General features: G+C 70.8%; 32 protein-coding genes and 1 pseudogene (2 of these 33 running past the window's edge). 14 read left to right on the top strand and 19 right to left on the bottom strand.

The genetic code is table 11. The annotated features are described in order from the left end of the window. Positions 1 to 807 carry the 3' portion of a peptidylprolyl isomerase gene (locus IPJ59_RS23960; RefSeq protein WP_293250904.1) on the top strand. The gene continues 60 nt to the left of window position 1, outside the view, so only the last 807 of its 867 coding nucleotides appear in the window; the start codon falls outside the window, past its left edge; it ends in the stop codon at positions 805 to 807. A gap of 105 nt (positions 808 to 912) precedes the next feature. Here the strand turns inward: IPJ59_RS23960 and IPJ59_RS23955 are convergent, their stop codons facing one another. From IPJ59_RS23955 to IPJ59_RS23935, 5 genes are all read right to left on the bottom strand, one after another. After that, positions 913 to 2,301 (bottom strand): hypothetical protein, encoded by a 1,389-nt coding sequence (locus IPJ59_RS23955; RefSeq protein WP_293250901.1) that lies wholly within the window; start codon positions 2,299 to 2,301, stop codon positions 913 to 915. Between the two features lie 287 nt (positions 2,302 to 2,588). Beyond that, positions 2,589 to 5,078 (bottom strand): endopeptidase La, encoded by a 2,490-nt coding sequence (gene lon / locus IPJ59_RS23950; protein ID WP_293273445.1) that lies wholly within the window; start codon positions 5,076 to 5,078, stop codon positions 2,589 to 2,591. Positions 5,079 to 5,315: 237 nt separating this feature from the next. Next, entirely contained in the window at positions 5,316 to 6,098 is a 783-nt protein-coding gene (locus IPJ59_RS23945; protein WP_293273444.1) for a hypothetical protein, read from the bottom strand. A 421-nt stretch (positions 6,099 to 6,519) separates the two neighbouring features. Continuing rightward, positions 6,520 to 7,203: an HAD family hydrolase gene (locus tag IPJ59_RS23940; protein ID WP_293273443.1), complete on the bottom strand. Its 684-nt coding sequence runs from the start codon at positions 7,201 to 7,203 to the stop codon at positions 6,520 to 6,522. Between the two features lie 125 nt (positions 7,204 to 7,328). After that, positions 7,329 to 8,555 carry an ArsB/NhaD family transporter gene (locus tag IPJ59_RS23935; protein WP_293273442.1) on the bottom strand — a complete coding sequence of 409 codons (1,227 nt, stop codon included), beginning with the start codon at positions 8,553 to 8,555 and terminating at the stop codon, positions 7,329 to 7,331. A gap of 226 nt (positions 8,556 to 8,781) precedes the next feature. Here IPJ59_RS23935 and IPJ59_RS23930 point away from each other — a divergent pair, with 226 nt between their 5' ends. Then, a complete protein-coding gene (locus tag IPJ59_RS23930; protein ID WP_293250886.1) occupies positions 8,782 to 9,171 on the top strand; it encodes a response regulator in 390 nt (129 codons plus the stop codon). 95 nt (positions 9,172 to 9,266) lie between these two features. Next, positions 9,267 to 10,871 carry a DUF4215 domain-containing protein gene (locus IPJ59_RS23925; protein WP_293273441.1) on the top strand — a complete coding sequence of 535 codons (1,605 nt, stop codon included), beginning with the start codon at positions 9,267 to 9,269 and terminating at the stop codon, positions 10,869 to 10,871. A gap of 16 nt (positions 10,872 to 10,887) precedes the next feature. On the opposite strand, the gene IPJ59_RS23920 is transcribed toward IPJ59_RS23925, so the two are convergent. Next, complete coding sequence (locus IPJ59_RS23920; RefSeq protein WP_293273440.1) at positions 10,888 to 12,237, bottom strand: NTP/NDP exchange transporter; 1,350 nt, start codon at positions 12,235 to 12,237, stop codon at positions 10,888 to 10,890. A gap of 121 nt (positions 12,238 to 12,358) precedes the next feature. Here IPJ59_RS23920 and IPJ59_RS23915 point away from each other — a divergent pair, with 121 nt between their 5' ends. After that, the gene (locus IPJ59_RS23915; protein ID WP_293273439.1) at positions 12,359 to 13,654 is read left to right on the top strand and encodes an NAD-dependent epimerase/dehydratase family protein; all 1,296 of its coding nucleotides are present in this window, start codon (positions 12,359 to 12,361) and stop codon (positions 13,652 to 13,654) included. Positions 13,655 to 13,763: 109 nt separating this feature from the next. Here the strand turns inward: IPJ59_RS23915 and IPJ59_RS23910 are convergent, their stop codons facing one another. From IPJ59_RS23910 to IPJ59_RS23890, 5 genes are all read right to left on the bottom strand, one after another. Then, positions 13,764 to 15,473 carry an IgGFc-binding protein gene (locus tag IPJ59_RS23910; RefSeq protein WP_293273438.1) on the bottom strand — a complete coding sequence of 570 codons (1,710 nt, stop codon included), beginning with the start codon at positions 15,471 to 15,473 and terminating at the stop codon, positions 13,764 to 13,766. Positions 15,474 to 15,505: 32 nt separating this feature from the next. Continuing rightward, a complete protein-coding gene (locus IPJ59_RS23905; RefSeq protein WP_293250871.1) occupies positions 15,506 to 16,456 on the bottom strand; it encodes an adenylate/guanylate cyclase domain-containing protein in 951 nt (316 codons plus the stop codon). 121 nt (positions 16,457 to 16,577) lie between these two features. Next, positions 16,578 to 17,645, bottom strand: a complete 1,068-nt coding sequence (locus IPJ59_RS23900) for an ADYC domain-containing protein (RefSeq protein WP_293273437.1) — start codon at positions 17,643 to 17,645, stop codon at positions 16,578 to 16,580. A gap of 61 nt (positions 17,646 to 17,706) precedes the next feature. After that, the gene (locus IPJ59_RS23895) at positions 17,707 to 21,843 is read right to left on the bottom strand and encodes an nSTAND1 domain-containing NTPase (RefSeq protein WP_293273436.1); all 4,137 of its coding nucleotides are present in this window, start codon (positions 21,841 to 21,843) and stop codon (positions 17,707 to 17,709) included. A gap of 160 nt (positions 21,844 to 22,003) precedes the next feature. Continuing rightward, entirely contained in the window at positions 22,004 to 24,400 is a 2,397-nt protein-coding gene (locus IPJ59_RS23890) for a DUF4139 domain-containing protein (RefSeq protein WP_293273435.1), read from the bottom strand. A 247-nt stretch (positions 24,401 to 24,647) separates the two neighbouring features. Between IPJ59_RS23890 and pip (IPJ59_RS23885) the strand changes: the two genes are divergently transcribed. Both pip (IPJ59_RS23885) and pip (IPJ59_RS23880) read left to right on the top strand, forming a co-directional pair. Next, on the top strand, positions 24,648 to 25,607 hold the full coding sequence (gene pip, locus IPJ59_RS23885; protein ID WP_293273434.1) for a prolyl aminopeptidase: 960 nt from the start codon (positions 24,648 to 24,650) through the stop codon (positions 25,605 to 25,607). A gap of 8 nt (positions 25,608 to 25,615) precedes the next feature. Beyond that, positions 25,616 to 26,615: pseudogene (pip, locus tag IPJ59_RS23880) on the top strand (prolyl aminopeptidase). 34 nt (positions 26,616 to 26,649) lie between these two features. Here the strand turns inward: pip (IPJ59_RS23880) and IPJ59_RS23875 are convergent. The 4 genes from IPJ59_RS23875 to IPJ59_RS23860 are packed head-to-tail and all read right to left on the bottom strand — an operon-like array spanning position 26,650 to position 29,986. Further along, positions 26,650 to 27,888, bottom strand: a complete 1,239-nt coding sequence (locus IPJ59_RS23875) for a 2-hydroxychromene-2-carboxylate isomerase (RefSeq protein WP_293273432.1) — start codon at positions 27,886 to 27,888, stop codon at positions 26,650 to 26,652. A gap of 4 nt (positions 27,889 to 27,892) precedes the next feature. Further along, positions 27,893 to 28,873, bottom strand: coding sequence for a porphobilinogen synthase (gene hemB, locus IPJ59_RS23870; protein ID WP_293273431.1), 981 nt, complete (start codon positions 28,871 to 28,873; stop codon positions 27,893 to 27,895). 29 nt (positions 28,874 to 28,902) lie between these two features. Continuing rightward, positions 28,903 to 29,340: an HIT family protein gene (locus IPJ59_RS23865; RefSeq protein ID WP_293273430.1), complete on the bottom strand. Its 438-nt coding sequence runs from the start codon at positions 29,338 to 29,340 to the stop codon at positions 28,903 to 28,905. Between the two features lie 10 nt (positions 29,341 to 29,350). Then, positions 29,351 to 29,986, bottom strand: a complete 636-nt coding sequence (locus tag IPJ59_RS23860; RefSeq protein WP_293273429.1) for a DNA-3-methyladenine glycosylase — start codon at positions 29,984 to 29,986, stop codon at positions 29,351 to 29,353. Positions 29,987 to 30,082: 96 nt separating this feature from the next. Here IPJ59_RS23860 and IPJ59_RS23855 point away from each other — a divergent pair, with 96 nt between their 5' ends. From IPJ59_RS23855 to IPJ59_RS23820, 8 genes are all read left to right on the top strand, one after another. Next, positions 30,083 to 30,697: a hypothetical protein gene (locus tag IPJ59_RS23855; RefSeq protein ID WP_293250837.1), complete on the top strand. Its 615-nt coding sequence runs from the start codon at positions 30,083 to 30,085 to the stop codon at positions 30,695 to 30,697. 99 nt (positions 30,698 to 30,796) lie between these two features. Continuing rightward, the gene (locus tag IPJ59_RS23850; RefSeq protein WP_293273428.1) at positions 30,797 to 32,188 is read left to right on the top strand and encodes a flotillin family protein; all 1,392 of its coding nucleotides are present in this window, start codon (positions 30,797 to 30,799) and stop codon (positions 32,186 to 32,188) included. Continuing rightward, positions 32,185 to 33,471, top strand: coding sequence for a flotillin family protein (locus IPJ59_RS23845; RefSeq protein ID WP_293273427.1), 1,287 nt, complete (start codon positions 32,185 to 32,187; stop codon positions 33,469 to 33,471). The genes IPJ59_RS23850 and IPJ59_RS23845 overlap by 4 nt, the downstream gene beginning before the upstream one ends. Before the next feature lie 251 nt (positions 33,472 to 33,722). Further along, positions 33,723 to 34,406 (top strand): TetR/AcrR family transcriptional regulator, encoded by a 684-nt coding sequence (locus tag IPJ59_RS23840; protein WP_293250829.1) that lies wholly within the window; start codon positions 33,723 to 33,725, stop codon positions 34,404 to 34,406. Then, entirely contained in the window at positions 34,403 to 35,455 is a 1,053-nt protein-coding gene (locus IPJ59_RS23835; protein WP_293273426.1) for an efflux RND transporter periplasmic adaptor subunit, read from the top strand. The genes IPJ59_RS23840 and IPJ59_RS23835 overlap by 4 nt, the downstream gene beginning before the upstream one ends. Continuing rightward, positions 35,452 to 38,709, top strand: a complete 3,258-nt coding sequence (locus IPJ59_RS23830; RefSeq protein WP_293273425.1) for an efflux RND transporter permease subunit — start codon at positions 35,452 to 35,454, stop codon at positions 38,707 to 38,709. The genes IPJ59_RS23835 and IPJ59_RS23830 overlap by 4 nt, the downstream gene beginning before the upstream one ends. Further along, on the top strand, positions 38,706 to 40,319 hold the full coding sequence (locus IPJ59_RS23825; RefSeq protein ID WP_293273424.1) for a TolC family protein: 1,614 nt from the start codon (positions 38,706 to 38,708) through the stop codon (positions 40,317 to 40,319). The genes IPJ59_RS23830 and IPJ59_RS23825 overlap by 4 nt, the downstream gene beginning before the upstream one ends. A gap of 60 nt (positions 40,320 to 40,379) precedes the next feature. Continuing rightward, complete coding sequence (locus IPJ59_RS23820; RefSeq protein WP_293250821.1) at positions 40,380 to 41,339, top strand: hypothetical protein; 960 nt, start codon at positions 40,380 to 40,382, stop codon at positions 41,337 to 41,339. A 7-nt stretch (positions 41,340 to 41,346) separates the two neighbouring features. On the opposite strand, the gene nadA is transcribed toward IPJ59_RS23820, so the two are convergent. The 4 genes in view from nadA to IPJ59_RS23800 are tightly spaced (at most 55 nt apart) and all read right to left on the bottom strand, a layout consistent with a single transcriptional unit that may run on beyond the window. Then, positions 41,347 to 42,768 carry a quinolinate synthase NadA gene (gene nadA, locus IPJ59_RS23815; RefSeq protein WP_293273423.1) on the bottom strand — a complete coding sequence of 474 codons (1,422 nt, stop codon included), beginning with the start codon at positions 42,766 to 42,768 and terminating at the stop codon, positions 41,347 to 41,349. A gap of 55 nt (positions 42,769 to 42,823) precedes the next feature. After that, the gene (locus IPJ59_RS23810) at positions 42,824 to 43,240 is read right to left on the bottom strand and encodes a hypothetical protein (RefSeq protein WP_293250817.1); all 417 of its coding nucleotides are present in this window, start codon (positions 43,238 to 43,240) and stop codon (positions 42,824 to 42,826) included. Between the two features lie 48 nt (positions 43,241 to 43,288). Further along, positions 43,289 to 44,035: a hypothetical protein gene (locus tag IPJ59_RS23805; protein WP_293273422.1), complete on the bottom strand. Its 747-nt coding sequence runs from the start codon at positions 44,033 to 44,035 to the stop codon at positions 43,289 to 43,291. Between the two features lie 13 nt (positions 44,036 to 44,048). Beyond that, positions 44,049 to 44,893, bottom strand: the 3' portion of a protein-coding gene (locus IPJ59_RS23800; protein ID WP_293273421.1) for a hypothetical protein. It continues 790 nt past the right edge of the window; 845 of the gene's 1,635 nt are visible here — the last part of the coding sequence; the start codon falls outside the window, past its right edge — the gene reads right to left on this strand; its stop codon occupies positions 44,049 to 44,051.

Below are 44,893 nucleotides of genomic sequence, written 5' to 3'. Positions count from 1 at the left end.
GCGGCCGACGCCCCCAAGACCGACGCCAAGGCTGACGTCAAGCAGGCCCCGGGCAAGGCCGACGCCAAGGCCGACGCCAAGAAGGTGGAGACGGCGCCCGTGCCCCCCAAGCCCGAGGCGAAGCCCCCGGCCCCACCCGTGGCGCCGGGGCCCAAGTACAAGAAGGGCCAGATCGTCCGCGCGGGCCTCAGCGCCGAGGACGTGCTCGAGTACAACAAGGCGCAGGGCGATCCGATGGGGAAGATCGACCTGAAGACCGCGCTGGCCGGCGATCCGGTGCTCGAGGACGCGAGCAAGGGCAAGCTCTTCGCCACCTTCGACACCACGATGGGCAAGTTTCGCTGCGAGCTCTACGAGGACAAGTCGCCGAACACCGTCGCCAACTTCGTCGGCCTCGCCCGCGGCGTGCGGCCCTTCTACGACAAGAAGACCGACCAGTGGAAGACCGCCAACTTCTACGACGGCATCATCTTCCACCGCGTGATCCCCGGCTTCATGATCCAGACCGGCGACCCGCTCGGCGCCGGCACTGGCGGCCCCGGCTACCTCATCGCCGACGAGTTCGACACGAGCCTGCGCCACGTCGGGGCGGGCATCCTGTCGATGGCGAACCGCGGCGTGAACACCGGCAGCTCGCAGTTCTTCGTCACCGTCGCCGCGACCCCGCACCTCGACGACAAGCACGCGATCTTCGGCAAGTGCGACCCCAAGGTCGCGATCAAGATCAGCGAGGTCAAGACCCGCTCGGAGCGGCCCCTCGACGAGATCAAGATCAATTCGCTGACCTTCACGCGCGCCAAGAAGTGAGCCTGTCGCAGCTGTCCCTCGGGACAGCCGGGCTCAGGCCGCGGGTATGGATGCCGAGTTCAGTGAGGCTTCGCTATCGCAGCTGTCCCTCGGGACAGCCAAGCCTCAGGCCGCGCCGGCGGGGCTGTAGCGGCGCAACCAGGTCGTTGCGGGGCCGTTGTCCGGTGGCAACTGGACGCCGAGTACCATGAGCCCGCCCTCGGCGTCGCGGGCGATCCCGCGGGCCTCGTTGACCTCGACGCTGGGCTCATCGATGCGCCACAGCGGTGCGAGCTCGGTGGTGAACTGGCCGAGCCAGAGGCTCCGTCCGGGGTAGCGTCCGGTCGCGCCAGCGATGATCGGCGCGCCGTCGCCGGTCAAGGTGATCGCGGACAGCTCACCGGCGAGCGCACCACCGCGGAGCTCGACGATCGGCGTGTCGGCGTCGTCCGGCCGGTACAGGCGGATGAAGCCGCCGTCCGTGCCCGCCACGATCTCGCTACCGACCACCCACAGGCCGCCGTCCGGGGCGAGCGCGCCTGCGAGGACGACGAAGCCGATCTCAGCCTGCGGTGGATCGGGCAAGGCGCTCCAGGTGCCTGCGCCCTCCGCGTCGAGGCGGCGGATCAGGCTGCGCCAGGGCACCTGTGAGCCGTCGTAGCCGTCAGTGCCAAACGGCAGCAGCGACTCGCGGTCGAGCACGAGGCCGCGGAACGAGCCGGACGCGCAGGCCAGCATCGGCTCGGCCCAAACCGGCGCGCCGGCAGCCGTGAAGCGGCCGATCCACGCGTCGGGCACGTCGCAAGGGACGGCGCAGCGAGTGCCCGCGACCACGAGGCCGCTGTCGTCATCGATCGCCAGCGTCTCGGCCCACTCGTCGAGCTTGACCCCGGCGCCGTTCCAGTCCGTGGTCATGAGGTTGCTGCTGGCCAGCAGCTCGCCTGTGTCGCCTGCGAGCCAGCCGACCCACACGTCCGTGCGCCGGCCCTCGACCTCCTCGCTGCCGCCGGCGACCACGACCGTGCCATCCGCCGTGAGCGCCACATCGCGCGCGAAATCGCGGCCCTTCTGGTGGCCGTTGTGGCGGGTCTCCCAGGCCAACTGGCCCGCCTTCCCGGAGAACTTCGCGACCCAGACGTCGGTGGAGGCGGGCGCGTTGGTCTGTATGCGCTCACCGGCGATCACGGCGTCACCGGCCTCGTCGAGCACGAGCGCGTGGGCATCGCCGGGGGTTGTCACGGTCCACACGGGGGTCGGCGGGCAATCCTCGGTGCAGGCCATCTCGCCGCTGCTGCTGCTGCTGCTGCTCTCGCCGCCCTCGCTGGTGCCCGGCTCCGACAGGCCGGTGCTCGACCCCGGGCCCGTGGAGCCTGGCTCCGGTGCCACGCCGGTGCTGCTGCTGCTGCTTGCGGTGAGCTCGACATCGGTGGTCGCAGCCAGGCCGTACGCGTCGAAGTTGCAGGCCGTCACGGGGAGGCAAGCGATCAGGACAGCGGCGGGACGGCGACGGGGCATGGGCGCGGAAAGGAGCCCGACCGTACCACGGCCAACTGCGGGCGCGCACGAATACGCGCCCTGCATCTGCCCCTGTAGGCGGGCCATCCTGCCTGCAACGCGGCCCCGCCATCGGCTGACAGCGCCGGGCCAGTCCTGGCGGCCATCACATGCACGACGCCCGCCCCCCGGGAGATCTCCCGGAGGACGGGCGCACGAGGGACGTTGGCTGAGACCCGGGCTCATGACCGCGGGTTTCGGGTCGCAGAACCCGGGCTCATGGCCGCGGGTCTCGCGGGGCGCGGGCCTTAGTGTACGCCGCTCTCATGCGCCTCGCGGTCCTTGCGGCGGCGCTCCTCGAGGTAGCGGTTGACCTCGCGCCAGTCGACCGGCGAGGTCACGTCGACGCCGGCGAGGAACTTGCGCAGGGCGACGTTCGGGTGGTCCTCCGGGAGGGGCACGAGGGCCCAGCGGAGCACGTCGTCGATGGTGTCGGCGAGCTTGATGTCGAGGGCCTTGAGCACGTGCTTCGGCACGTCGGCGAGGTCCTTCTCGTTGTCACGCGGGCAGATGACGGTCTTCATCTCGCCGCGGAAGGCGGCGAGCACCTTGTCCTTGAGCCCGCCGATCGGCAGCACCCTGCCGCGCAGGTTGATCTCGCCGGTCATGGCGACATCCTTGCGGACCGGCACACGCAGCAGCGCCGACACGAGCGAGGTGACGATCGTGACGCCCGCGCTGGGGCCATCCTTGGGCACGGCGCCCTCTGGGAAGTGCACGTGGAAGTCGACGTGCTCGTGGAAGTCGGGCTCGAGGCCCAAGGACGGGCTGCGTGAGCGGACGTAGGTGACGGCCGCCTGGGCCGACTCCTGCATGACCTCGCCGAGCTTGCCGGTGAGGGTGACCTTGCCCTTGCCCGCGGTGAGGGTGACCTCGGCGGGCAGCAGGTCGCCGCCGAAGATCGTGACCGCGAGGCCGTTGGTCATGCCGATCTGGTCGCTCGCGTCGGCGCTGTTGTAGCGGTACTTCTGGGCCCCGAGCAGGCGCTGGACCAGCCGCAGATCGACCTTGAACGACTTCTTCTTCTTGCCGTCCTTGACGTACTCGCGGGCCAGCTTGCGGACCACCGAGGACACAGCGCGCTCGAGGCTGCGGACCCCGGCCTCCTTGGTGTAGTGGTGGATGAGCTCGCGGACGGCCTGGTCCGTGAACACGATCTCGGCGTTCTGCATCCCGTTGGCCTCGAGCTGCTTGGGGATGAGGTACTGCCGGGCGATCTTCTGCTTCTCTTCGTCGGTGTAGCCGCTGAGCTCGATGATCTCCATGCGGTCCTGCAGCGGCAGCGGGATCGAGTGCAGCGAGTTCGCGGTGCACAGGAACAGCACGTCGCTGAGGTCGTAGTCGAGGTCGAGGAAGTGATCGACGAAGGCGCTGTTCTGTTCCGGGTCGAGGACCTCGAGCATGGCGGCCGACGGGTCGCCGCGGAAGTCCATCGAGATCTTGTCGATCTCGTCGAGCAGGAACACGGGGTTGTTGCTGCCGGCCTTGCGCAGGCCCTGGATGATCTTGCCGGGCATCGCGCCGATGTAGGTGCGACGGTGGCCGCGGATCTCGGCCTCGTCGCGCACGCCGCCGAGTGACACACGGACGAACTTGCGGTTGGTGGCCCGCGCGACGCTCTTGGCCAGCGAGGTCTTACCGACCCCGGGCGGGCCGACCAGGCAGAGGATCGGGCCCTTGAGCTTCGGCACCAGCGAACGCACGGCGAGGTACTCGACGATGCGCTCCTTGGGCTTGTCGAGGCCGTAGTGATCGGCGTCGAGGATGCCCTCGGCCTCGGCGATGTCGAGCTTCTCGACGGTGCGCTCGTCCCACGGCAGCGCGAGCACCGTGTCGATGTAGTTGCGCACGACGGTCGCCTCGGCGCTCATCGGGCTCATCATCTTGAGCTTGCGCAGCTCCTTCTTGAGCCGGTCCGTGGCCTCGGCGCTCATCTTGCGCCGACGCACCCGCTCCTCGAGCTCGGCGATCTCATTCTTGAACTCGTCCTGGCTGCCGAGCTCCTTCTGGATCGCCTGCATCTGCTCGTTGAGGTAGTACTCCTTCTGGTTCTTCTCCATCTGCTTCTTGACGCGCGTACGGATCTTCTTCTCCACCTGGAGAATCTCGATCTCGTTCTGCATCAGCTCGTAGAGCTTCTCCAGGCGGGCGCGGATGGACTCCGTCTCGAGCAACTCCTGCTTGGCGGTGAGCTTGAAGTTGACGTGCGCGGCGATGGTGTCGGCCATGCGCGACGGGTTGTCGATGCTCTGCACGCTGACCGCCAGCTCGGGCGGCACGCGCTTGTTGAGCTTCACGTAGTTCTCGAAGGTCTGCTGCACCGAGCGCATGAGCGCCGAGATCTCGGCCTCGTCCTCGGCGCTCACCGGCGCCGGCTCGAGCAGCTCGGCCTCGACGAGGAAGTACTTGTCGTGGTCGATGTAGCGGCCGATGCGAGCCCGGCTCTTGCCCTCGACCAGCACCTTCACGGTGCCGTCGGGCAGGCGCAGCAATTGGATGATGCTGCCGATGGTGCCGACGGTGTGGATGCCCTCGGGCTTGGGGTCGTTGACCTTGGCCTTCTTCTGGGCGCACAGCAGGATGGCGCGGTCGGTCGCCATCGCCTCCTCGAGTGCATTGATGGACTTCTCGCGGCCGACGAATAGCGGCACAACCTCGTGCGGGAAGACGATCAGCTCACGAAGCGGCAGTAAGGGGATCTTGCGGGCCAGCGGAGGCGTCTGAGGCTTGTCAGGCATGAGCAGGGCTTTCACGCGGGAATAGCGCGCGACCGGGCAAAGCTAGCACCGGCTCAAAACTCGGTCAAACGCAGTGCACGCGCGATGAGTCGCCGATCGTCGGGCCTCGCACTGCACTCGCGGGAGACCTCGCGCAGACGCACGCCGAAGATCGCCCGACACCGACGCGCATCACTGAGATCGGTCGCGACGCCACGAGTCTCTCGGGCCAGCCTGTCGGTAGAGCCAGGTCAGACGTCAGCTGACCCGAGCGTCAGGGTGGCCGATGAACCACCGCCACAGCCGCGCCAGACCGACGACCACGAGCACGCCCCAGGGCAGCCCGGGCGCGCCGATCCACGCGAGCACGAACACGAGGAGCTCGGCTCGCACAGGTGTCCGCAACCACGCCGGGAACGGCAGCTCGATCTCCGCGGCGAAGCGCTCGAGGCTCGGCAGTTCGAACGGCGTGGACTGCTGACCGCGCAGCACGGCGCGGGCCTGCGCCAGCGAGAGCAACGCCGCGGACCCGCCGAGCACCAGGAGGACGACATCGGCGGCGCCGGTGCGCACTGGCGAAGCGACCAGGCCGTAGGTCAACGCGGCCGCGAGCGAGGCGTGGCCGAAGGGGCGGATCGCCGGCGTGAGCCAGCCCGCCGCAGCTGCCGCCCCGGGCCGCAGCAGGGCGCGCAGCTCGGGGACCAGGAACGCGAGCTGGACCCCGACCAGCAACAGTCCGGCGGACAGCAGCAGACCGAGCCGCGTCTCGAGCAACGCCGGCACACCCGACAGCGCAGCCAACAGCAGCGCGACCAGCTCGACCCGCCCAGGCGGCCGGGCCCGCGCGCACAACCAGCGCAGCAGCGGCAGCTCGAGCCAGCGCCGCCACGGACCCGCGGCGTGGTTCAGGGCCACGTGCTCGGGCGCGTCGGCGATGGCGCGCACGATCAGCGCCTCCATGCGCGGGAGATCGTCCGCGTCGACCAGGCGCGCGAGCTCGGCTGGCGCCGGGGCCTCCGGCGCGACCAGTGCCTCGCCCACCGGCAGCGCCCCCAGGACCCGCCCGAGGCGCGCACTCCACCACCCGACTGGCCGCCCGCGCTCGTCGTAAAGGCTGCCCTCACCCGCGGCACCGCACAGCCGTCGCAGCGCCCCGGGCTCGATCGCGGCGCTCTCGAGGATGACCAGCGCCGGCGCGTCGACGCGATCTCCGAGTGTGCCGGGCAGCGCCCTGGCGGGCTCGCGTGGGTGCCCGGGGCGACCAGCACCGTGGCGAAGCCAGCCCTGCGGGCGCTGTCGGCGAGGCGCAGCCCGGACGCGACACCCAGCACCGGCCGCCCGGGATCGACCCGCGCCTCCGGGTCCGGAAGCATGAGCAGCACCGGCCCGTTCACGCGTGGCCTCCTGTACTTTGCGACAGGGCCCTCGGGGCATGTGCGATCGGACAGCCGGCGCGCACGGACTACCCCATCATCGCCGCGAGATCGGCGAGGCGCAGGCCAGCGAGCGAGGCGAGATGGTGCTGCGCGCGGCCCTGGTCCTGGTGGCCCGGGCTGCCCACCGGGCGGTTACCGGCGGCGCTGGCCACCACCCGCATCCCGGCCGCGAGCGCAGCCTCGATGCCGGCCTCGCTGTCCTCGATCACCAGGCACGAGCCCGGCGCCACCGCGAGCAGCTCGGCGGCCCGCAAGTAGCCGTCCGGGTTCGGCTTGCCGCGCGGGACGTCCTCCGAGCAGACCGAGGCCGCCAGCTCGCCAGGCTTGAGTCCGAGGGCCGGGAGCGCCTGCTCGAACTCGCAGCGGGCCGAGCCGGTGACGATCGCCACCGGGATCGCGTGCTCGCGGGCCAGGGCCAACAGCTCGCGCGCACCAGGCAGGGCCGGCAGCTCGAGGCCCTCGCCGAACAAAATCTCCTTGGCGGCGACGGTGCCCTGGATCACCGCCTCGACGCTGATGCCGAGGCGCTCGCCGAGGCGCAGGTGATCATAGATCTCGCGCCAACCGTGGCCGATGACGTAGAGCGCCTCCTCGGGGGCCAGCGGCGCGCCGCGGTCGCGACACAGGCGGGCGAGACCGGCGGCGTGGACCATCTCGCTGTCGATCAAGGTGCCGTCGAGATCGAGGAGCAGCGCGTGCGGCGGGGACATCGGCCGCACACTAGCCGAGCGCGGGCCCGGGGGCGAATCTCCGGCCGGTCCTGGGCGGCTGCCCCCGGCGGTGCCCGGTCCCCTGCCCGCCCGACCCCCCCGGTCTGTCTCTCGGGCCAGGTCACTCAGCCTGAGAGCCAGCGCAGCTCACACCACAGCACCGCGACCACCGCCGGCAACACCAGCAGGGTCGACACCACGCCGAAGCGCAGGTACTCGAAGAAGCCGAGCTCGTGCTGCGGAGCCGCCTGCTCGGCGACGATGAGGTTGGCCACCGACCCCAGCAGCGTGAAGTTGCCGGCCACCGTGGTCACCAGCGCGAGCAGGACCCAGGCCATCCGCGGGTCGGCGTACGCCGCGATCTCCGGACCGGCGAGCAGCACCATCGGCACATTGGAGACCACGTTCGAGCCGAGCGCGAGCAGGCCGGTGAAGGCCGCGAGTTCGCCCGGCGACCCGAGCTGCGACGGCGCCGCGCCGGCCCACACCCGCGCTGGCAGGTCGGTGTTGGCCAGCGCCTGCACGACGATGAAGAGCCCGCAGAAGAACACCAGCAGGCCCCAGTCGACCTTCGCCAGAGCGGCTTCGGGGGCCCGACGATCGCGGACCACGAACACCAGCGCGCCGGCCAGCGCGGTGTAGCCGAGGTGCAGCCCCGCGAGGAAGCCGATCGTCACCAGCGCGAGCACTGGCAGCACCAGCGGATCGATCGCCAGCACACGATCGGGTGCCGCCGGCAGCGAGCCCGCCGGCAGCCGACGACGATAGTACAGCCACAGCAGCCCGGTGTTGATCGCCAGCCCGACCAGCGCCGGCGGCCCAGCCAGCGCCATGAACTCGCCGAAGCCGAGGCCGCTCAGGTTGCCGATGATCATGTTCTGCGGGTTGCCGACCAGCGTCGCCGCCGAGCCGATGTTCGCCGACGTGCAGATCGCCAACAAATACGGCGCGAGCGGCAGCCCGGCGCGCACACCCAGCGCCACCACGATCGGCGTGAGCAGCAGACACACCGCGTCGTTGACGAGGAAGGCCGACAAGATCCCCGACAGCAGCGAGACCAGCACCAGCAGCTGCCCCGGCGTGCGCGCAAGCGTCAACGCGCCGGCGACGACGCGGGCGAACAGCCCGCCGCGCTCGAGGTACACGATGAGCAGCATCATCCCGAACAGCAGCAAGATCGTGTCGTGATCGATCGCCGCGAAGCTCTGCGCCGGCGTCAGCCCGCCGATCGCCACCATCACGGCCGCTCCGAGCAAGGCCCCCGCCACCCGACCGACGGGCAGCCAGGTCAGCCGCCGGGTCGCCACCAGCAAGTAGGTGGCCAGGAAGACGGTCACGACCGCCGCGTGCATGCCCCTCCCACGAGCGCGTAGCCGCACCGCGGCCGCACCGCACAGGTCCACACCAGGGAGCCGCCCGCCACAGCCGGCGATCAAGAGCACACAGCCAGGTGACGCCGCAAGCGCTCCGCCGGACCTGGGGCTGCGGGCCCTCACACGCCCGCGAGTTTGCTCTGGACGGTGCCGGCGAACCTGGGCAACCTCTGTTGCCGTGACGACACGAGCACCACGGGTCCTTGTGGTTGAAGACGACGGCGCGACGGCCCGCGTGGTCAAGGGCGCGCTGACCGAGGCGGGCTTCACCGTGGAGACGCTCGACAAGGGCTTCCTGCTGGTCGCCGTGGTGCTCCGCTTTCAGCCCGACCTGCTGCTCCTGGACATCAACCTCCCGGACATGCGCGGTGACACGGCGATGAAAATGGTGCGCCGCGCCGCCAACGTCGGGGACGTTCGTCCGCTGCCGGTGGTCATCCTCAGCGGCCTGCCGATCGAACAGCTGATGGAGATCCAGGGCCACCTCGGCGCCGTCGGCTGCATCCAGAAGCCCGCCAGCCTCGACACGATCGTCGACCGTGTGTGCCAGATCCTCTCGGTCCATCGCGTCGACCGGCCCACCCCCGCCAGCTGAAGGCCCCCGCCGCCACACCCGGGAACGGGTGGATCCACCCGTCGCGGCAGGTATTTTCACTCGTATTCTCCGGCGCGGCGTGATAGCTCGGAGGCATGCGCCGCAGCCTCCTCCTTTCCTTTACAGCCCTCACTCTCAGCGCCTGCGGCGACAGCGGTAACACGACCGCCGCCGGCACCGAGTCTGCCACCGGCACGCAGACCGGCAGCGCCAGCACCGGCGACAGCACCCCGACCAGCAACGGCCCCGACACCACGCCGACCACCGACAACTCGGGCACGGGCACGGCGACCGGCACCAGCGATTCGGGCACGGGCACCGCCACCACCACGGCGACGACCGGCAGCAGCGACCCCTCGACCTCCGGCAACCCCTCGACCTCCGCCAGCACCGGCAACGTCAGCGCCAGCACCAGCGGCGGCACCACGGTCGGCGTCTCGGACAGCAGCGGCGGCGAGAGCAGCGGCGGCCCCCAGCCGGTCTGCGGCGACGGCCTGGTCGACGTGAGCGAGGAGTGCGACGACGGCAACGACATCGACAAGGACAGCTGTTCAAACACCTGCAAGCTGGTCCCTTGCGACCAGCAGGAGGGCGGCGGCGGCAACTTCGACTTCAGCTACATCTGGATCGCCAACTCGGGCCAGGGCACGGTCTCGAAGATCGACACCACCACGCTGAAGGAGGTCGGCCGCTACCGCACCGACTCGGTCCAGGCCTCGAGCCCCTCGCGCACCGCTGTCAACGTCGACGGCCGCTACGCCGCGGTCGCCAACCGCATCTCCGGCTCGGTCACCCTCTACGCCGCCGACCCCGACGACTGCATCGACAAGAACGCCAACGGCATGATCGAGACCTCGACCGGCCCCGGCGACATCAAGGCCTGGGGCGCCGACGAGTGCCAGCTGTGGAACGTCAAGATCAACCCCAGCAACAACAACAACGAGCAGAAGGGCCCGCGCCCGCTCGGCTGGGACTTCGACGACCAGGACCCGCAGACCTGCGAGTTCAAGACCCAGACCCTGTGGATGGGCTGGTACGGCCAGCCCGGCGACGCCTACTTCTGGCACCTCGACATCGACGGCAAGCTCATCGCCGAGGTCAAGGTCCCGGTGTGGGGCAACAAGAACTCCTGGGGCCCCTACGGCGGCGCGGTCGATAAGAACCACGACTTCTGGGTCGCCGGCTGGCACGGCCCGCTGGTCCGCATCAACCACGCCGACAACAGCTACACGATGTGGAACGACCCGATGCTCAACCAGGTCTCGTCGTACGGCATGGCGCTCGACGGCGAGGGCGACCCATGGTTCGGCGGTTGCGGCGGCCAGGTCGTCACCTTCGACAGCAAGAACCAGAAGTTCATCAACGTCGGCAACCCCGGCGGCTGCCTCCGCGGCCTCATGGTCGACGGTGAGAACCGCGGCTGGATCGCCAAGAACGGCGGCGGCGGCTGCCTCGTCCAGGTCGACACGGTCAACAACACCATCGTCAACCCCAACATCAACCTGCCCGGCTGCATCACCACCGTCGGCGTCAGCATCGACATCGAGGGCTTCGTGTGGGTCGTCGACCAGAGCGCCCAGCTGGCCTTCAAGGTCGACCCCGACACCCTCGCGGCCCAGACCGTCGGCGGCCTCGTCGGCCCCTACACCTACTCCGACATGACCGGCGCGGGCATCCGCCTGCAGGCCCTGCCGCAGTAGCAGTAGCAACGCGCCGCTAACCTGCGCCTTCGGACCTGTCCGAAGGCGCATTTTCTTTGCCCCCGCGCCCGAGGCGAAAGCCGACCGCGATCCACAGCGCGGCGACCGGTGCGACGAGCAGGGCCAGCCCCGCGAGCCCGAGGCCGAGCCCGGTGGCGCCGCGGAAGCTCCACGCGCTGAGCGCGTCGCCGCCGCGATAGACCACGGTGTCGATGAAGCTCTTGGCCTTGTACTTGGCCTCGCGCCCGACCTGCGTAAACAGCACCTCGCGGGCCGGCTTGGCCAGCGCGTAGTCGGCCGCCCGCCGCGCGACCTGGACGACCACCACCACGGTCAGCAGCGGCGCCGCCCCGAGCGCGAGGAAGGCCGCGAGCGACACGATCGGCAGCACGGCGAGGGTCCAGCCGAGGCCGATCCGCGGCAGGAGGCGCCCGAGCACTGCCGTCTGCAGCACGAGCGTCGCCGCGTTGACGGCGAGGTCGATGTGCGCGAACAGGGCGGTGCGCGCCCCGGCGTCGGCGATCGCCGCCTCGACGATCGTCATCTGCTCGAAGTAGAGGAAGGTGCCGGTGATCGACAGCAGCAGCACGTAGCCGCAGATCGCCAGCAGGCGCGGCGAGGCGAGCACGAGGGTGAAGCCCGCGAACAGCCCGCCGCCGATCGCCGCCTCGCTCGCCGGCGTGTCGGGTCCGGCAGCGGCAGCGGCGACGCGCCCGAGCCGGCGCACGCACAGCGCGGCCAGCTCGAGCCCGAGCAGCGACAGCAGCAACAGCCAGGCCAGGTCGACCCGCGGCGCCAGCTGCCCGGTCAGCAAGGGACCGACCAGCGCCCCGGCGGTGCCGCCCGCGGCGATGAAGCCGAACAGCCGCTCCGCCTGCTCGCGGCGCCACAGGTCGGCCATGTACTCCCAGAACACGGACACCACGAACAGGCTGAACACCGCCGCCCACACATAGAACACTCGCGCCACGATCACCGCGGCCGCGCCCGCCTGCATCGCCGCGAAGAAGCCCAGCAGCTGCAACGCGAAGCCGCGGAACACCCACGGCATGAACACCTGCCGCGGCCAGCGAGCGACCACCGCCGCGAACAGCGGCACCGCCAGCAGCATCGCCGCGAAGGTCGCGGTGAACATCCACTGCAGCGAGGTCACCCCGCCGGTGATGCCCATCGCGTCGCGCAGCGGCCGGATGACGTAGTAACTGCACAGCACCGTGAAGAACAACGCCGTCGACCACAGCGTCGCCGCGACCTCGTGCCCGCGCACCGCGACCACCCGCTGAAGCGCCCGCAGCGATCGCCCTGGTCCCGGCTCACCTGTCTCGAAGGACAGACCACGACCTGGCCGGCGCGGGTCGACGGGCATCCTGGGCGAGTGTACGCTGGCGGCGACGCATCGGCGTTCGCCTGAACGTGCGCTCGCCGCTGGCGGGACGCGAAACTCGGGTAGCGCCACGCGGGTCCCATCCGCCGCAAAGGACAGCACCTTGACGCCACCCAGGGCCCCCGCACCGATCCCTCGCCGTCTGTTCCTGCGCCACGCGGGCGCCCTCGCTGGCCTCGCTGGCCTCACGGGGCTCGCTGGGTGTCGTCCGGGCGCGACGCCCACACCGCCGCCGTCCGCCCCGGAGAAGGCCCCCGCGAGCGACCCACCGCTGGCGCCCGAGCCGGTCGTCCTCGGCGGCGAGCGGCTCAAGATCCTGGTGCTCGGCGGCACTGGTTTCCTCGGCCCGCACCTGGTCGAGGGCATGCTGCAGCGCGGCCACACCCCCACCCTGTTCAACCGCGGCAAGACTCGCCCGGGCCTGTTCCCCGACGTCGAGAAGCTCCGCGGCGACCGCGACGGCGGCCTCGCGGCGCTGCAGGGCCGGCGCTGGGACGCGGTCATCGACACCTCCGGCTACGTGCCGCGGGTGGTCCGCGCCTCGGCCGAGCTGCTCGCCGCGAACGTCCGCCAGTACGTCTTCGTCTCGTCGATCTCCGTCTACACCGAGACCACCGCCCCTGGCGTCGACGAGACGCACAAGGTCGCCACCATGCCAGACCCCAGCGTCGAGGCGGTGATGGAGTTCTACGGCGCGCTCAAGGCCCTGTGCGAGCAGGCGGTCGAGGCCACGCTGCCGGGCCGCACCACCAACATCCGTCCCGGCCTGATCGTCGGCCCCGGCGACCCGACCGACCGCTTCAGCTACTGGCCCGTGCGCGTGGCCCAGGGCGGCGAGGTGCTCGCCCCGGGCGACCCGCAGGACCCGGTGCAGATGATCGATGTCCGCGACCTCGCCGACTTCATCCTCACCACGCTCGAGCGCGGTCACGTCGGCGTGTACAACGTCAACGGCCCGGCCAATCCGCTCGGCATCGGCGGCATGCTCGACGCGTGCAAGCGCGTGGCGGGCAGCGACGCGCGCTTCACCTGGGCCGCGGCCGAGTTCCTCGAGGCGCAGCAGATCGCGGCGTGGAGCGACATGCCGGTGTGGGTCCCGCCGGTCGGCGAGGGCGTCGGCCTGACGACCACCAGCAGCGCCCGCGCGATCGCCAGCGGCCTGCGTCACCGCCCGCTCGACGAGACGATCAAGGCGACCCTCGACTGGTGGGCCACCCTGCCGCCCGAGCGCCAGGGCAAGCTGCGCGCCGGCATCACCCGCGAGCGCGAGGCCGAGGTGCTGGCGGCCTGGCACCAGCAGCAGGCGCCGGCCCGGCCGGTGAAGCCCGGCAAGCCCCGCGCCAAGCCCCGCGCCGCCGCCCAGCCGGCCGCGGCGGCGGGCGCCGCCACGGCCGGTTGACACATGTCCTGGAGTACATGTCCAATCGGACATGCCCTGCGTGACATGTCCGAAGGGCCAGGCTCACGCCTGACCACGGGCGACCACGTCGCCTCCAGGCGCGCCGTCCTCACTGCGGCGGAGGCACCGGCGCCGCGCCGATGAAGGCCACCCCGCTGCCGCCGGCGTAGCCGAAGCTGACCGCGACATCGTAGCCGACCACGGTGATACCGACCTTCGCGTCGCCGCCGGCCTCGACCTGGTGCGCGCCCGACTTGAGGGTGAAGTGTGCGCGCTCGTAGCTCGTGCCCTCCGCGCTGCCCACCGGGCCCCAGTCGCCCGTCGCCGTGACATCGACGCCGTCGAGGCTGACCTGCGCCCCCGCGGGCCGGACGATCGTGACCGCGTTCTTGGCGTACTCGGCGGGCACGAGGAACACGTAGCGGCTCTGGTACTGCGCCGTCGGCGGGACCAGGATCATCGCCGGGTCGCCGGGCCAGAAGCCGTTGTCGGCGTCGTCATCGGGGGTCGGGTCCTCGGTGATCACGGCGTTGGACAGCAGGAACTGGGTCACCGCGAAGGTCTGCTCCGACGAGACAATGAACGGCGAAGCGGCGACGAAGGTGACGGTCTCGTAGGCGTCGATCGTCGCCGGCGCCCCGGGCGGAGCCGCGGGCGAGTAGCTCAGCTTGGTCCCGTCGAAGCTGCCGGTGATGCGCACGCGGACCTTGTCCTCCTTGTCGTTGTCAGTGTTCGGCGGGGCCGGCACGACCGCGTAGCCGCGACCCCACGCCGAGAGCGGCAGCATCTGGTGCTCGAGGTGGTCGGCGCAACAACCCTGCTGCGGCGTCGGCTCGAACGAGGCGACGTTACCCGAGAACACCGCGACCTTCTTGGTGGCCGCCACCCGCGTACCCGAGAGGTTGCCCTGGCCGGCGGTGTTCTGCAGCAGCGAGAGCACAGCGTTGGACATCAGGGTGTAGGTCTGACCGCGGTCGATCTCCACGCTGGTCGCGCCCGGATAGAGCGGGATGCCCTTGGGCGGATAGAGGTCGATAACGGTGTCGTCCTCGGTCGCGACCACCGTCACGAAGGCGCCGGCGTTGAAGTCGCCGCCGGGCCCGAGCAGGCGCATCCCGTCGCCGGTCACCGCCGTGTAGTCCTTGTCCAGCACGTGCGCCGGGAACAGCAGCGACGCGTCGTTGGAGAACACCTCGGTGCTGTTGTCGAGCGGGTTGAATTGGTAGAGCGTGATCGGCTGGTCACTCTCCACGCGATAGGCCAGGCCGACCGAGTTCTCGCGGTTCTTGGTGCCGTGGCTGTTGTCGAACTTGAACACGTGGATCTGGCCGTCGCCGATGTTGGCGCTCTGCAGCGGGGTCCCGTCGGCGCCGGCGTACACGATGACCCCGGCCGTCTCGCCGCCGGTGTTGGCGGCCACGATCGCGTAGGTCTGCTCCTCGGGCGCCGGCGACAGCGTCACCTTCCACGCGTTCGGCAGGTCGACCGCCCAGAACAGACAGCCCTGGTTGCTCTGCGCCGCCTCGGCCATCTGACACGCGGTCCCGGTGGGACCGGTATCACTGGTCTCGACGCCGAGGTCGTACTTGATCCCGCCGCCGCTGCTCCCGCTGCTCCCGCTGCTCCCACTGGCGCCGCCGTCGCTGGTGGTCGGCGTGACGCTGTCGCTGACGCCACCCGTCGGCGTGCCGCTATCGGTCGCCGTCGCCGTCGCACTCGTGACGTGGCCGGTGCTGCCCTGCGAGCCGCTGCCGCCACCGCTGTCCGAGCAGGAAGCGACACAGAGCGCGAGGAGCAGACGCGAACGCGGGTCCATCATGGCGCGAGTATGCGCGCGCCACCAGCCGGCGATCAAGGCGCCGGAGCACCGGGCGTCGCCACGGCCGGAGGGGGGACGACGTTCAGTCCGACGACCTCCGACAGCAAGTGCTCGCCGGACTTGCCCTTGAGGTTCACGAGCTCCGACAGGCCGTAGCGGGCCGCGTCGCCGAGCAAGGCCCGGACCTCGGCCGAGACCAACAGACCCACGCCGAGCTGCTTGGTCGCCGACTCAATGCGGCTGGCGATGTTCACCGTGTCGCCGATCGCCGTAAACTGCATCTTCTGGGGGTGACCCATCTCGCCGATGATCACCGACCCGACGTGCACGCCGATGCCCATGCGAAACGTGGTGTCGAACTGCTTGCTGATGTAGACGTTGAGCTCGTCCAGGCTCTCCTGCATGCCGAGGCCCGCGGCCACGGCGTCGAGGCAGGCCTCGGCAGCGGTGGCCCGCTCGAGGCCGAAGATCGCCATGATGCCGTCGCCCATGTACTTGTCGATGTAGCCGCCGTGGCGGATCACGGGCTCACCGACCTTGCGAAAGTAGCGGCCGAGGATGTGGATCACGTCGTAGGGCAGGTGGCTCTCGGCGAAGGGCGTGAAGTTGCGGATGTCCGAGAACAGGATCGCCAGCTGGCGGTCCTTGCCGGTGGTCTGCGGCGTGCCGTCCTGGGCGAGCTGCAGGTCCTCCTCGTCGATGACCAGGCGGCGCAGCTTGACGTCGCCGGTGATGGTCGTCTGGCAGGCGAGGCGGATGTTGTCCTCGAAGCCCTTGGCGCGGGCCAGGCGGGTCTCGACGGCGTTGCGCGGATCGAGGTGCTCTGGGTGCTCGAGGATCATCACGCGACACGTGGAGCAGCGACCGTTGCCCCCGCAGGCCGACGCGTGCGGGATGCCAGCCTCCCGTGCGATCTCCAGCAGCGTGAGGTCCGGGTCGTCGACCTCCACGGTCTTCTCGCGGTCGAACTCGACGATGGGCATGACGAAGCCAGGTTACCCGCGCTCGCCACGTCATGGGCGGACAACGCCCGAGACCCGACGCACGCGCCGGTCTCAACGCGCGCGGCCAGCGACGCGTCGCGCCGCCGCGGGGGCGCCCGCCTCACTTCTTGAGCGGCTCGAACTTGCTGGCGACCAGCGCACGGTCGTCCTTGAGCGTGCCGCAGTTGGCGACCACCTTGGCCTTCGACCCCTTGCAGGTCGGGTACTTGCCCTGAGCCTTCCAGCCCTGCTGGCGGATGTCGTTGAGGCAGTAGGCGCCGTTCGGCTTCCACTCGGCCTCGACGGGCCAGTCGGTCTCGGGGGCCTCGATCTGCGGGTCGAGGGCGTCGTAGATGTCGATCGGCGTGCCGGGCACCGTCCACGCCACACCGTCGCCGCAGTAGTCGGCGCGGGCCATGCGGGTGCAGGCCTGGTGGTGATCCTGAAGCGAGATGTCGTGGCAGTGCTTCTTGCCCTTCTTGCCCTTCCCGTCGTCACACTGCTCGGCCTCGGCCCACGGGCGGTAGCCCCACTGGGTGCAGTGGGCAAGCACGCCGTTGGTGCAGGCGAAGGTGACGAAGTTCTTGTCGTCCACGCGGGCGCCGGTCGCCTCGTTCCAGTAGTTCTGCAGCGGGATCGCCGGGACACCGCCCTCGCAGAGCGGCTGCCAGACGTCCGTGCCCTTGAGGCTGATCGAGAGGTGGTAGTAGTGGATGTCGTCGTAGACGAGGTCGGTGTAGATGTCGTCGGCGCGGACAAGGAAGTCCATCACGTGTTGGCCGCCCTCGCTGTCACGGACATCGGCGGTGATCTTCATGTCCATCCCGACAAGCTCCTCGCCGCCCTTCCTGAGCCACTTGCCGTTGACCTTCTTCTTGACCTCGATGCTCGATCCATTGAGCGAGACGTCGTTGAACGAGACGCCGTTGAACGAGACGCCGTTGAACGAGATGCCGTTGAACGAGACGCCGTTGAACGAGAATCCGTTGAACGAGACGCCGTTGAACGAGATGCCGTTGAAGCCGAAGCCGTTGAACGAGATGCCGTTGAACGTGAACCCGTTGAGCTTGATCGCGTTGTTCTCGGTGTCTCGCATCTCGGCGATCTCGTCGACCAGGTCCTCAACGTCAACCCCCTGGTAGCAACCCACGAGCGACACCATCGCCACCGCCACCAGACCGACTTGCATGTTGCGAGACATAGCCAACCCTCCCCGACTTCGCCACCGTATCAGAGCGCAACCCCGGGGCCTATAGCTGGCGAAGAATCAGTGTCACGATGTCCGACATGTGCCATCGACGACGCGTCCGCGGGCGTCCTTGCCTACACGTCGTATCAAGCGCCCTGGGATACGATGCGCAGACTCGCAGGCCGACCTTTGCCGGCCGCAGGTTCGGGTCCACGGTGCCTCGGTTGACCGCGCTGGCAGTATTGCGGTCGAACAGATAGCCGCCGCCCCGTGCGATGAGGATGCCGCTGCCGTCCTGGTTCGTGACCCACTCAAACACGTTGCCACTCATGTCGTGCAGGCCGAAGGGCGAGTCCGACGCGGGGAATGAGCCGACCACGGTGGGGCCGAGCAGCACACCCGAGATGTTGGCGCCGAAGTTGGCCTCCCCCACTGAGAGCGAGTCGCCATGCGGGAACCTGCGGTCATCTGCCCCCCGGGCCGCCCGCTCCCACTCGCGCTCGCTGCACATGCGCGCACCGGGCAGCGTCCCGCTTCGCGCGAGCCAGGTGAGGTAGGCCTCCGCATCCCCCCATGTGAGACCTGCCACCGGCAGCTGTCGCCAGTCGACGCTGCTCTGGTCGACAAGGCGGACCTTGGCGCCGAGCGGCGCCGTCTGGGTCTCCTCGCCGAGTTTGAGCTCGTACTGCCACGTGCCGTCCGGAAGCTGGGCGAGCCCGAGGCCGGAGTCCCACGCCGCGAGCTCGGGGCCCAGCCGGGCCAGCCGATCCGCGGGCGGCAGCGCCGCGAGGAAGGCGATGTAGTCGGCGTTGGTGACCTCGTGACGAGCTATCAGGAACGATCCAGTCTCGACCTCCCGCGCCGGCTCCGCGGTGAAGAAGCTGCGGACCGGCTCGGGGTCGACGCTGCCGTACAGGGAGCGACCCTGCGGGATGTAGACGAAGCCGGGCGGCAGGGTGTCCTCGCGCGGGAGCACAACAGCGACCTCGAGCGCCTCGTTTCGCTTCGCCCGGACCGTGTAGTAGACCGTCTCGTAGCCCGGCAGCTGGAAGATCATCCGGTACGAGCCGGGCGCAACCTCCATCGCCGCGGTCTCCGTGGTGTCGACCTTGCGGAGCACCGTCGGGATCTGATGGCCGGTCGCGTCGGCTTCGTATCGCTCCAACGTGACCACAGCGCCCGGCGGTTCGCTGGTCACGTGCAGCACAGCAGGCGCGTTCCAACGCGTACGCAGCGTTCCGCTGACGTCGTAGAGCTCGAGCCGCGCCTGCATCTCAGCCAGTCGGCCGGGCTCGTGCAGGCCCTCGACCACCAGCATTCGCTGGTACAGCACCTCGGCGAGACGGGCTCGCAGGTCATCGCGCGACGCGTCGAGCACCAGCGCCGCCTCGAGCGCCTGCGCGGCCGCGCTGAACGTCGTGTCGATGCGGGCGACCTCCCCCTGATACTGCAGCCATAGCGAGTTGCCAGCCTGCCCCTTGGCGTCGTCGAACAGGCCGAGCGCCTGCTCGCGCAGCACCTCGGCCTCGGTCTGCAGTTGCTCGCCGCGTGCGACCTGCTGACCGGCGATCTCGACGTGGGCATCGATCTTGCGGCGCAAATCGACCTGTCCCTTGAGCCATAGGCCGCCGTAGGTCGCGAGGGCGATGGTCGGCAGCAACACGATCGCCGCGCGACGCAGCCGGCGCCCACGCGCCATCGCGGTGCGGCTGGCGTCGAGGAAGGCGCGCTCGCGCGGGCGCAGGGTCTCGGGCTCGAGCAGCGTCGTCTCCTTGAGCTGCACGTTGGTCCACAACCCGTCGCGGCTGCGACCGAGGCGCTCCCAGTCGGCGACCGCGAGCTCGAGGCGGTGACGTACGGCACGGCTCTCGCGCTCCTCGTCGAGCCAGCCGCGCAACGTGGCCCAGCCGGCGAGCAGGGCCTCGTGGGCGATCTCGAAGACGACGCGGTCGCCGACCTCGCGAACGACGACCAGGCGAGCGTTGACGAGGGCGCTGAGGGCCGCCTTGGCGGGGGCCTCACCGGCGACCAGCTCCTCCTCGCTGAGGCTGGCGCGGGTGTCCTCGAGGGTGACCAGGCGCATCAGCACGCGGCGGCCGGCGCGGCGCTGGGCGGGCAGCAGCTGGGCCAGCGCGCCGTCGCCGTGGCGAGCCAGGGCCCCGGTGACGCCGCCGATCTTGGTCAGGTCGGCGGCGGTGATCACCGCCGAGGCCTTGTCGCGGATCTCCCACAGCTCGGCGAGCGCGAACTGCAGGAGCGGCAGGCTGCCGCGCGAGCCCGCCTTCACCAGCTCGTCGACCAGGGCCTCGGTCTCGAAGCTGACCGCCTTGGTCTGCGCCGGGCCGACGATCGCCTCGCGGGCGCCTTCCGGCGAGAGTGGCCGCAGGAGATAGATCGCGCGGCCGATCTCGTCGCCGAGCGCGGGGATCTGGGCGACGCGGGTCAGAAAGTCGCCGCGCACGGTGGTGATGATGCGCAACCCGGGAATCCCCGAGGCGAGGCGGGCCAGCAGTTGGCCGACGACGGCCACCTCCTGGGCGTCGCCAAGCGTGACGAGCTCCTCGAGTTGGTCGACGAAGATGAGTCGTCCGCGCACGTCGCCGAGCTGCTTGCGCAGGGCCCGAATGAGCGCGTCGGGCAGGCCCGCGATCAGGGCGCTCACTGTCTCTTCGGTCATGTCGAAGAGGCCAGCCAGGGTGGCAGTGAGAGTCTGGAGCGGGTAGCGACCCGGGGTCATCACGGCGCTGGCCCACGAGCGGCCCGGCTCGAGGCCGCCCTCCTCGACGACCGGTAGCACGCCGGCGCGGCACAGCGAGGACTTGCCGGTGCCGGAGTCGCCGGCGACGACGACGATCGCATCACCACGGAGGCGCTCGACGACCGCGCGGATCTCGGCGCTGCGGCCGAAGAACAGCGCCCGGTGCTGGGCCTCGAACGCTTGCAGGCCGCGGTACGGGTTGCCCTCGGGGATCGCCAGCTCGCGACCCATCGGCGTGAGCTGCTCGAGCGCGCTGCGCAGGTCGTCCGCCGAGGCGAAGCGCGAGAAGGGATCGCGACGCAGGCAGCGGTCGATGATCGACGCCAGTCGCGGGTCGACCCGCGGCGCCCGCTCGAGCAGCGGGCGCGGCTCCTGCTCCTGCACGCGGGTCGCCAGCTCGACCGGCGAGGTGGCCTCGGTCGGCGGGCGCCCGCTGCACAGGATGTAGAGCAGCACGCCGAGCGCGTAGACATCGGAGCGGCGCGAGGCCGCCTCGGCGCGCCACAGCTCCGGGGCCATGTAGTGCGGCGTGCCGAGCAGCGTGCCGACCTGCGTCAGCGACGCGGAGCGCCGCGTCCACGTGTTCGACGCCTCGGCCTCGACCTCGGCGCCCCCGCCTCCGACGGCGCCGCCCGCCGCCGCCGCCTCGATCACGGCCTGCATCTTGACGGTCTCGGCCATGCGGTCGACCCGCGGGCGGACCTCAGCGGCATGGCGCTCGACCGCCGCGAGCGCGGCCCGCGTCGTGGTGCCGATGTCGTGCTCATCGCCCGACGCGCTGGGCTCCGGGGCGCCCTCGTCGAGCAGCTTGGCGAGGCTGAAGTCGAGGAGCTTGATCTCGCCGTCGTCCGTCAGCACGGCGTTGGCCAGCTTGATGTCGCGGTGGAGCACGCCCATGCGGTGCGCGGTGGCCAGCCCACGCGCCAGACCGATCCCCATCTCCAGCACCTTGCGCCACGGCAGCGGGACGGTGAGCTCGCTGAGGCTCTTGCCGCGGATGTACTCGGTGATCAGGAACGGGTGCCCCTCAAGCTCGCCGACGCGATAGATCACCATCACGTTCGGGTGCTGGATGCGGGCCACCGCGCGTGCCTCGACGAGGAAGCGCTCGCGGTCCTCCGCGTCCGGCGCAACGTTGCCGATGAACTTCACCGCCACCGGCCGATCGAGCACGTCGTCGTGGGCGAGGTAGACGCTGCCCATGCTGCCGCGCCCGAGCAGACGGATCAGCCGGTACTCGTCGAAGCGCTGCGGCGGCACCCAGTCACCGGGCTCGACCGGAGCGTCCCCGGGGGTGCCCGAGACGCTGCTGCGCTCGAGCTTGTTGTGCCGCCCCGACTGACTCATGCGGCCCCCGGCCGCATTCGCCTTCGATCCGCTGCGGTTCAGGATGCCGACGCCGGGCGCCCCCGGGTGGCGGACCGAGGACTCGCGCGTCATGGCTGACTCCGGGGCGTGCGCATCGGATCCCAGGTCATCCTCCTCCGATCGCCAGAGGAGCGCAACCTTCACGAGCTTGCGGCGGCCTTCGTCCTCCTCGGTCATGTCCTTGCAGGCCCTTGTGGGCCGCGACCTTGAGGGCGCGGCACCTACACTGTGATCACTTGCCGTCGCGGCCCTTGGTTGGCGGGCTCGTCGGGGTCGGAGGATCAGGCACGCTGAGGTCCAGGTTCTGCAGCAGGTCCTCCAGCTCGATCTTCTTCTCCAGGCGCTTCGACTGCAGCTCGACCAGGGTACGACCGATCTTGTCCCCGTCGCGGGTGAACTCCTCCAGGCGCTTGCTCAGGCGCGCGCGCAGGTCGTTGGCCCGCGGGTCCTTCTTGATCGCCTCCAGGTTCTCGCGCGTCTCGCTGGCCCGCTGGTCGAGCTCGATCCGCTGGGCCTCGAGGCCCTCGAGCTCGGTGTCGATGCGGCCAATCTCCTGACGCAACGCGATCAACGGCTGGATCCTCGCGCGCGTCGCCGCGTCGAGGTTCGACAGCTTGAGCACCATGTCGAGCAGCAGCGGCACGCGGCTGTCCCAGATCGTCAGCGTCGTGCGCGATGGGGTCTGTTCGACCACCTCGACCGACCCGCCGGTCTGGTTCGGCGGCGCCTTGACCGGGATGAGGTAGGCGTCTGGCAGCTCCTCGGCGCCGTCGATCTTGGTCTTGAGCGCGTAGCTGCCGCCCTGCTTGTTCTGGCGGACCAGCACGGTGAAGCCAGTGCCGCTCGGCGGGCCCTTGACCGTCCAGGTCGTGGTCATGCGCTGGAAGTTCTCGACCTCGATCGTGCCGCGGACGATGCGGACGATGTGCATGTCCTCGCCGCTGTACTGGCTCGACGAGCTGACCAGCACCCCGGGCTCGACCGCGAAGGGGATCGTGGTGCTGGTGCCGGTGCCGACCGCCTCCGAGATGCCCTCGCCGACGAAGCTGCCGCCGGTGTAGATGCTGATCGGCCCCGGCTCGAGCACGAAGGGCGTGCTGTTCTTGAAGCGGACCACGCGGTACGGGTTCTGCTCGTAGCCGGTGCCGGCGCCCCCGGGCTTGAACAGGAAGGTCTGCTCGGCCTCGACGTCCTCGTTGATGATCGCCACCATCGTCGAGGTGCCGTCCGGCACCGTCACGCGGTTGCCGAGGTCGAAGCGCGTCAGCCCGCTGATCTCCTTGGCGCGCGCGTTGGCCTGGGTGCTGCGACGCAGCGACTCGAAGTCGACGGCCGGCGGCGGCGGCGGGGCGCCCGGGCTGGCCGACGCGGCGCCCCCCATTGGCCCGCCCCACGCGTCCGGTGAGGGCCCCGCGCTCGACTTGGCCGACGCCCGCGTCGCCGGCGACGGCCGGCGCGCGTCCTTCTTCTTGGCCTTCTCGCGCATGCCCCCGCTCGCCGCGTCCTCCTCCTTGTAATCATCGGCGGCCGCGATCTCGGACTCGAAGCTGCGCGAGGCCGCGGGCGCGTCGACGTTGAGCGGCATCTGGTCGGGGCAGCCGTCGGTGTCGGTCATGCCGTTGTAGGTCTCGGGCGTGTCGGGGCAGCTGTCGCTGCTGTCGGCGATGCCGTCGCTGTCGCGATCGGCGCCGGCCGGGCCGTAGCTGGTCTCGCCGAGCGCCACCGCGGCCCGCTTGTAGCTGCCGCTGCCGCTGAGGTCGCTGCGCGGCACGATGCGCGGCGTGTGCAGGTCGTAGCGAAAGGCGATCGGCGCGCCCGAGGTCAGGCTCATCGTCACCTTGGCCCAGTCCTCGCCGCTGGTGTTGTCGACCACCGCCCAGCCCTGCAGCAGCGCCTTGCCCTTGCCGGCCTCGGGCAGCACGACGCGGTAGGTCGGCTTCCACATCGGCGCCTCGACCACGTAGCTGACCGAGAGGTCGTGCTTGTTCGCCCCGGCCAGGCGGATGTCGACCGCGACCTGCTGGAACATGCCCTCACCCGCGGTCGCGTCGAGGCTGCGATGGAACTGCAGCGCGAGGTCACCGTCGCGGAGCGTGATGGTGCGGACCTTCGACAGGCGGACGATCCGCATGCGCTTGCCGTCGAGCACCGTGAGGCGGAAGTCCTTGGAGCCGGCCTGCGGCGGCATCACCCGCTCGCTGTGCGCTGGCGGCGACGCGTCGGGCTCGTCGATGATCGCCTCGATCATCACGATGCGCCCGCGGATCTTGCCCTGCGTCGTGCCGAGCACGACGTCGTTGCCGCGCAGCGCGTCGATCACCTGGTCGAGCGAGCCCTGCCCGGGCGCGAGGGTCGCGAGCGCCGCGTTGGCCCACGCCTGGGGGTCGAGCGGCATCGACACGCTGACCGCCTGGCCGTTGCGGCGGTCGACCACCGTCAGGCTCTTGAGCAGATCGTTGACCTGGTCCTTGCGGACCTTGATCGTGAGCACCTCGCCGTCGACCTCGCCGCTGCGCTCGAAGTAGCCGACGCCGTTCCGGTAGAGCACCACCCGATCGAGCCCGAGAGTGCTGTCGGTGGCGGCGTACGGATCGCGGCCGTGGGCACAGGCGGCGGCGACGAGGGGCACGAGCAGGGACGCGAGACGGAGGTGGCGTGGGCGCAAAGGCAAGATCTCCTACCGGAGCCGACTGTACCCCGCGGCCGGGCCCCTTAGATCGCCTCGATCTGGCCTCCTGCGGCCCCGCAGGCGTGCGCCGCCGGCCCGGCGCCAATTTGGCGCGGTCCCGCGCGCCATGTGCGCGGCAGCATGGAGCCATACCCGCGTACGCGCCACCGCTGGACGCGATCGCCGGCCTTTGCCAATGTAGGCCGCGATGATCCCCTCGCGCCCCGCGCTGTACCCGGAGATCGAGCCCCACAGCACGGGCACGCTGCGGGTCTCGAGCCTGCACAGCATCTACTACGAGGAGTCTGGCAACCCCGAGGGCAAGCCGGTGGTGTTCCTGCACGGCGGCCCGGGTGGCGGCACCGACCCGAAGCAGCGCCGCTTCTTCGACCCGCAGGCCTACCGCATCGTCCTCTTCGATCAGCGCGGATGCGGCCAGAGCACCCCGCACGCCGAGCTGCGCGAGAACACCACCTGGGACCTCGTCGCCGACATCGAGAAGCTGCGCAGCCACCTCGCCATCGATCGCTGGCAGGTCTTCGGCGGCTCGTGGGGCAGCACGCTGGCGCTCGCCTACGCGCAGACCCACCCGCGCCGCGTCAGCGAGCTGGTGCTCCGCGGCATCTTCCTGCTGCGCCGCAGCGAGCTGCTGTGGTTCTACCAGGACGGCGCGAGCGCGCTGTTCCCCGACGCGTGGGAGGCCTTCCTCGCGCCGATCCCCGCGGGTGAGCGCGGCGATCTGATGAAGGCCTACCACCGCCGCCTCACCAGCGACGACCCGGCGACTCGCCTCGAGGCCGCCCGCGCGTGGAGCGTGTGGGAGGCCAGCACCAGCTTCCTGCTGCAGCGCCCCGACTACATCGCCAACGCAGCGGGCGACGACTTCGCCCTCGCCTTCTCCCGCATCGAGGCCCACTACTTCGTGCACCGCGGCTTCCTCGAGCGCGAGCAGCAGCTGATCGAGAACATCGGCCGGCTGCGCCACATCCCCAGCGTCATCGTCCAGGGCCGCTACGACGTCGTCTGCCCGATGGCCAGCGCCTGGCAGCTGCACCGCGCCTGGCCCGAGGCCGAGCTGGTCGTCGTGCCCGACGCCGGCCACTCCGCCTTCGAGCCCGGGATCCTCGAGGCGCTCGTCGCCGCCACCGACCGCTTCGCCCTCCGCTGACTGCCACCATGGTTGCCGCCCGACCGCACATCTTCGCCCACTCCGTCCCGCACCGCGTCGACCCGCTCAGCGCGCTCTACCCGGCGATCGAGCCGTACCACCTCGGGCGCCTCGCCGTCGACGCGCGCCACGACCTCTACTTCGAGCAGTCGGGCAACCCGAACGGCAAGCCGGTGGTGTTCCTCCACGGCGGCCCGGGCGGCGGCACCGACCCGAAGCACCGCCGCTTCTTCGACCCCAACCACTACCGCATCATCCTGTTCGACCAGCGCGGCTGCGGTCAGAGCGAGCCCTTCGCCTCGCTCGAGGACAACACCACCTGGCACCTCGTCGACGACATCGAGGCGCTGCGCGTGCACCTCGGCGTCGACCGGTGGCAGGTGTTCGGCGGCTCGTGGGGCAGCACGCTCGGGGTCGCGTACGCCGAGGCGCACCCGTCGCGGGTCAGCGAGCTGGTGCTGCGCGGCATCTTCATGTTCACCGACCGCGAGGCCGAGTGGTTCTACGGTCGCGGCACCCGCGTGCTGTTCCCTGACGCCTGGGACGCCTTCATCGCCGTCATCCCGCCGGCCGAGCGCGGCGACCTGATCGCCGCCTACTACGCCCGCCTCACCGGCGAGGACCCGCACGTAGCGAGTCGAGGCCGCGCGCGCGTGGAGCCTGTGGGAGAGCACCGTCGCCTCGCTCGTCGCCGACGAGTCGACGCTCGCCCACTGCGACGACCCGAGCTTCACCCTCGCCTTCTCCCGCATCGAGTGCCACTACTTCCTCCACCGCGGCTTCCTGGCCCACGAGCAACAGCTGCTCACGGACACCGCGAAGATCCGCCACATCCCGACGACCATCGTCCACGGCCGCTACGACGTCATCTGCCCGCTCGAGAACGCCTGGCGCCTGCACAAGTGCCTGCCGCAGTCGGAGCTCGTCATCGTCGCCGACGGCGGCCACTCGGCCTTCGAGCCCGGCATCGCCGCCGCCCTGCGGGCCGCCACCGACCGCCACCGCTGAGCACCTGTCCGAAGGGGCAGGCGAGCCACAACGGTCACATGAAGGTCTCGTCGCCCGCGGCCGCGCGGGCGGCCCACTCGATGCGATCGACGCCCCAGTAGAGCAGCGGCTCACGCCCCGGCGCGTGGACCACGAAGGTCGGCACCCCGAACGCGCCCGCCGCCTCGGCCTCGGCCGTCGCCGCGAACAGCTCGGCCTTCGCCTCGTTCGCCGCCGCCACCATCGCCGCGCCCGGAAACCCGAGCTCGTCGGCGAGGCCGGCCAACACCGCGGGATCGCCGATGTCGCGATCCTCGGCCCACATCGCGCGAGCGACGCGGACGATCAGCGCCCGCCCCCGCGGCGACTCGCACAGGCGCGCCTGCAGCGTCACCCGCAGCGGCAGCACGCTGCTGATCGGGAAGCGCGTCGGCCAGGCGAAGGGCACACCGGCGCGGGCCGCCTGACGCTGCAGGTCCTGCATCGTGTGGCGGCGCTTCTCCGGGCTCTGGGTGAACAGCGGAACGTCGGCCGTGCCGACGCTGCGAAACAGCCCGCCGAGCAGCAGCGGCCGCCAGCGCGCCGCGGCGCCGAGCACCGCCTCAGCCTGCGCGAGCGCGAGGTAGGCGAAGGGGCTCGAGTAGTCGAAGTACAGATCGATCGGCGCCAGCGGGGTCGCGGGCGGCAACCGCAGCGACGGCGGCGATCCGCCGAGCGCCGCCTCGACCATGTCGAGCCGATCCTGCCCCCAGAACAGCTCGTCGCCGACGAAGCAGGTCGGCACCCCGAACACACCCCGCGCCACCGCCTCATCCGTGCGCCGCCGCAGCTCGTCCTTGATCGCGTCGCTCGCCGCCAGCGCCTGCACGGCCGCCGCGTCGAGCCCGGCCTCCGTCAAGATCGCAGCGACCACCTCGGCCTGGCCGATGTCGCGGCCCTCGGCCCAGTAGGCGCGGTAGAAGCGGTGCGCCAGCGGCATGAAGGGCGGCCCGACCGCGAGCAGGCAGCGCAACGCCTCGACCGTGCGCAGTGGGTGCCCCGGCGGCATGTGCAGCGCGACCCCGGCTTGCTGGGCCTGGCGCCGCATGTCGTGCAGGTTGTGCCGCGCCTTCGCGGGGTTCAGCGTCGCGGCCAGGTTCTGTGGCGTGCCGCGGGCCTTGAACACCCCGCCGAGCAGCATCGGTCGCGCGTCGAGTTCGGCGCCCGCGCGCTGCGCCACCGCCTCGACCCGCGTCGACGCGACGTACGCATAAGGACACGAGAAGTCGAACCAGAACTCGAGGATCTTGCGCATACCCTCAGCCCCCCGCCAGCCACTGCGCGGCCTGCTTCGCGTAATAGGTGAGGATGAAGTCGGCCCCGGCGCGGCGGATGCCGAGCAGGCTCTCGAGCACCGCCCGCTTCTCGTCGAGCCAGCCGCGCTCGCTCGCCGCCTTGAGCATCGCGTACTCGCCGCTCACCTGGTAGGCCGCGATCGGCAGGTCGCTCGCGTCGCGCAGATCGCGGATGATGTCGAGATAGGGCCCGGCCGGCTTGACCATCAGCATGTCGGCGCCCTCGGCCGCGTCGAGCCTCGCCTCGCGCAGCGCCTCGCGCCGGTTGGCAGGGTCCATCTGGTAGGTCTTCTTGTCGCCGCTCTTGGGCGCCGAGTCGAGCGCCTCGCGAAAGGGCCCGTAGAAGGCCGAGGCGTACTTGGCCGTGTAGGCCAGGATCGAGACCTCCGAGAAGCCCTCGGCGTCGAGCGCGAGGCGGATCGCGCCGACGCGGCCGTCCATCATGTCGCTGGGCGCGACGATGTCGGCGCCGGCACGCGCCTGCGTGACCGCCTGTTTGCACAGCACCGCCACGGTCTCGTCGTTGAGGATTCGACCATCGGGCGCGACGATCCCGTCGTGCCCGTCCGAGTTGTAGGGGTCGAGCGCCACGTCGGTCACCAGCACCACGTCGGGCCAGCGATCCTTCAGGGCCCGCAGCGTGCGCGGCACCAGGCCGTCGCGGTTGTGGGCCTCGCGCCCGTCGCTGGTCTTCTGCGCCTCGGGCACAGCGGGGAACAGCGCGAAGCTGTGGACCCCGACGGCGCGCGCCGCCTCGACCTCGCGCAGCAGCCCCGCCGGCGACAGCCGACTGCAGCCCGGCATCGCCCCGATCGGGACGTCGCCCGCACCCTCGTGGATGAACAGCGGGTAGATGAAGTGCTCGGGCCCGACGTGGTGCTCGCGGACCATCGCGCGGATGGCCGGGTGCTTGCGGTTGCGGCGGGGACGGTGGGGCAAGATCATGGACATGGTCATCTGGCTTTCAGGACAGGTCATGCGTCGACGACGTGGCGCGCCGACTCGGGCCCGGGCAGCCCGCGCAGCGCGGCGCGCAGGCGCCCGGCCGCCGCCTCGAGCTCCGCGGCGACCGCCCGCCCGTCGGCGTTGGCGAAGTCGAGGTCACGCATCCCGTCGACCGGGACCACATGCACGTGCACGTGCGGCACCTCGAAGCCGGCGATCATCAGCCCGATCCGCGTCGGCGAGAACGCGGCCTGCTGGGCCCGACCGACGAGCTGCGCGACGGTCATGAGGTGCGCCGCGGTCGCGGACGGCAGGTCGATCCAGTGGTCGACCTCGGCGCGCGGCACCACCAGCGCGTGGCCCGGGCGCAGCGGCGCGATCGACATGAACACGGCGCACAGCTCGTCCTTCCACACGAAGCGCGCGGGCAGCTCGCCCTGAAGGATGCGGGTGAACACGGTGGGCATGCCGGTGACTCTACACGGGTCGCAGGCCGCCCGGAACGCTGACCCACGCCGTCCCGGCGACGGCCAGCCGCCACGGCGCGTCGCGGTCGGCCGGCGCCGCGTAGTCAATGCCCACCCGCGGCCCCGCGAGGATCGCCGGGACCGGCGCCGCGTCGCGGACACACAGCCCGCCGGGCTCGTACAGCGGGTGATGCGACCAGCCCGCGTCGAGGCCGAGGGCCTGGCCGATCTTCCCGGGCCCCGCGAGCAGCGGCGGCCGCTCGCGCGTCAGCTTGCGCCGGGCCAGGATCTCGGCCACCCCGGCCACCGGCTCACACGCACGGATCAGCACCGCCGCGCCCTCGCCCTCGTCGTCGGTCACGACGTTCAACATGTTGTGCATGCCGTAACAGAGGTACACGTACGCTCGCCCCGCCGGCCCCCACATCGCCGCGTTGCGCCCGGTGCGACCGGCCCGGCAGTGGTTCGCGGTGTCGCCGGGCCAGCGGTACGCCTCGACCTCGGTGATGCGCAGCAGCACCTTGTCGCGCTCGATGAGCTTGCCCAGCAGATCGCGCGCGACCGCCAGCGCGTCGCGGGCATAGAACGACTGTGGCAGCAGCGGCGCCTCGCCTGGCCGGTGTGAACCCTGTTCCTCGTCGAGCATGCCAGCGCCTCGGGTCCGCGATGCTCGCGTGTTCCCGCGCCTCGCGCAAACCCCTGCACGCGAGACCGCCGATCGTGCAATCATCTCGCTCCGCGCATGTACGTGTACGTGTACCTGTTCTCCTTCGCGCTCGGTGGCATCCTCCTGCTCGCGTCGATCTTGCTCGGCGACAAGGACGGCGGGGGCCATGATGCCGACGGTGGCGCCGACGCCGACGCCGACGCCGAGACTGGCGGCAGCCAGGGCATCGATCACGGCGTCGCGGACGCCCACGGCAGCGTCGCCGGCCTGTTTACGGCCTTCCTGTCGCTGCGCTTCTGGATGTTCTTCCTCGCGTTCTTCGGCCTCACCGGGCTCGCCCTCGACGGCCTCGACCTGGTCGACTCGAGCGTCGTCGCCCTCGCCCTCTCGCTCGGCATGGGCCTCCTCACGGGTCAGGTCACGGTCGCCGTGTTCCGCAGCCTGTCCGCCAGCGAGACCAGCACCGCCGCCGGCCCCGGCGACTACGTCGGCAAGTCCGGCCGCGTGCTCGTCAGCTTCGGCCCTGGCAGCCTCGGCAAGCTGCGCATCACCCTCAAGGGCACCACCGTCGACGTGCTCGCCACCAGCGACGACGAGCGCCCGTTCGCTACCGGCGACGAGGCGATGGTGATCCAGATGAACGAGACCACCGCCGTGGTCGCTCGCGTGCCCGTGAGCGACCACTCCTGAGGCGCAAGCAACCCCGCATCGGCCCTCGCGTGGCCGCTCCCACCCGACCCGCGCCCTCACTCCCCGCCTCCCCCTCGGCCCCCGCCGGAGACCCACACGATGCAGCTCGCAGCAGCCCTCCATCCATTGACACCTGGCCCGACCCTGGCCGCCGGCCTCGAGGTCCTGACCAAGGACATGGCGACCCTCGCCCTCGTCGGCGCCGGCGCGGTCGGCCTCTTCATCCTGCTCATGCTCCTGCTGGTCAAGAATTTCCTCCTGATCGCCAGACCCAACGAGGCGCTGATCTTCACCGGCCGCCGGCGCATGCGCGACGGGGTCGACCTCGGGCCGATGATCGTGCTCGGCCGCGGCGACCGCAGCCAGGCCGCCGAGCACCACGGCGGCGGCCGCGGGCGGGCCTGGCGGGTCCCGATCATCGAGCGCGTCGATCGCCTCGACATGTCGATCATGTCGATCGACGTCGCCGTCAACAACGCCTACTCGAAGGGCAACATCCCGCTCAAGATCCACGCGATCGCCAACGTCAAGATCAGCTCCGACCCGCGCCTGATCCGCAACGCGATCGAGCGCTTCCTCGGCCAGTCGCCGCACGAGGTGCAGATGGTCGCCCGCCAGACCCTCGAGGGCGCCCTGCGCGAGGTCCTGGCCCAGATGACCCCCGAGGAGGTCAACGAGGACCGCCTCGCCTTCGCCGACAACCTGGTGAAGAGCGCCCAGGACGACCTCGACAAGCTCGGCCTCCACCTCGACACCCTCAAGATCCAGCACGTCTCCGACGACACTGGCTACCTCGACTCGCTCGGCCGCCCGCAGATCGCCGCGGTCCTGCGCGACGCCGAGAAGGCCGAGAGCCAGGCCTCGCAGGAGGTCTCCGAGGCCCAGGCCACCGCCAACCAGCGCGCCGAGTTCGCCAAGGCCACCGCCGAGACCGCGATCCTGATGAAGCGCAACGCGCTGCAGCAGCTGCGCTCCGAGCTCGAGGGCCGCGCCTCGTCCGTCGAGCGCGAAGCCGAGGCCGCCGCCAAGACCTCCCGCGCCAACGCCGAGCAGGAACTGCAGACGGTGCGCGGCCAGCTGGCGGAGAAGCGCCTGATGGCCGAGGTGATCGTCCCGGCCGAGATCCACCGCGCCGCCGAGGCGATCCTCGCCAAGGGCGCCGCGGCGCCGACGATCGAGAACGGCGCCGCGATCGCCGAGGTGCTCGCGCTCACCGGCGAGGCCTGGCGCAGCATGGGCCCGCACGCCAAGGAGATCTACGTCATCCAGCACCTCGAGGAGTTGATCGCCGCCGTCGTCGAGAGCGTGCACAAGATCAAGGTCCGCGAGGTCCACGTCCTCGACCCCGGCGACGGCTCGGGCATCGCCAGCTACGCCGCCAGCTTCCCCCACACCGTCGCCGCCGTGCTCAGCGCCCTGCATGAGACCACCGGCGTCGACATCCCAGCCATCCTCGCCGGCGCCTCGGCGAGCGGGAGGGCCTCCAAGTGAACCCCGACGCCATCCTCGCGCTCATCGGCGTCGGCGCCATCGCCTTCGTCGCCCTCCTCCTCGTCATCAAGAACGTCCTCTACGTCTGCCAGCCGAACGAGGTCCTGATCTTCTCCGGCCGCCGACGCGAGACCCCCGAGGGCAAGGTCTACGGCTACCGCATCATCCGCGGCGGCCGGGCGATCCGCGTGCCGCTGTTCGAGACGGTCGACCGCATGGACCTGACCAACATGATCATCGAGGTCCAGGTCAAGAACGCCTACTCGAAGGGCGGCATCCCGCTCAACATCCAGGGCGTCGCCAACATCAAGGTGCCCGGCGAGGAGCCGCTGCTCAACAACACCCTCGAGCGCTTCCTCGGCCGCGGTCGCGAGCAGATCATGAAGACCGCCCGCGAGACCCTCGAGGGCAACCTGCGCGGCGTGCTGTCGACGATGACCCCGGAGCAGGTCAACACCGACAAGGAGACCTTCGCCCAGCGCCTCGCCGCCGAGGCCGAGCACGACCTCAGCAAGCTCGGCCTGGTCCTCGACACCCTCAAGATCCAGAACGTCTCCGACGAGGTCGGCTACCTCGACGCCATGGGCCGCCAGCGATCCGCCGCGATCCGCCGCGACGCGCTCATCGCCGAGGCCGTCAGCCAGGCCCAGGCCGCCGAGTTCCGCTGGAACAACACCCGCAACGCCGAGCTCGCCACCCTCGAGTCGCAGATGCAGATCGCGGCCAAGGAGAACGAGCGCCGCGTCGCCGACGCGCAGTCGCGCCGCGGCGCCCTGATCGCCCAGCAGCAGGCCGAGGTCCAGGCCCTGATCGCCACCGCCAGCGGCGAGGTGAGCATGCAGGAGGCCCGCATCGAGCAGGTCCGCCGCCAGCTCCACGCCGACATCCTCCAGCCCGCCGACGCCGCCCGCCGCGAGGCCGAGGAGCAGGCCAAGGGCGCCGCCGCCAAGATCGTCGAGCAGGGCCGCGCCACCGCCTCGGTGCTCACCCGCATCGCCGAGACCTACAACAAGGGCGGCGCCAGCAGCCGCGACGTGCTGCTCATGCAGAAGCTCGTGCCCCTGTTCCAGCACCTCGCCGGCACGATCGGCGAGCTTCGCATCGACCGCCTCACCGTGCTCCCGCACCGCGTCGGCGATGCCGCCCAGTCGTCGCTCGGCGCCCGCCTCGTCGACGCCAGCGAGCAGGTCCGGGCCGTCACCGGCGTCGACCTCAGCAAGGTCCTCCGCGACAAGCTCGGCGACGACTCGCGCCCGCCCCGGCCGCCCCCGCAGCCGCGCTGAGCGAGCGCCCCGAGCACCCACGACGGCGTCTGTCCCTGGGACAGGCGCCGTCCTCGTCGCGCCCTTGATGCGCGGTCTTAGGCCGTGAATTTCAGTTCAAGCCCGTGAACCACGGCCCCCGACACCGCAACTAAAACAGGTTTCACTCATCTCGCTGATATCTCGTAAATATCTACATGTATTGAATATTATTAGACAGCGACATCCCTCACCTTGACATGAACTGGGATTCATCGCAGTGAACCCCCGACATGAGCAAGGTGGCAGAGCCGGCGCGCGCCGGGACCAAGCGTGGTGGGGCGCGCGCCCCCGTGAAGCCGAGCACGCGGGACGCCGTGCGCGAGGAGTCGCGCGCGGCCTTCCGCGCGGCGATCCTCGTGGCCGCCGAGCAGGTCTTCGGTCGGCTCGGCTTTCACGACGCCAAGATGACCGACATCGCCGCCGAGGCCGGGGTCGCCGCCGGCACCCTCTACAACTACTTCAAGAACAAGGACGAGGTCTTCACCTCGATCCTCGAGCGTGGGCGCGACCAGGTCACCGTCCTGCTCGACGCCCACGCGGACGTGCCCGACCCGCTCGAGCGCACTCGCCTGCGCATGCGCGACGCGTTCACCTACCTCGAGCAGCACGGGGCCCTGTTCTCGATGTTCCTGCGCATCGCCGGGGTCTCCGAGTACGCCCGCAAGCGGGCCCTCGACGAGCACGGCGAGCACAGCTACGCCGCCAGCGTGCAGCGAACCGTCGCGGTGATCCGCGAGGCGCTGGAGCGCGGCCAGCTGCGTCGTGACGTCCCGGTCGAGGACCTCGCCGCGATGCTCATGGGCATGTGCGACGCCACCATCTTCGCCTGGACCCGCGCCGGCTGCCCGCCGGGGCTGGTCGCCAAGGCCGACACCATCGTTGATCTCTTCCTCCGGGGCGCTCAAGCACCATGACCACGGCAAACCTCCCTCGCCTGCTCCTCGCGGCCGCACTCTTCACCATCATCACGGGCATCACGGGCACCCTCGCGTGCGACAACGGCGAGAAGAAGGTCGGCCTCCCGCCCGCCCGCGAAGGCGCCGCAGCGCCGGCGATCCCCGGCCCGCCGCCCGCGCCGCAGACCGGAACAGGGACCGGGGCCGGGGCCGGACCCGCCGTCACCACCACGCCCTCGGCCACCCCGGGCGCGAGCCACTACGTCGCCACCGCGCTGCCCAAGCACAGCGCCGAGCTCGGCCCCAAGATGAGCGGCACGCTCACCGCCGTGATGGTCGAGGAGGGCGACCAGGTCAAGAAGGGCCAGATCTTGTTCCGTCTCGACGCCCGCGGCATCCGCCTCGGCGTCTCCCAGGCCGAGACGGCGCTGCAGGGCGCCACGATCAACCGCGACAACGCCAAGCGCGAGCTCGATCGCCAGAAGCAGCTGGCCGACAAGGGCACCATCTCCGCCGCCGTGCTCGAGCGCGCCGAGGCGGCCTTCAACGCCAGCGTCAACGGCGTCAGCCAGGCCGAGGTCATGCTGTCGATGGCCCGCCACAATACCAGCGACTCCTCGGTCAGCTCGCCGATCGACGGGGTCGTCGCGCACAAGTTCAAGAGCGTCGGCGAGACGGTGACGATGATGCCGCCGACCACCGTGCTGCTGATCCAGGACCACTCGGTCATCGAGCTGCGCACGCGGATCCCCGAGAGCACGCTCAAGCACGTCAAGGAGGGCGACATCATCACCGCCCACTTCACCGCCGTCGACGCGACCCGCGAGGCCAAGGTCGTGCGCATCCAGCCCACCGTCGACCCGTTGACCCGCTCGATCGAGATCGTCGCCGACGTCGACAACAAGGACAACACGCTGCGCCCCGGCATGTACGTCGAGGTCGAGCTCAGCCCGCCGCCGGCCCCCGCCGCGCCGCCCGCCGCCGCGCTGGCCGCGCCGCCGGACGCCAAGGGCCCCGTCGCCAGCGCCCGCGCGAAGCAGCCTGCGGCCGCCAAGGAGTCCCCGTGAAGATCGCCGAGATATCGATCCGCAGGTCCGTATTCGCGGCGATGCTCATCGCCGCGTTGATGGTGTTCGGCTTCTACAGCCTGCCGAAGATCGGCGTCGAGCTGTTCCCGAACGTCGAGTTCCCGGTCATCACGACCACCGTCATCTACCCGGGCGCGGACCCGGAGACGATGGAGTCGAAGGTGGCCGACCCGATCGAGGAGGCGCTGCAGTCGATCTCCGGGGTCAAGCGCATGACCTCGCGCAACTACGAGAGCGTGACCTCCGTGATCATGGAGTTCGAGCTCGAGGTCGACGGCAACCAGGCGCTGCAGGACGTCCGCGACAAGGTCACGGCGATCGAGCGCGAGCTGCCGCGAGGCATCGACCCGCCGGTCATCCAGAAGTTCAACACCGGCGCCGCGCCGGTGCTCTCGGTCGCCCTCGCCAGCGACATGCCGATCCGCGACCTGACCAAGCTGGCCAAGGACGAGGTCAAGCAGCGCATCCAGCAGGTCCCCGGCGTCGGCACCGTCGACCTCATCGGCGCCCGCGAGCGCGAGGTCAAGGTGCTGGTCGACCCGGCCCGCATGATCGGCTTCGGCCTCACCGTCGACGACGTGACCGGCGCGATCCAGGCCGGCAACATCGAGCTGCCGGCCGGCTACGTGAAGACCGGCGGCAGCGAGCTGACGATCAAGACCAAGGGCGAGGTCAAGTCGGCCGCGGAGATCGGCGACATCGTGATCCGCGGGGTCGGCGGCGCGGCGATCCGCGTCCACGACGTAGCCGAGGTCGTCGACGACGTCGAGGAGGCCCGCTCGGCCTCCTTCCTCAACGGCGAGGCCGCGCTGGCCCTGGTCGTGCGCAAGCAGAGCGGCGCCAACGTGGTCGCGCTGGCCGAGCAGGTCCGCGAGGTGATCGAGGAGATGAAGCCCGAGCTGGAGAAGCGCGGGGTCAAGCTGGCGATGCCGACCGACAACTCCGTGTTCGCCGAGCACGCGATCGACGACGTCAAGTTCGACCTCGTGCTGGGCGCCCTGCTGACGATCATCATCATCCTGGTCTTCCTGCACGACATCCGCGCGACCTTCATCGCCGCCCTGGCGATCCCGACCTCGGTCGTGGCGACCTTCGCGTTCATGTCGTACATGGGCTTTAGCTTCAACAACATCTCGATGCTGGCGCTCTCGCTGTCGATCGGCATCCTCGTCGACGACGCGATCGTGGTGATCGAGAACATCTACCGCCACCTCGAGATGGGCAAGCCGCGCATGCGCGCGGCCCTCGACGCCACCTCCGAGATCGGCCTCGCGGTCATCGCCACGACCCTCTCGATCGTCGCGGTGTTCGTGCCGGTCGCCTACATGAGCGGCATCATCGGCCGCTTCTTCTTCCAGTTCGGCCTCACCGTCTCGGCCGCGGTGCTGCTGTCGATGCTGGTCTCGTTCACGCTGACGCCGATGCTGTCGTCGCGGCTGATGCGGATGCAGCACGCCAGCGCCCCGGGCTTGTTCGCCCGCCTGTTCGACCGCGGCTTCGCGGCGGTCGAGCGGGTCTACTCCGGCGTGCTGCGCTGGGCGCTGCGCTGGCCGTGGACCACCGTCGCCCTCGCCATCGCCACCCTGGTCGCCTCGATCGGCCTGGTCACCCGCGTGCCGACCGAGTTCATCCCGCAGCAGGACCAGTCGCAGTTCTCGGTCAACGTCGAGCTCCCGACCGGCACCGGCCTCGACGCCACCGTCGCCACCGCCCAGGCGATCGGCAAGGACATCCGCGACAACCTGGACGGCATCAAGGACACCTTCACCACCATCGGCGGCGGCGCCCAGGGCCAGGTCAACCGGGCCCAGACCACCGTCACGCTGAAGCCCCGCAAGCAGCGCGGCTACAGCCAGCAGGAGGCGATGCAGTGGGCGCGCGACCGCTTCGCCGGCATCGCGGGCGTGCTCGTCACGGTCGAGGAGGTCAACCTCTTCGGCGGCGACGGCGGCTTCCGCACCCAGCCGGTGCAGTTCTCGATCCGCGGCACCAACCTCGACGAGGTGACCGCCGCCGCCCAGGCGCTGCGCGCCGAGCTCGACAAGACCGGCAAGTTCGTCGACCTCGACATCACCTACCGCGGCGGCAAGCCGGAGGTGGCGATCCAGGTCGACCGCAACAAGGCCGCCGACCTCGGCGTCCCGGTCGCAGCGGTGGCGCGAACGATCCGAGCCCTGATGGCCGGCGACACCATCTCCGACCTCAAGGAGGGCTCGGACATCTACGACGTGATCCTGCAGATGCCCGAGGCGCAGCGCGCCAACGTCGAGGCGCTCAACAACCTCAAGGTGCGCAGCGTGACCGGGCAGCTGGTCGACCTCGCCAGCGTGGTGCGGGTCGGCCGCGGCAGCGGTCCCAGCGAGATCGAGCGGCAGAACCGCCTGCGTCAGATCGTGGTGCTCGCCGACATCAAGGGCGTCACCCTCGGCGAGGCCCAAAAGCTCGTCAACGAGGCCGCCGCGCGGGTCGTGCCGGCCCACCTCACCACCAGCTACCTCGGCGACGCGGAGATCATGATCGAGGCGTTCACGGCGATGCTCCTGGCGCTCGCCCTCGCGATCGTGCTGGTCTACATGATCCTCGCGGCCCAGTTCGACAGCCTGACCCAGCCGATCGTGATCATGATCTCGCTGCCGCTCTCGGTCGTGGGCGCCTTCGGCGGCATCTACCTCGCCGGCATGACCCTCAACATCTTCTCCTTCATCGGCCTGATCATGCTGATGGGCCTGGTGACCAAGACGGCGATCTTGCTGGTCGACTTCGCCAACTCGGAGCGGGCCCAGGGCGCCGAGATCAAGGACGCCCTGCTCAAGGCCGGCCGCATCCGCCTGCGCCCGATCGTCATGACCGCCGCGGCGACCGTGTTCGGCATGGTCCCCGTCGCCCTCGCGCTCGGCGAGGGCGGTGAGGCCCGCGCGCCGATGGCCGTCATCGTCATCGGCGGCATGATCACCTCGACGGTGCTCACCCTCGTCGTGGTCCCGGTCGCCTACCTGCTGTTCGACCGCCTCACGACCAGCCGCTCGATGAAGTGGATCGGCCGCAAGTTCTTCGGCATCGACCCGAACCTGCCCGCGGAGTCGCTCGACGCCCCGTGGGCGGCCGGCCTCAACATGTCGCCGCACTTGGCGGGCCACGTGTCACCTGACCTTTCAGCCAGATCGGACGCCGACGACCCCGTCGCCAGCGACCTCGTCATCCCCAACATCGTCAAGCCGGGCCACCGCGAATGACCGCCTCCACCCTGTTCCTCGCCGCCCTCATGGTCGCGGCTCCCTCGCCGCGCGCGCTCGTCTCTCCGCCGCCGGCCCCAAGCTCCGCCCTCCCGCGCGACGACGCCGCGCCAGTCGTGCCGGCCAGCAGCCGACCCGTCCTCGGCAACGCCGCCGACCCGGCGGCGCTCGACGCCTCGCTCCGCCAGAGCCCGCTCGGCAAGGGCCTCACGCCGGTCGCGGGCGGGCTCACCAGCGACATCGTCGCCGAGCGCACGATCGCCGCCTCGCCCTCGCTGCAGATCAAGCAGGTGGCGATCGAGCGGGCGGCCGCGAGGCTCGACCAGACGATGATCGCCTTCCTGCCGACCCTCGGCGTCAAGGGCGGCTACACCCGGCTGTCGAAGGCGGCGATCAACTTCGGCGGCGGCGCGGGTGTCGGCGCCGCGAACGGTCCGGCCGACGGTGCAGCCGCCGCGCCGGTCACGGTCGGCCCCTGCCCTGGCGGCGTCGGCCAGTGCGCGCTCGACCCGATGGGCCAGCCGCTGGTCGTCACGCCGCCGTTCAAGATCAACATCCCGCTCAACAGCTACTCGCTGCAGGCCCAGCTAGCGATCCCGATCTCCGACTACATCCTGTCGCTGGCGCCGGCCCGGAAGGGCAGCCTCGCCGCGCGCGAGTCGGCGACGCTGGCCCGCGACGCCGAGCGCGTCAAGGTCGAGACCGACGCCCGCCTGACCTACTTCAACTGGCTGCGATCGGTCGCCGCGTTGATCGTGATCGAGGACGCCTTGCAGCGGACCCAGGCCCGCCTCGCCGACGTGCAGAACCTGTTCGACGCCGGCGCGGCCACCCGCTCCGACGTGCTCCGCGTCGACGCGCTGGTGTCCTCGCAGCAGGAGGCGATCAACGACGCCCGCGCCTTCCGCCAGATCAGCGAGCGAGCGCTGGCGATCACCATGAACGAGCCGGCGCGCAGCTACGAGGTCGGCGAGGACATGCTGTCGCCGCCGCCGATGGCCTCGCTGCCCCGGCTCGACGATCTGATCGCCGAGGCTCACGGCAAGCGCCTCGAGCTCCGCGCGCTGGAGCGGGCGATCGACGGCGTCGAGCACGGCATCCGGGCCACGCGGGCGCAGTACTACCCGCGCCTCGACGGCTTCGCCGAGACCACCTACGCGAACCCCAACCAGCGCTTCTTCCCGCTGTCGCCGGTGTGGCGCGCGTCGTGGTCGGCCGGCGTGCAGCTCAGCTACACGATCAACCAGACCCTGATGACCCGGGCCCAGGTCCGCGAGCACAAGAGCGACAAGCGCGAGCTGATCCTGCAAGCCGAGCTGATGCGCCGCGGCATCGCCATGGAGGTCGTGCAGGCCTACCACGACCGCGAACGGGCCCTCGCGGCCATCGAGCTCAGCACCCGCGGCCTCGCCTCGTCCGCCGAGGCCTACCGCGTCGCCAGCGAGAACTACAAGGCCGGCGCCGCGACCACCAACGACATCATCGACGCCGAGGGCGACCAGGTGCGCGCCGGGCTGCAAGCCGTCAGCGCCCGCATCGACCTCCACGTCGCGACCACCCGACTCCTCTACGCGACCGGTCGCATGAACCCCAGCGGCGCCCGTCGCTGAGCCGTCCGGCGCGCCAATTTCGGGCGTGTCAGGGACGGCGATTGTGGCATCGTCGCCTTCATGCGGGTCTCAATCCAAACAATCCTGGGTCCTGGCTGGATCGCCGTGGCGCTGCTCGCCTGCGGTCCGAAGGGCGCGGACGACACGGGAGAGATCGTGCTGACGAGCAGCGACGGCGGCGGCACCGGCGTCCCCGCGACGAGCGACAGCCCGTCGACGAGCGCCACATCGACGAGCCCCACAGCGACGAGCCCGACCTCGACGAGCGGCGACCCTGTAACCACGACCCACGCGGACACGAGCGGCGACGGCGAGACCTTCGTCGTGCGCGGTGACGCGGGCGTCCTGGGCTGCGACCTCGCGGAGCAGTCCTGTCCCGCGGGCCAGAAGTGCAACCCGTCGGGCATGGGCAGCGGCAGCGTGTTCAACGGCACGCCGATCTGCGTCCCGCTGGCGCCCGACCCGAAACCGCATGGCTCGCCCTGCTCTGTCCTCGGCGACGAGCTCGACGGCACCGACGACTGCGAGCTCGGCACGGTGTGTCTGTTCCCCGACGACCAGGGCGTCGGCGAGTGCCACAAGCTGTGCGGCATCTTCAGCGACCCCGATCCGGGCTGCGCGCCGGGTGACCAGTGCGCGGGCCTGGCCTGCCAGAGCTGCTTCTGGGGCTTCTGCGACGCGCCCTGCGACCCGCTCGACTCGAACACCTGCGACGCCGGCGAGGTGTGCCTCCCGAACGTCGACCAGTGGTTCTGCATCCTCGACGCGAGCGGCGCGGAGGGCCAGGCCGGCGATTCTTGCGAGGTGGCCAACGGCTGCGACCCCGGCCTGCTGTGCACGAACGCGGCGGAGATCCCCGGCTGCGACGCGCCGGACGGCTGCTGCTCGCCCTTCTGTTCGACCGACAAGCCCAACACCTGCCCCAACAAGGCGATGGGCGAGCTGTGCGTGCCGTACTACGCGGAGGGCCAGGCCCCGCCGCAGTTCGTCACGCTCGGCCTCTGCTCGCTGCCGCCGTGATCAGCGATTAGCTCACCGCCCGCGAGCGCATGTCGACGAGCAGCACGGCTGGCAGGTGGCCCGAGCGCTGGAACTCGCGCATGTGCAAGATCGGCAGCTCGCCGAGCTGGGCCACGGTGCGGCCGCCGATCAGCTCGCGGTAGACGCGAGGCGCGTGGGCCGAGAGCGCGGCCGGGCTCGCTATCCGCTCGAGCACGGCCATGAGCGCGTCGAGCGAGTTCATCTTCATGTACGGGCAGGTCGCGCAGCCGCCGGCGGTGCTGCAGCCCTCGCCGCCGGCGACCCCGGGGACCAGCGGCAGCGTGGCGTCCCCCGTGGCCACGACGGCGCCCTCGGCCACCGGGAACACGATCTCGACGGTGAGCAGCGGGCGCGCGGCGAGCAGGGCGCGGACCGCGTGGACGATCGAGGTGACCATGCCGGCCTCGGTGCCGAGGACGAACTGCAGGTGGCGCGGCTCGTGCTCGGGTGCGGCGCGCACCTGGGCGGTGATGTAGCCGAGGATGTCGGAGGTGCTGCCGACCACGCCGCGGCCGCGCTGCTGGCCTTCGAGGGCCAGGGCGAACATCTCGCCGGGGACCTCGAGGTGGGCGGTGACCATCGCGTCGGGGTAGTCGGCGCGCACGCGGGCGACGACCTCGGCGCCGAACATGTGGTGGACGATGCAGTTGCCCTGCTCGAAGTAGTGGAAGCGCGGCAGCAGGGCGGTGATGCTGGCCCGCGTGTGCTGCGGATGGACCGCGGCGATCGCCGCGTCGTCGAGGTCGGCGAGGCGCTCGAACAGCACGCGCAGGTTGTGGCCCATGTACGTGTCCGGGCCGAACCACACGTTCGCGTCGGGCTGGGCGGCGAAGGTCTCGAGGATCGTCTGGACGACGTTGGACGAGGTGCAGGTGATGGTCGGGACGATCGCCTGGGCGTGGGCCTTGGTCCGCAAGCTGGTGTTGATGTAGACGACGTGCAGGGCGTTGGGCGTGGCCGCGGCGCGGTGGAGATAGGCCGCGTAGGCCGGGGCCTCGGCGGCGGCGGCGAGCGAGCAGCCGATCGGCTCGGCGGTGACGCGGTACACCGGGAGCGCGGCGAAGCCGGCGCTGTCGAGCACGGCGCGCACGTTCTCGGACATGAAGTCGACGCCGAGCACGACGATGGCGCGGGCGCCCTTCTGAGCCATTGTGACAGCGCGGTCGGCCATCACCAGCGAGTCGGAGATGTGCAGGCGCGACCAGCCGGTCGCGAGCAGGGCGCCCTGCAGCTCGGCGTCCATGTAGAAGTGGGCGACGACGCCGGCGTCGCTGGCCTGCAGCAGATCCTTGAGGCGCTGCACGGTCGCGGGGTCGGGATCGAGGAAGGCCGCCTGGGCCTCGGCGAAGGCGCCCTGGGCGGCCACGCCGCTGTGACGCAGGAGGAGCGAGGGGAAGGGCTTGGGCATGCGCCGGGCAACGCTAGCCGATCCCCCCGCAGGCCGCCACGTGGCCGCAGCGCGCTCAGGGAGCGCGCAGCGTGCCGATCAGGGCCGCGACCTGATCGACGAGGGTGATGACCTCGGCCTTGATCTGCTCCGGCGTCGGGAAGCTGGAGATGACGCCGACCACCTCGAGCGCCGTGTCGACCTTGGGCTTGTCGGCCTCGGGCAGCACGTTCTTCGCCGAGTCGAGCAAGGTCTTGGCGGCGTTGACGAAGGGCAGGACCTTGTCGATCGGGATGACCGAGGTGTCGAGCTTGCCGATCTCGGTCTTCAGGAGCCCGAGCAGCTCGACCAGCTTGGTGAGCAGCTCGTTGACCTGGGGGATCGCCGCGGCGATCGCCTGCACGGCGGGACGGATCGTGTCGGCGCCCTCCTCGAGCACCGTCTTGACTTGCGTGAGCGCGTTCTTCAGTTCGTCGTAGATATTCACAGCCATCTCCACACCCTCCTCACTGAGACCTGGCCTAAAAGCCAGGTGAAAATGTCACCCGACGTCGACGACGCCAGGCTCGACAGACTTGATCCGATCGACCGGATCCGGGACTCCGAGCGCGACGTGAAGCAGGGCCTCGCCGCGCAGCAGGAACTCGAGCTCGACGCAGGCGCGCTCGGCCTCGCCGACGCGCTCGCGCTGGCGCGTCACCGCGACCAGGAAGGCGACCGGCCGGCACAGGCGGGCGCGCACGCCGGCGGTCGCCGCGGCGACGAGGTCCGGCAGGTCGACGCAGGCCGTGAGCGCGGCGGCCAGAGCCGCCTCGGCGAGCTCGTCGAGGCCGGTCGCGGCGCGGGCCCGCAGGCGCAGCGTCAGCTCGCCGCGTCGGCGCTCGACGAAGCCGCGGGCGGGCGCGCCGAGCAGCAGGGCGCGGACGCCGATGCCCATGGCCGGCGGCCGCGAGAAGCGGAGCGTGCCGGCGTCGACGCGGTAGTCGTCGCCGCGCGCGCGCGGGAAGCCGGGCGGGGCCTCGACCTCGGCGACCTCGAGCGCACCGGGCGGCAGCGGGAAGCTGGTGGTGACGCCGTCGCCTTGCCAGCTCTGGGCCGTGAAGTGGCGGGCCGCGCCGCGCTCGTCGCCGAGGTCCTGGCTCGGCGGAGCGAGGCGGAGCTGCTCGGCGAGCACCTGCACGCTGGCGCCGACCGGGACGCTCGGCGCCGGGCCGAACAAGATCGCAGCGCCCGGTGCGAGGGCGGCCTGGAGCGCGGCGGCGTAGTGGGCTTCGGCGGCGGCGAGCACGGCGGACCTCGATTCACGGCGGGTTGGTGAAGCTCCAGCTGCTGCTCTGGACCGGCAGCTCGATCAGCAGATCGCGAAGGATCACGCGGCCCTCGCTCGGGCTGCGGACGACCAGCGTGAGCGGGGCGTCGACGGGCCCGACGGCGAGCGGGGCGAGGCCAGCGGCGTCGAGGCGGACCCAGCCGTCGGCGTCGGCGACGACCTGCATCACGACGCCGCTGCGCTGCAGCTGCAGCTGCAGCGGCAGCGCCGGGCCGTCGTTACGCAGGCGCGGGCGGGTGATCGCCCACGGCTTGCTCGGACCTGTCCCAAAGGTCATGTCGCGTGGGACCCACGACTCGGCGCGCTCGCGGCGGAGCAGCGGCCCGACGGGGCCGGGCGGCGTCTGGGCCAGCGCCCACAGGAGCTCGCCCTCGGCCAGCTCGAGCGCGACCCAGACCGTCGCGTCGGACGCGAGCATCACGGCCTCGGGCAGGTCGAAGGATCGCCAGGTGTACGCGCCGAGGATGCCGGCGCCCGGGTCCGCGAGCTCGACGGGGACGCTCGCCAGCGGCGCGTCGCCGGGGGCGCCACGCTCGTCGGCGAGGATCTTCAGCTCGCCGCGCACCGCGGTCGTCCGCGCGGCGAGCCACAGATCGACGCCGACCATGGCGCCGCCGCTGGCGAAGCGGAAGGCCTGCGCGAGCATCGAATCGGGGCCGCAGCGGTGGGCGTAGCTGACCTGAGCCGGCGCCGATGGCACGGCCGGCGGCAGCTCGGGGCGCAGCTCGGGACGCAGCTGCACGGCGAAGCGCAGCGGGTGGGCCGTGAGCTCGGCGGTGGCCGTCGCGTCGACGCCGGGCTTCACCGCGAGCGTGA

Origin of the sequence: Nannocystis sp. (assembly GCF_016714285.1) — a bacterium.
Classification (GTDB): Bacteria; Myxococcota_A; Polyangia; order Nannocystales; family Nannocystaceae; genus Nannocystis.
The sequence above is the reverse complement of the archived record's forward strand: the minus strand, read 5'-3'. Positions and strand labels throughout refer to the sequence as shown.

What these genes read in the sequence shown, in the direction of transcription:
- IPJ59_RS23840 (WP_293250829.1), top strand. Translation starts at nt 33,723, where the DNA reads ATGAGCAAGGTGGCAGAGCCGGCGCGCGCCGGGACCAAGCGTGGTGGG.
- IPJ59_RS23875 (WP_293273432.1), bottom strand. Translation starts at nt 27,888, where the DNA reads ATGCGCAAGATCCTCGAGTTCTGGTTCGACTTCTCGTGTCCTTATGCG.
- IPJ59_RS23910 (WP_293273438.1), bottom strand. Translation starts at nt 15,473, where the DNA reads ATGATGGACCCGCGTTCGCGTCTGCTCCTCGCGCTCTGTGTCGCTTCC.
- IPJ59_RS23820 (WP_293250821.1), top strand. Translation starts at nt 40,380, where the DNA reads ATGCGGGTCTCAATCCAAACAATCCTGGGTCCTGGCTGGATCGCCGTG.
- IPJ59_RS23925 (WP_293273441.1), top strand. Translation starts at nt 9,267, where the DNA reads ATGCGCCGCAGCCTCCTCCTTTCCTTTACAGCCCTCACTCTCAGCGCC.
- IPJ59_RS23855 (WP_293250837.1), top strand. Translation starts at nt 30,083, where the DNA reads ATGTACGTGTACGTGTACCTGTTCTCCTTCGCGCTCGGTGGCATCCTC.
- IPJ59_RS23860 (WP_293273429.1), bottom strand. Translation starts at nt 29,986, where the DNA reads ATGCTCGACGAGGAACAGGGTTCACACCGGCCAGGCGAGGCGCCGCTG.
- IPJ59_RS23810 (WP_293250817.1), bottom strand. Translation starts at nt 43,240, where the DNA reads ATGGCTGTGAATATCTACGACGAACTGAAGAACGCGCTCACGCAAGTC.
- pip (WP_293273434.1), top strand. Translation starts at nt 24,648, where the DNA reads ATGATCCCCTCGCGCCCCGCGCTGTACCCGGAGATCGAGCCCCACAGC.
- nadA (WP_293273423.1), bottom strand. Translation starts at nt 42,768, where the DNA reads ATGCCCAAGCCCTTCCCCTCGCTCCTCCTGCGTCACAGCGGCGTGGCC.
- lon (WP_293273445.1), bottom strand. Translation starts at nt 5,078, where the DNA reads ATGCCTGACAAGCCTCAGACGCCTCCGCTGGCCCGCAAGATCCCCTTA.
- IPJ59_RS23895 (WP_293273436.1), bottom strand. Translation starts at nt 21,843, where the DNA reads ATGACGCGCGAGTCCTCGGTCCGCCACCCGGGGGCGCCCGGCGTCGGC.
- IPJ59_RS23900 (WP_293273437.1), bottom strand. Translation starts at nt 17,645, where the DNA reads ATGCAAGTCGGTCTGGTGGCGGTGGCGATGGTGTCGCTCGTGGGTTGC.
- hemB (WP_293273431.1), bottom strand. Translation starts at nt 28,873, where the DNA reads ATGATCTTGCCCCACCGTCCCCGCCGCAACCGCAAGCACCCGGCCATC.
- IPJ59_RS23940 (WP_293273443.1), bottom strand. Translation starts at nt 7,203, where the DNA reads ATGTCCCCGCCGCACGCGCTGCTCCTCGATCTCGACGGCACCTTGATC.
- IPJ59_RS23935 (WP_293273442.1), bottom strand. Translation starts at nt 8,555, where the DNA reads ATGCACGCGGCGGTCGTGACCGTCTTCCTGGCCACCTACTTGCTGGTG.
- IPJ59_RS23835 (WP_293273426.1), top strand. Translation starts at nt 34,403, where the DNA reads ATGACCACGGCAAACCTCCCTCGCCTGCTCCTCGCGGCCGCACTCTTC.
- IPJ59_RS23865 (WP_293273430.1), bottom strand. Translation starts at nt 29,340, where the DNA reads ATGCCCACCGTGTTCACCCGCATCCTTCAGGGCGAGCTGCCCGCGCGC.
- IPJ59_RS23905 (WP_293250871.1), bottom strand. Translation starts at nt 16,456, where the DNA reads ATGCCCATCGTCGAGTTCGACCGCGAGAAGACCGTGGAGGTCGACGAC.
- IPJ59_RS23955 (WP_293250901.1), bottom strand. Translation starts at nt 2,301, where the DNA reads ATGCCCCGTCGCCGTCCCGCCGCTGTCCTGATCGCTTGCCTCCCCGTG.
- IPJ59_RS23850 (WP_293273428.1), top strand. Translation starts at nt 30,797, where the DNA reads ATGCAGCTCGCAGCAGCCCTCCATCCATTGACACCTGGCCCGACCCTG.
- IPJ59_RS23825 (WP_293273424.1), top strand. Translation starts at nt 38,706, where the DNA reads ATGACCGCCTCCACCCTGTTCCTCGCCGCCCTCATGGTCGCGGCTCCC.
- IPJ59_RS23920 (WP_293273440.1), bottom strand. Translation starts at nt 12,237, where the DNA reads ATGCCCGTCGACCCGCGCCGGCCAGGTCGTGGTCTGTCCTTCGAGACA.